This is a genomic window from Paraburkholderia sp. A1RI_3L (genome assembly GCF_048957895.1).
Taxonomy (GTDB): Bacteria; Pseudomonadota; Gammaproteobacteria; order Burkholderiales; family Burkholderiaceae; genus Paraburkholderia; species Paraburkholderia kururiensis.
Map to the genome: position 1 here is coordinate 566,189 of NZ_JARCHA010000001.1, position 56,890 is coordinate 623,078.

Here is a 56,890-nt window from a genome sequence, read left to right on the forward strand (position 1 = left end):
GAGGCCAGGCGCGATGCCTTCGAGCATGCGCTCTTCTTCGGGACCGGCGAACAGGCGTGCCGACACGTCGGCCGACTGCCCCGGCGCGATGGTCGCCACCGGCTCCTTCACGCCCACGCGATACAGCGTCGGGTCGATCTTCTCGACGTACATGTCACGCTTCGCGCCTTGCTTGGGAATCCACGCGGTCGCGAAGTAGTGCTGCACCATCGCGACCCAGCCGTTGTCAGACGAGCTCGCGTAGTCCTGCTTGTTCTTGTCGATGTCGCTAAACGAGATCTTCTGGAAGTGATGCTCGTTCGTGTAGACCGCCGGTCCGATGAACGTGTGCGAGAAGCGCGGCGTTTCCACGGGCTGACTGTCGCGCACCAGTTCCATGTAGAGCGTCGGCGTGACGGGCGCAGTGCCGACGTTGTCGATCTTCGTGTCCACACCGATCACGTAGCTGCCGCGCGTGAACGTGTACGTCTTCACGACCTTCACACCGCCTTTCACGGGCGACTCGAAGCTCAGCTGGAACGAATTCGCGTTGCCGGTGAGCTCGCGCGGACCAGCGGCCGGTGTGAAGACGTCGTTGTGGTTCGGGAAGTCGCCGCCCAGGAGACCCGTGCGGGCCAGATACGTGTGGTCCTTCGTGTGGTCGAAGAGCGTGATGTACTGGTTCGGCTTGCCGTCTTCTTCCTTCACGAGCGAGAGCTTGGCCAGCGTGCCGCCGCGCGTGTCGATCTCGCCGTCATAGACGTCGGTGCGGAAATGCACGAGCTGCGCCTGCGCGGCCGGCGCCGTGTTCGCGGGTGCGGCGCCGCTGGCAGCCGGCAGTGCCTGCGCGGCTTCCGGCGTGGCCGACGCCGCAGCGGCGCCGGAGGCTCCGCTTGCAGCGGTCTGGGTAGGCGTCGCGCTCGGGAAGAACATCGACGGGCGTCCATGGTCGCGTTGCCAGTTGTCGAACAGCATGACCGCTGACATGAAGAAGATGACCCATAGGACGGTGCGTTTGATATCCATGCGTTGTCTCAGTGTCGATGGCGTGGCGCGTCAGCGCTTTGGGAAGTAGGTGGCGGGACCAGATCGATGCCGCCCGCGGAAAACGGATGGCACCGGCACAGACGCCTTGCCGCGAGGTAAGTACCACGCGCGGCGCCATGATACTGGATTGCTTCGCGCGCGTAGTCGGAACAGGAGGGGTAAAAGCGGCACCGGTTGCCGAGCAGTGGACTCACGGCAATCTTGTAGAAGCGCAGTAATGCGATCAGTACCGTTTGCATGGCAGTGCGGCAAGGTGAAGCCGCGAAGTGGAGCGGATAGCGAGCTGTCTGCCCCGCTGGTTACCCCGGTTTAGCCGAGGGCGCCTTCGGCACGCAGGAGCGGTCGGCGTTCGTGCGGCGACGGCAATTGCAGTGGCAGCGTTCGCGCTTGGCCTGGATCGTAGCAGGTCGGTTACATCGTTCGCGGTCATGGTCACGCCGGCGCTGTCTTGCCGGTGCCCGAGGCGCCGGCCGTGCCTGCCGCACCAGGCTCTGCGGGCCGCGCCGTTTGCGCAGCCTCGCCCGACGTCGGCTGGCTCTCCTGCGGCGCCGCCCGTGCTTCGCGCTTTGCGATCTCGCGAGCGGCCTTGTCGAGCAGCATGCCGATCTCGGTGCGGCACAACGCTTTCAGCGGCGGCGAGGACGCACTCGGCAAAGCCTTGCGGTCGATGCGCGTATGCAGACGTAGCAGCACGTCCCATCCGCCGAACTCGGCGCGCCGCACCCGGAACATCTCGCGCGCAATACGGCGCACGAGATTGCGCGTGACCGCGCGCGGCGCGAACTTCTTGCCGATCACGAGGCCGAGGCGCGCTTCGTTGCCGGTGGGCCGGCCGTACACCACGAAGTGCGCCGAACGGCGCCACGGGCGCAAACGAAAAACGGATGAGAACTCATCCGTTTTCAGCAGCCTTGCGGCTTTGGGAAAGGCGGCTTGCGCTTGCAACGGAACTGGGCCTGATGCGGCGCGCAGATCCGGTTTCGCGCTGGCGCGAGTGCCGGAACCGGCGCGCAATCCGCTCGCAGCGCGCCTTAGACGGCGAGGCGCTTGCGGCCCTTCGCGCGGCGGGCGTTGATCACTTTGCGGCCGCCCGCGGTCTTCATGCGAACGCGGAAGCCATGGGTGCGCTTACGGCGCGTCACGGAAGGTTGGAAAGTACGTTTCATGTTGATCTCACTTGTCGAGAGTCGGTTGCCGGCCTGCTCGCCGGGATCCACCGCGCGGACATCGCTGCGGGTAATCGCATGGAAGGCTGCATGGGCAGCCGCATCTCACGCGTGCATTTCACGCTACGACCAGCCGATAACCAGCATGACCAGCGCTAATCACTGTTAACACCGGCCACACAAGGCGACAACCGGCAGGTCAAGGGATTTGGTTTTCGCGGAACCCGCTATTTAAGCCGGTTTTCTCTTGGTCGTCAATAGCTTAGGCCGCTACTTCAGCAGCTGTCCAGGCGGCTGCGAGATGGCCCCGAAAGGCCTGAGCCCTTCCTGAACCCCCCGCGCCGGGCCTTGATCCGGCCCTGTGGATAACTCGCTTCCCCCTGCATTTTGGCGGTAGAATCTCGCCTTGATCCCAAGAATCCTGCACCACGCTCCGGCTTGGCCCGCTTGCGCAAACGCTTGCTGCGCGGGCCCGGCGGGGCGTTGTCCGCCTGCTGCCCGGGCCTCGTTGTGTTCGCGCGACGAAGGCAGCAGACGGAGGCGGTGCATACAAAACGACGCAACTTGATGAACGATTTCTGGCAACACTGTTCCGCACTGCTGGAGCGTGAATTGACGCCCCAGCAGTACGTGACGTGGATAAAACCGTTGGCCCCGGTCGCCTTCGACGCCGCAGCAAATACGCTGCGCATTGCCGCGCCGAACCGTTTCAAGCTCGACTGGGTCAAGAGCCAGTTTTCCGGTCGTATCGCCGATCTCGCGCGCGAGTTCTGGCAGGCGCCAATCGATGTCCAGTTCGTCCTCGATCCCAAGGGGGGCGTGCGGCCGCCCGCGGCGCCACGTGCCCCGCTCGGGCCGCTTGGGCCGCTTGGTACCGCGGCAGGGCCGGGCGCGGCTGCCGTGGAGTCCGCCGTCGGCGCCGTGCAGGCCGCTCATGCGGCTCACGCCGCAGCCCAGGTCGCCCAGGTGGCAACGGCCGGCAACGGTGCAAACCAGATCGCCGACGACGCCGCAGATCTCGACCTCCCCAGCCTCGACGCCAACGAAGCCGCGGCGGCACGCCGTACATGGCGCCCGGGCGGCGCCGCGGCGGGCGCGGCCAGCAACGAAGCCGATCCCACCTACGAGCGCTCCAAGCTGAACCCGGTGCTCACCTTCGACAACTTCGTGACCGGCAAGGCGAACCAGCTCGCCCGCGCCGCCGCGATCCAGGTGGCGGACAACCCGGGCATCTCGTACAACCCGCTCTTCCTGTACGGCGGCGTGGGGCTAGGCAAGACTCACCTGATTCACGCCATCGGCAACCAGCTGCTGATGGACAAGCCCGGCGCGCGCATCCGCTACATCCACGCGGAGCAGTACGTGTCCGACGTCGTGAAGGCGTATCAGCGCAAGGCGTTCGACGATTTCAAGCGCTACTACCATTCGCTCGACCTCCTGCTGATCGACGACATCCAGTTCTTCTCGGGCAAGTCGCGCACGCAGGAAGAGTTTTTCTACGCGTTCGAGGCGCTGGTGGCCAACAAGGCGCAGGTGATCATCACCAGCGACACGTATCCGAAAGAGATTTCCGGCATCGACGACCGCCTGATCTCCCGTTTCGATTCCGGCCTGACCGTTGCCATCGAGCCGCCCGAGCTCGAGATGCGCGTAGCGATCCTGATGCGCAAGGCGCAGTCGGAAGGCGTGAGCCTGAACGAGGACGTCGCGTTCTTCGTGGCCAAGCATCTGCGCTCGAACGTGCGCGAGCTGGAGGGCGCGCTGCGCAAGATCCTCGCGTACTCGAAGTTCCACGGCCGCGAGATCTCGATCGAACTCACCAAGGAAGCGCTGAAAGACCTGCTCACGGTGCAGAACCGGCAGATTTCGGTGGAAAACATCCAGAAGACGGTGGCCGATTTCTACAGCATCAAGGTCGCGGACATGTACTCGAAGAAGCGTCCGGCGAACATCGCGCGGCCGCGGCAGATCGCCATGTACCTTGCGAAAGAGCTGACGCAGAAGAGCCTGCCCGAGATCGGCGAGCTGTTCGGCGGGCGCGATCATACGACCGTGCTGCACGCCGTGCGCAAGATCGCCGACGAGCGCAGCAAGGACGCCCAGCTCAATCACGAACTGCATGTGCTGGAACAGACGTTGAAGGGATAGCAGGACCGGTTGCCACTGTTGCAAATTGCGCCTCAATTGCACCCCAATCGCGCCTGCAACCGGGTCTGCCGCCCGGCCAGGCAGTACCGTGAAAATGCATGCGGAAAGGGCGGTGAGACGGGGTGGCCAGGCCGTGCAGCCCAGCTCTGTTTATTTCGCAGAACACCCCCATTTTGGGGAAGTGGTTCCGTTTTAAGGCACAATACAGGTTTAACCGCCCGGCGGTCGCGGGCGGGATTTTCACGCCGAGGCCGGTACTGCACGCAGGCGCCGGCGGGGACCGGGGCCGCGCGGTGACGAGCCGGGCGAGACGCGCAGGCCGTCACATCAACGAAGGAACTCTATGCAACTGGTCAAGACCGAACGCGATAACCTCCTCAGGCCGCTGCAAACGGTGAGCGGCATTGTCGAACGCCGCCACACGTTGCCGATCCTCGCCAATCTGCTGATTACCAAAACCGGTTCCGATGTGTCGTTCCTGTCCACGGACCTCGAACTCCAGATCACCACGCGCGCCGATTTCGGCGTAGGCAGCGATTCCATCGCAACCACGGTGGCTGCGCGCAAGCTGCTCGACATCCTGCGCGCCATGCCGGGCGGCGAAGTAAGCCTGTCGCTGTCGGACAAGCGTCTGACCGTGCAATCGGGCAAGAGCCGTTTCGCGCTGCAGACGCTCGCTGCAGACGAGTTCCCCACGGTCGCGCAAGCCAAAGACTTCGGCGCGAGCCTCACGGTTCCGCAAAAAACGTTCCGCCAGTTGCTGGGCCAGGTGTATTTCGCCATGGCGCAGCAGGACATCCGCTACTACCTGAACGGCATGCTGCTCGTGGTGGACGGCGACCAGCTGATGGCAGTCGCGACCGACGGCCACCGCCTCGCGTTTTCGTCCATGAAGATCGAGGGCGCGTTCCCGCGTCAGGAAGTCATCATTCCGCGCAAGACGATTCTCGAACTCCAGCGCCTGCTCGAAGACATCGACGACACGCTGAAAATCGACATCGCACAGACCCAGGTCAAGTTCACCTTCGGCCAGGTCGAGCTCGTGTCGAAGCTCGTGGAAGGCAAATTCCCCGACTTCCAGCGCGTCATTCCGAAGTCGCACAAGAACACGTTCCTGATTGGCCGCGAAGAACTGCAGCATTCGCTGCAACGCGCGGCCATTCTCACGTCGGACAAGTTCAAGGGCGTGCGCTGCATCATGCAGCCGGGCCAGCTGAAGATCATGTCCACGAACGCGGACCAGGAGGAGGCGCAGGAAGAACTGGAGATCGCCTATCAAGGCGACACCATCGACATCGGGTTCAACGTCACGTACCTGCTCGACGTACTCGCGAACCTGAAGGTCGACATGCTGCAGGTAAGCCTGGGCGATGCCAGCTCCAGCGCGCTCATCACCATTCCAGAGAACGAACAGTTCAAATACGTGGTGATGCCAATGCGCATCTGACGCCGCAAAAAAACAAGAACACCAGGGGGCGCAGCGCCCCTTTGGCGTTTTTATGGCTTTTTGAAACGTATCGAGCAGCAACACTGGCAGTGACGCAGAACCGGAAAATTCCATGAGTGAACTGAACAATACGCAACCCGACAACAGCTACGGCGCCTCCTCCATTCAGATCCTCGAGGGTCTGGAGGCGGTCCGCAAGCGCCCGGGGATGTATATCGGCGATACGTCGGACGGCACCGGTCTGCACCACCTCGTGTTCGAAGTGCTCGACAACTCCATCGACGAAGCGCTGGCCGGCCACTGCAACGACATCCACGTGATCATTCACGCGGACAACTCCATTTCCGTGCAGGACAACGGCCGCGGCATTCCCACCGACATCAAGCTCGACGACAAGCACGACCCGAAGCGCAGCGCCGCCGAAATCGTGATGACGGAACTGCACGCGGGCGGCAAGTTCGACCAGAACAGCTACAAGGTGTCGGGCGGCCTGCACGGCGTGGGCGTGTCGTGCGTGAACGCACTGTCCAGCTGGCTGCGCCTCACCGTGCGCCGCGGCGGCAAGAAGCACTTCATGGAATTCCACCGCGGCATCGCACAGAACCGCGTGATCGAAGAAGTGAACGGCGAGCGCGTTTCGCCGATGCAGTACGTCGGCGAAACCGAAAACCGCGGCACCGAAGTGCACTTCATGGCCGACGAGACCATCTTCGGCAACGTCGAATACCACTACGACATTCTCGCCAAGCGCATTCGCGAGCTGTCGTTCCTGAATAACGGCGTGCGCATCCGCCTTACCGACCAGCGCAGCGGCAAGGAAGACGATTTCGCGTTCGTGGGCGGCGTGAAGGGCTTCGTGGAGTACATCAACAAGACGAAGCAGGTGCTGCATCCCACGATCTTCCACGTGAACGGCGAAAAAGACGGCGTGGGCGTGGAAGTGGCCATGCAGTGGAACGACAGCTACAACGAGAACGTGCTGTGCTTCACGAACAACATTCCGCAGCGCGACGGCGGCACGCACCTGACCGGTCTGCGCGCGGCCATGACGCGCGTCATCAACAAGTACATCGCGGACAACGAAGTCGCGAAGAAGGCGAAGGTGGAAACCTCCGGCGACGACATGCGCGAAGGCCTTTCGTGCGTGCTCTCCGTGAAGGTGCCCGAGCCGAAGTTCAGCTCGCAGACGAAGGACAAACTCGTTTCGTCCGAAGTGCGCGCGCCTGTTGAAGAAGTGGTCGCGAAGGCGCTGGAAGAGTTTCTGCTCGAAACGCCGAACGACGCCAAGATCATCTGCGGCAAGATCGTGGACGCCGCGCGCGCGCGCGACGCTGCGCGCAAGGCCCGCGAAATGACGCGCCGTAAAGGCGTGCTGGACGGCGTGGGTCTGCCCGGCAAGCTCGCGGACTGCCAGGAGAAAGATCCGGCGAAGTCGGAAATCTACATCGTGGAGGGCGACTCCGCAGGCGGGTCGGCCAAGCAAGGCCGCGACCGCAAGTTCCAGGCAATCCTGCCGCTGCGCGGCAAGGTGCTCAACGTCGAGAAGGCGCGCTACGACAAGCTGCTGTCTTCGGAGCAGATCGTCACGCTGATCACCGCACTGGGCTGCGGCATCGGCAAGGAAGACTACAACCTCGAGAAGCTGCGCTACCACCGCATCATCATCATGACCGACGCTGACGTGGACGGCGCGCACATTCGCACGCTGCTGCTCACGTTCTTCTATCGCCAGATGCCGGACATGATCGAGCGCGGCTACGTGTATATCGCGCAGCCGCCGCTCTACAAGCTCAAGGCCGGCAAAGACGAGCAATACCTGAAGGACGATGCCGAACTCAACGCACACATGCTCAGAGTGGCGTTGAACGGATCGGAACTGCTGCCCACCGAAAACGGCACGCCGATCGCAGGCGACGCGCTGGGCGAACTGGCGCGGTCATACCTGCTCGCACGCGCGGTGGTGAATCGTCTGAGCCGTCTCTATGACGAGCGCGCGCTCGAGGCCGTGATGGACGGCGTGGCCATCGACCTCACGAGCGAGGCGTCCACCCAGGCATCGGCCCAGGCGCTTGAAATCGCTTTGCGCGACGACCCGCTGAAGCCCGAAGTCAGCGTGGTGCCCATGTACGACCAGGTGCGCGAACTGCGCTCGCTGCGCGTGGAGCGGCGCCATCACGGCAACGTGAAGGTCACGGTGATCGACGAGGAATTCCTGCTGACCGCCGACTATCAGCAACTTCTGAATACGGCCAACACGTTCAAGGGTTTGATCGGCAAGGGCGCTGTGATCAAGCGCGGCGAGCGCAGCATGGCCGTGAACGACTTCAAAAGCGCTATGAAGTGGCTGATGACGGACGCGGAGCGCAACGTCTCGAAGCAGCGCTACAAGGGCCTTGGCGAGATGAACCCCGAACAGCTCTGGGAAACGACGATGGACCCGAACGTGCGGCGCCTGCTGCGCGTGCAGATTGAAGATGCGATTGCGGCGGACGGCATCTTCACGACGCTGATGGGCGACGACGTGGAGCCGCGTCGGGCGTTTATCGAGTCGAATGCGTTGAGGGCGGGGAATATTGATGTTTGAGGGTGGGTAGGTAGATAGCCTCATAACGCAAGAAACCGAGACCCATAAGTCGAGAGACTTATGGGTCTTTTCATTGGCGATCATCCACGGCTTCGCAGCAAGCCCGACTGGGCACCCGAATCGCACCCCAATCGCACACCTTGCGCCCCACAACAACAACGCCGCCCCCGTCTTCAATTCTTCAACTGCACCGTCCCGATATAGTTACCGATCGCAGCCTGCAAATGCACGATATCGCCGAGCATCGGCGGATTGTTGCCTGAGACCTGTGCGTTGACCACGATCGTTCCGTTGTCGTAGTCCTCGATGGTGTACGTCGGCGTCGAGCCGACTACCTTGATCGTGGCGTTCACGTATTTCAATCCGGTGAGGACGATGTTCCACTGCGGCGCGCCGTTGTACTGGCCGAGATACGCGAATGCCGATGTGTTGAAGATTGCGCCGTACGAATAGTTGTCGACGGCTTTGATAATCGAATCGACAAGCGTTTCCCAGTCGATGCCGTATATGACCGTGCTCGTGCGTGCGACGGGATAGTTGCCGAACCGCTCCCGCGCGGACTGTGCGGCGACCTCGGGGATGTCCGTTTTATCGTAGTGCTTGTCAAGAAAATCGAATTCGCTCGGCATCTTGCTCTCCTTCGTGGCGGGGGGCGGACTGGCAGTGGTAGCCGCGGCTACATGCGTGGCTGCAGGACGGGCCGGGCGGCGAGCGATGGCATTCAGCAGCATTTGCAATGCGATCTGTGTCTGCAGCATGCTCGTGGCTCCTCCCGTGCGCGTCCTGCCGGTATGAACGATTCGCCATGGAATTCGTGAACTCGTTGGTGAGCCTGGCGGGGCCGCAAGATCGTACAAGCCACACCACCCGTCCCTGGCTACGCTGTCTCTCCCTTTCACAAGAACAGACCCAGTCATGACGCGCAAAGTATTCTGGGACGAGCCCTATCGAACCACGTTAGATACCGTGGTGAGCCAGGTGAACGGCAAGCAGGTACAAGTCGAGGCGACGATTTTTTTCGCCGCCTCAGGCGGTCAGGAAAGCGACTCGGGTTGGCTCGGCGCTTATCCCGTCATCAAGGCCGAAAAGATAGGCCTCGAAATCATCTACACCCTTCCACGTGAGCATTCGCTCAAAGTGGGCGACCGAGTGACGTGGCGAATCGACTGGGAACGTCGCTACCGGCTGATGCGTTTGCACTTCGCAGCCGAAATGGTGCTGCAACTCGTGTATCGACTCAGGCCGGGTATCGAGCGCATTGGTGCGCATATTGCGCAAGACAAGGCACGCATCGACTTCGCGAGCGATGAGAGCGTCTCGCCGCTATTTCCCGAGATCGAACAGGCCGCGTTGGATTTGACGAAGCGCGATCTGGCTATCGTGACCAATTTCAGCGATGTCGAAGCGCAGCGTCGCTACTGGAAGGTGGAGGGCTTTGCCACGATGGCGTGCGGCGGCACGCATCCGAAATCGACGGGCGAAGTTGGCGCCCTGAAGCTCAAACGAAAAAATACGGGGAAAGGAAAGGAGCGAATCGAGATCACGTTACTCGAGTAACGCATATCGTCAGGTATCCAGACTACCTGAACGCGTCAAAGCACCACCGGTGAACTCGGCAATTCTTCGCGCGGAGGACGATGAGCCGGAAAGTGCGTCTTCAGCAGTTGTGTGACCAGCGCAATTCCCCCCATCACACCGAGCTGGTAGTTTCCGCGCCGAAACTCCGATTCCATGGCGTGACAGATGGTCTCCCACTCTTCGCGATCGACTTTGGCGTCGATGCCGCGGTCGGCGATGATCTCCACGTCGCGATCTGCCAGAAGCAAATAGATCAGTACACCGTTGTTGTGTTCGGTGTCCCAGACACGTAGTTCGGAGAACACGTCGATTGCGCGTTCGCGGGCCGACTGGCCTTTGAGCAGTGCCCCGCTATGCAATGCCCCTTCTACAGCGAAACGGATCTGGCCCACATGGGTCTGATGGCTCTCGTGCACAGCTTTCTCGACCACAAGCAGCGATGAACGGGGAAACGCTGCGTTGACTCGCCAGCGCGTCATGAAGAGATGCCTGAGAAGGCGCTTGACGTCCATCGCTACCACCTGCCCGAGGCGCCGCCGCCACCGAATCCGCCACCACCGCCGCGAAAGATGTCGCGATTCGAACCGCCCCCGAACCTTCCACCACCGATGGAGCGTCCACCCACGTATGCGCCCATGCCGCTGCCCAGCAGCGTGAACAGCAGCGCAATTACACCCGCCACGACGGCGATGAGCATCGCGCCGGAAAGCAGCCACGCGAGAAAGCCGATTGCGCCGCCCGTTACCACCGCCCCGGGAAGCCGGCCCAATATCGCGCGCAAGATGCCGCCGGCGACCACGGTCAGCAGGAAGAGTACGGGCAGCAAACGCCCGTTGCCGTCGGCGCTGCGCTTCTGCGCAGGCGGTGCCGGCAATGGCTCGCCGCGCACGACACGCATGATGCTGTCGACACCCGCCGAGATACCGCCGTAGAAATCACCCTGCCTGAAGCGCGGCACGATGGTCTCGTTGATGATGCGGTTGCTCGTGACATCCGTGAGCGCTCCTTCAAGGCCGTAGCCGACCTCGATGCGCAGCCTTCGATCGTTCTTCGCCACGATGAGCAGGACACCATCGTCCACGTTCTTGCGGCCGAGTTTCCACTGCTCGACCACGCGAATCGAGTACTGCTCGATCGTCTCGGGCGCAGTGGTGGGAACGATCAGCACGGCGATCTGCGCCCCCTTTTGGGCTTCGAAGTCTTTAAGCGACTGTTCTAGCGTGGCCTTTTGCTCGCTGGTGAGCGTAGCCGTTTCGTCGGTGACGCGCGCAGTTAGCGCGGGCACCGGTGCGTCGGCGTGAGCGGGCACGCCGACAAGGACGAGCAACGCGACGACGAGTGCAATCGCGAGACGAACGACGTTCAATTGGATGCTCCGCCCGCAGATGCTGGCGGGGTGCCAAAGTCCACGCGCGGCGGCTTCGAAATCTCGGCTTCATTACTCACCGAGAAATTGGGCCGCTCCTGATAGCCGAAAGCTTTTGCGGTGAGATTGCTGGGAAACGACCGGATCGTGACGTTGTACGCCTGCACCGCTTTGATATACCGATTCCGCGCGACGGCAATGCGGTTTTCCGTTCCTTCGAGCTGCGCCTGCAAGTCTCTGAAATTCGCGTCCGATTTGAGTTGCGGGTAGTTCTCCGACACCACCAGCAATCTGGAGAGAGACGACGTGAGTTGTCCTTGTGCAGCCTCGAATTTGGCGAACGCCTGGGGATCCGAAATAAGGCCGGGCGTCGCTTGAATGGAACCCACCTTCGCGCGTGCCTCGGTTACGCTCGTGAGCACGTCTTTTTCCTGATTTGCGTACCCCTTCACCGTGTTGACGAGATTAGGCACGAGGTCCGCGCGGCGCTGGTACTGATTCAGCACTTCCGACCAACTCGCCTTCACCTGTTCGTCCTCGGTCTGGATGGCGTTGTAGCCGCACCCAGGCAGCACCACGACGATTGCCAGCAGCAACAGGCTCAACAGTGCACGTATCCGCATATCTCAAATCCGCAAAGAGGGTATCGCCGTTCCGGCAAGTGCGATGCACGCAGCGGCTTGAATGCCCGCCGCTCTCAATATAAGGCGCGACTACGAACACGCTACGCGGCCGGTATCGGGCCCCTTTGATGCAGGTCAATCGGCCTCTTTGCGGCTTTCTGGTGCGCCGCTTGCTGTCCCGCTTCGCTCCCGTTACCCCCCGTTACGATTTTTATGCCTGCTGGCTAGGGCTTTGACCGTATCATCGTCCCTCACCACACGGCGCTCTGTACGCGCCACGGTTGCGCAATGCAGCAGCGAACGCGCAATCTTCTGACGGGGACAGCGAGAGGAAAACACGAGAACAAGACCTCGTTTATTTTCCATTGCAACTCAGGACGTCAAAGTGAGCGGTTTCGATACAGCAGTTCAAACCTTCATCGTCAACCACGCAGCCCACTCCGCGATAATCAACCACGCAATCAGAACGATCGCGGCTCTGTATCTGTTCAAGGGCCTCATGCTGATTGCCGCGCTGTGGTGGATCTGGTTCACGCCCGGCGAGCGCCGCGAATGGGCGCGCGAAATGGTGGTGGCCACGATCGCAAGCGGGTTCATTGCGCTCATGACGGGCCGGCTTCTCGCCCACGCGCTCCCGTTTCGCGAGCGGCCCATCTACGACACGAGCCTGCATCTGAACTTCCCTGCCGTGGGGCTGGGCGATAGCGTGATGAGAACGTGGAGCTCGTTTCCGAGCGATCACGCCATGCTGTGGTTCGCCATAGCCACGGGTATCTTCCTCGTGTGGCGAGGCATCGGTACGCTGGCGCTGATCTACACCGCGGTGTTCATCTGTGCGCCACGTGTGTATCTCGGTCTGCACTATCCCACCGACGTGATCGCGGGCGCAGTGATCGGTATTGTCATCACGTGGGCGCTCACGCGCGACGTGCTGAGGGCGCGCATCGCACGGCCCATTCTTCACAGCGTGGAGCGCTTTCCCGGCCCCGGCTACATGTTCGCCTTTCTCTTGAGCTACGAGCTCATCACGCAGTTCGACGAATTGATGCAGTTGTGGCATTCGGCGACGAAGGTGCTTTGACGTGCGCGAAAGCGTGCCGATGCCTATCGTGTGGGCTCATCCGCGAAGCTGCCGCAATGCGGCGGCCACCGCGGCAATCGATCGCGTCACGTCATGCTCGTCCGTCTGCCAGTTGCAGACCGATGTGCGCATGCACCGTTTGCCGCGCCATGTCGTGTTGCTGAACAGCGCTTCGCCGCTCGCGAGCACGGCGGCCGTCACGGCGTCGGTCCACTGGTCGTGATCGCTTTCAGTTGCGTTTGGCTTGGGATGCAGGAAGCGCACGAGCCCCTGGTTGATTTGCGGCTCCCACATGAGTTGAGTGCCGGGCAGCGCTGCAACGCCCATCACGATCGCATGCGCCGCTTCGCAGCAACGTTCGATCAGGTTCGCCACGCCGCCGCGGCCCAATTGCCGTAGCGCGGCGTAAGTAGCAAAGCCCCGCCCGCGGCGAGACCATTCCGGACTCCAATCTTTCTGCTCGCGCACCTGTTCGTTGTAGCTGATGTAGCTTGCCTGGTAGCCCATGGTGCGCTGGTGCGCGTCGGGATGTGCGACGAACGCGTATCCGCTGTCGTAGGGGACGTTGAGCCATTTGTGGCCGTCCGTGGTCCACGAATCTGCGTGTTCGACGCCCGCGAGCAAGTGCCTGTAACGGGGACTCGCGTTCGCCCACAAGCCGAAGGCGCCATCCACATGCACCCACGCGCCGTACCGGTGCGCAAGCGGAATGAGTTCCGCGAAGCAATCGTAGGCGCCGATGTTGAGATCGCCCGCCTGTAGCAGCACGATGGTCGGTGCATCGGACGCCTGTTGCAGGGCCGCTTCGAGCACCGCTGCGTCGAGCCGCCCCGTGTCGTTGCAGGGCAAGGTCCGCACCGCGCCCGTTCCCATGCCGATCAGCCGTGTGGCTTGCGAGATGCTGCCGTGCAATTGATCGCTGCTCAGCAGGCGGATGGCGGGCGCACCGAACAGGCCGTCGCGTTCCACGTCCCAGCCGCGTTGCGCGAGCAACGCATGACGTGCGGACGCAAGCGCCGTGACATGCGCCATCTGGCAGCCGCTCGTCAGGCCGAAGCTCGCCTGCGCCGGCAATCCGAGCAGTTCCTTGAGCCACGCGCCGCACACTTCCTCCACTACGGCCTCGGCGGGTGCGCACGAAAACGACGCGGCGTTTTGGTCCCAGGCGCTCGTGAGCCAGTCGGCCGCGAGCGCAGCCGGCAACGATCCACCAATCACCCAGCCGAAGAAGCGGCCTCCCGCGCTGCCTACGATGCCGCCTGCCGTGTCTTTCACGAGATCGTCGATCACGCGTTCAGCGGCCACGCCTTCGTCGCCGAGCGGCTTTGCCAGACGTTCGCGCAGAGTGGAGAGGCTGGCCCTTGCAGCCACGGGGCTTTCGTCGAGCGCCTCCAGATAGTCGAGCGAATGACCCAGCGCCCGTTCCAGGGCAGGGCGAAATGCGTTTGCGTTCCTCGTGTTGCTCTTGTCCGTCATGGAGGGATCCCCGTTCGGTGCGGTGCACCAATGATGCGCTGCGGTGAATGCCGGTATCGGCAGCATGCGATACGGCGCTGCGTTCGCGGATGATTCTAGCGAAGGCGAGCGCGCAACGTTGCGGGGAGCGCTGAAATGTCGATGCGTGCGCGCGTTACCAGCGCTGCACGAGGCGTGCGCCGACGCGGCGGCCGCGCTCCATCGCGTCGGCGATGCGTTCCGCGGTGGCGTCGCCGGCCTCGGGTACTTCGAGGAATCGGGCGGTAATGGCGAGTGCCGTGGGCTCGCCCGCGCGCAGCACAGCGGACACGCAGCGCCGCCAGTCCGTATCGCGCATCACGTAGAGGCACCAGCCCTGGAGCGCCCACACCACGGGCGAACCGTTGCCTTGTTCCTCCATTTGCCGCAGCAGCCTCAAAGCATCTACCCAGCGGTGCCTTGCGATCAGCAAACGCACCTCGCAGATGTCCACGGCAGCCTGCTTCGGATGCAGCAGGCGCAACACGATAAGCAGGTCTTCAAGCTCCGCGTGTGCGCCGATACGCAGCCCCGTCGCGAAGATCGAGAGCAGCACGCCGAGCACCACAGGATCGCATTGAATATCGAGCATCGTGAGTGAGCGCAAATGCGGCAAACGCGAATGTGCGCCAGCGTACATGCGCACGCGTGCACAGCCTGGCCGCAAGGCCGGTTCCCGATTCTCTTGCTGAGATGCGTTGCTGGCGTATGACATGCGAAGACGCGCACGCACGAACGAATCGATGCATTGGATGCGCGATGCGGCATGGAAGGTATGGCTCGCAACGAGCGGCACTTGCTCTCGTGCCTGCATCAAACGTTTCGCAGCGCAAAACCTGGCTTCGCGTTGCGCACCGCTTTGCCGCAGGCAGTTTCTACGCTATGCGGTGGGGCGTTGTCCGTGCGCGGGCCGCCTGTCTTTCATTGTCTGGTTTGTCTTGCTGACCCACTGTGTCAACCTTTGCGAGATCTCCATGAGCACGAACTCCATCACAACCCAATATCTGAATTCGCAAACGCAACCGTCTTTCGAGACCGGCGCGTCGAACAATGCGGGCTTCACCGAAGAAATTCTTCAGGACATCGAGAAGCTGCTCGCCGACAGCAACAGCGCGAGCACGCCCACCAATCAGCCGAATACCGGGCAGTTCCCGCAGCAGGGCGGCGCGAGCACGACAGGCCAGTCTCCGTCGCCGTACACGCCGGTCAACTTCACGGGCCAGCCGTCCACCACCGGCACCGGAGCACCGAATGGGCAGGGCTTGCACGACGTGAAGATCAATTCGAAGGCCGGTGGCGAGGCACTGCATCTACAGGAAGACTCGAACGGGAACCTGTACAACAAGAGCGGAGATTCGGTGGGCGTGATCGATTCGCAAGGCAACGTCACGCTGAATTCCGGCGCGACGAAAGAGATCGAGCGCCTGCAGGACGGCGGCAATCCGCTCGCGATGCTGTCGGGCCATGCGGTGAAGGGCCAGACGGGCGATGGCGGCAACGTCACGTTCTCGTCGTCCGATGTGACCGTGAGCGCCGGCGATCTGAACCAGCAGAACGATTTCTGACGTCTGCCGGCACAGCGCCATCGCACCTGCCGCTTGGCTGGTGAGCGTGCATGAGGCGGCTCGCGTGACGCATGGAGGCGTCACGCGGGCCGCGTTGCATTCGCGCGGCAGGCAGACGTCGCGACATACCACCCCACCAGCAGTAAGGAATCCAGCGTGAAAGTGACTTCGGGCGGCGATGCCGCAAAAAATGTTGGGGTGCAGAACAATAGCAACCTCCCCGCAGAGGGAGGCGGCACCACCCCGCCCGCGCCGATGTCTCGGCCTGCGGCCGGCGCCGGGCTTTCGGCGCTCGGCCCAAGTCCGCGCGGCCACCGCGATGGTGAATCGGTTGTGCGAGGGGCGGACGTTGCAGAAGCGGGGTCAGCGAACGCGCCCTCAGCGCTTCGGCGCACGTCTGCGTTGCCAGCCACGCTCTCGAGCAGGTCAAAACCACCACAGCCACCTAAGCCACCCCAGCCAGCCCCTGTTCTCACGCATTTCGTCAGCATGGCGGCCAACAGTGCGAGCGTTTCGTCCTCCAGGACGGGGGCCGCACGGTTGCGCGAAAGTGCTGCCGCCAACCGTGCGTTGCTCGATGAGCAGGGCACCGTGCCGATGGTCCGTCTATCGAGCCTGGGCTATGCGGTCGGCAAGGAAGCGCGTATCGCCGCGCCGGGCGGCGGCGAGTTCGTGAAGCCGGCGGGCACCGACGCCTATCTCGCAATGCGCTACGACGCAGCGAGCGGAACGACGCGTTACGCGCTGATCGAAGCCGACGCGAACACCGGCTTGCCGAAGGGTTACACCGCAATCGATCCGCACACCGGTCTCGCCGCCATCGGCGCCGGCGCACGCGGCCCGATATTTCCCATCGCTGGTGGCTCGCGCGACGAGGATGAAAACGAGGCACACGAGCCACAGGCTCTGCCGACGCCTTCATCGCCGCCCTTCGATACCGCTGCCGGCCGCGAGGAACTGAGCCGCGCAATCACATTGCTTTCTACTGCCAATGCTGCCGAGGTGAAGCTTTCCGCGCGCGACATCGCGTACGTGCTCGGCTACGAACGCGCACCGTTTTTTCGCCGCAGCGCCGACACCGTGCGTCGCGTCATGCCGCGCATGAAGAGTTGCGACGAGCGCGTGAAAGACGTGGTCTCGCATCTGCACGAGCGCGCCGTCTGGGAGCACGACGAGTGGGGACAACGCAATGCGCTTTCGGACTGGGTCGGTGCACTGACGCCTCAGCAGCGTGCGGGCCTGCACGTGGTGCATGAAGCGTCGGGTGGTCCCGCATGGACACGCGCCTTCAAGATCGCAACGCGCGACGGCGAGCACGAAACGTCGTTCGACGCCGGCCACATGCTCAACGTACCCGCCGACGTGCTGGCCGCGCTGCCACAGCAAGCCCGCGAGGCGTTGCAGACGCGCCGCGAGCGGTGGAATGCGCTCGGCGTGACGAGCGGACCCGAGGCCGAGGAATTCGTCGAGGCCCACTTCGAGCGTGAATCGTTTGATGCTGACAGCGATGAAATGCCCACGGAAATGGCGGCGCTCGTTGAAATGTATCCAGAGGCCGCACAGATCGTAGAACGCCTCTATGCACAGGGCGCCACGCTGCATCTCGTGCGTTGCTCGCAGACGCCGGACGCTGTGCTCGACGCGATCCGCCACGTGGCGACGCATTCGCAGCACAAGTTCGTCACGACGTGGTTGCCGGGGCTCGTGCGCGCGGGTACGCGCCCGAAGGTGCTGGAGAGCGACCTCGAACGCCTGCGTGAAGAGAGCGGCAAGCAGTTGGGCCGCGCGCTCGAAAAAGCAGGCCCACAGGCGCGAGACGGTTTTCGCGGCGCGGTCCTCGCGCAGATGTCGAGCGGTGCGCTCGCCGACGACGAAGACTTCGACACGCCAATCAACCTCATTCACGATTTTTCGTCGGACGTGCTGAGCGTTTCTGCGTCCGGCGGCGAGCACGATGCGCGCACGCACGCCGACGTCGCACGGCTCGACACGCTGCTCGCGGACACGTTCGGCCGCGAGTACGCGTTGCGGCGCTTGAGTGCCGACGACGCGAATCGCACCTCCGAAGGCGCGCGCGCCATTCTCACGTCGCTTGCCGTCATGGCGCCCACGGTGGAAGTCGTGCAGGACGCGCTGCACATGGGCGGCTTTGCGAAGTTCCTCGCCGCCTCCGCCGACGACGTGATGGCCGAAGGCGCCGAACTTTCCGCGTTGCGCGGCGCAGGCATGAGCAACGACGAGATGCGCAAGCGCATCGCCACGCTCGCGCCTGTCGCGGTGCTCGCGCTGTTCGCCGCGAATTCCATCGACGAGGTCTCGCGCACGGTGGGCGATCATGCGGGCGGCGCGTTGTTTTCGACGGGCGCCGTGATGCTCTCGGCGGCAACGGGGCTCATGTCGGTGAAGTATTTCGCGGACAACTATCGCAAGCTGGAACGCGAAGGCAAATTGCCCGAGCGCATTGTGCTGGATGCCGCCACGCGCGAACGGCTCGACGCACTCGCGGCGGAAAACCCCTCGCCGGAAGAACTCGCGCGCATCGTGGACGCGGCACTCGAACAATGCGGCACCCACCCCACCGAGCGCGAGCGCATCGTTGCGCAAATGAGGCAACTGGACAGCCCGCAGGCCATCGAGTCGTTGCTGAACCAGAGTGCGCCCGCAGGGCGGCTCGAAGCGTGGCGCGCCGGCATGAAGGAAGCAATGGGCGTGAACCCCGCGCGGCTCGGCCTCACGCTCGGCACCTATTCGGCGCCCGCGATGGGCGCGCTGCTCGGCCCGCTGTTCCTGCATGTGCCCATCGCCTACGCGGCAGCGGGTTCGTACGAAACGTTCATGGGCGTACTCACCATCTGGCTGCACAACCTCACGTTCGGCGCGCGCTGGCGTCATGCGGTGGATCGCAAGGCGCAGGCTGAAATCGAAGGGCCCGGCGACGCGCAGTAAGCAGCCGCTCCTTAAAACACGGCGGTACGGCGGCGCAGCACACCTTTGCCGATTTTCGATAACGCCTCGATTTATGGCTTTCTACTATCCGCCCAAGGCTGTCGGTCCGCGTGGGGCGCCGGGCCGCAACGTCAGGGGAGATTCCGATGAAAGCAGAGTCGAAGGGCCAGCATGTAGGGCAAGTCACGCATCATGAATTGAAGCAGACGCTGGGCACGTGGCAGCTGTGGGGCATCGCGGTGGGGCTCGTCATTTCCGGCGAGTATTTCGGCTGGAGCTATGGCTGGGCGAGCGCCGGCACACTGGGTTTCGTCGTAACGGCGATCTTCATCGCCGCGATGTACACCACCTTCATTTTCAGCTTTACGGAACTCACCACGTCGATTCCGCACGCGGGCGGCCCGTTCGCCTATGCACGGCACGCGTTCGGTCCGGTGGGCGGCTACATCGCGGGGGCCGCGACACTTGTGGAGTTTGTGTTCGCACCGCCTGCCATTGCGCTCGCCATTGGCGCGTATCTGCACGTGCAGTTTCCCGGCCTTGAACCGAAACACGCGGCCATGGGCGCGTACCTTGTCTTCATGGCGCTCAACATCGTAGGCGTGCAGATAGCTGCCGCCTTCGAGCTTTTCGTCACGCTGCTCGCCATCTTCGAACTGTTCGTGTTCATGGGCGTGGTCTCGCCCGGCTTCGAATGGTCGAACTTCACGAAGGGCGGCTGGGCCGGCGCCGATCACTTCAGCATGGGCGCGTTTCACGGCATGTTCGCAGCCATCCCGTTTGCGATCTGGTTCTTCCTCGCCATTGAAGGCGTGGCCATGGCCGCCGAAGAAGCGAAGAACCCGAAGCGTTCCATTCCGATTGCGTACGTCACCGGCATTCTGACGCTCGTTGCGCTCGCGATCGGCGTGATGGTGTTCGCCGGCGGCGCGGGCGACTGGACCAAGCTCTCCAACATCAACGACCCGCTGCCGCAAGCGATGAAGTACATCGTCGGCGAGCACAGCGGCTGGATGCACATGCTCGTGTGGCTCGGCCTGTTCGGGCTCGTCGCGTCGTTTCACGGCATCATCCTCGGCTACTCGCGGCAGATTTTCGCGCTGGCTCGCGCCGGCTATCTGCCCGAGTGGCTCGCCAAGGTGCATCCGCGCTTCAAGACTCCGCATCGTGCGATTCTGGCGGGCGGCGTGATCGGCATTGCAGCCATCTATAGCGACGAGCTGATCCAGTTCGCCGGCCAGACGCTTACGGCGAATATCGTGACGATGTCGGTGTTTGGCGCTATCGTCATGTACATCGTGAGCATGCTGGCGCTCTTCAAGCTGCGCCGTACGGACCCGAATATGGAGCGCCCGTTCCGCGCGCCGCTGTTCCCGTTCTTCCCGGCGTTCGCGCTCGTTGCCGCCGTGATTTCGCTCGCGACGATGGTGTACTTCAATCTCGAAGTCGCGTTCGTATTCGCGGTGTTCATGGCGCTCGGCTACGTGTATTTCCTTGCCACGCGCAGCCAGCGCGAGACGGCACCGGCCGACGCGCTGCTCGAAGAGTAAGCGACCCGCAAGACGCGCGGCGCCGCACACGGCCTATTTGCCCGTGTGCGGCGCTCGCACGATGGAGCAAAGACGATGAGCTATACGGAGACAATCGGCGCACGTACCTATCGCTTCGCCGACCTGAAGACGCTGCTCGCGAAGGCGAGCCCCTTGCGTTCCGGCGACCAGCTCGCGGGCGTGGCCGCGGCAAGCGAAGAGGAACGCGTGGCCGCGAAGATGGCGTTGGCCCAGGTGCCGCTGCGCACGTTCCTGAACGAAGCCGTGATTCCGTACGAACAGGACGAGATCACACGCCTCATCATGGACGGTCATTCCGAAGCAGCATTTGCCGAGATCGCGCACCTTACCGTGGGCGACTTTCGCAACTGGCTGCTCTCAGGCACGACGGATTCCGACGCGCTACTGCGTATTACCGACGGCCTCACGCCGGAGATGGTCGCAGCCGTTTCGAAGCTCATGCGCAACCAGGATCTCGTTACCGTGGCGCGCAAGCGTCCGGTGATTACGCGCTTTCGCAATACGATCGGCTTGCCGGGCCGCATGTCGGTGCGCCTGCAGCCCAACCATCCCACCGACGACGTCAAAGGCATTGCCGCCTCGATGCTCGACGGCCTCATGTACGGCTGCGGCGACGCGGTGATCGGCATTAATCCCGCTACGGACAGCCTCGCCGCCATCACGACGCTGCTCGTCATGATGGACGAGTTCCGCCAGCGCTATAACGTGCCCACGCAGACTTGCGTGCTGACGCACGTCACCAACTCCATCGCGGCCATCGAAAAGGGCGCGCCTGTCGATCTCGTGTTCCAGTCCATTGCCGGCACCGAGAAGGCCAACGCGAGCTTCGGCATTTCGCTCGCGCTGCTGGCCGAGGCGCACGAGGCGGCGCTTTCGCTCAAGCGCGGCACGGTGGGCGACGACGTGATGTATTTCGAAACCGGGCAGGGCAGCGCGCTTTCGGCGAACGCGCATTCCGGCGTGGACCAGCAGACCTGCGAAGTGCGCGCCTATGCTGTGGCGCGCCGCTTCCGGCCGCTGCTTGCCAACACGGTGGTGGGCTTCATCGGGCCGGAGTATCTGTACGACGGCAAGCAGATCATTCGCGCGGGGCTCGAAGACCATTTCTGCGGCAAGCTGCTGGGCGTGCCGATGGGCTGCGACATCTGCTACACGAACCACGCCGAAGCGGACCAGGACGACATGGACAACCTGCTCACACTGCTCGGCGTGGCGGGCATCAACTTCATCATGGGCATTCCCGGCGCGGACGACGTCATGCTCAACTATCAGAGCACCTCGTTTCACGACGCGCTCTACGTGCGCGAGGTGCTGGGCCTGCGCCGTGCGCCCGAGTTCGAGGAATGGCTGGAGTCCATGCAGATCATCGACGCGCGCGGCGCGCTGCTGCCCGTGTCGCCGCGCCAGCCGCTGCTGGAGGGCGCGAGCGAATGGATGGGCGTGGCATGAGCGACTTTCTTGAAAAGAACCCGTGGCAGGCGCTGCGCCGCTTTACGCAGGCGCGCATCGCGTTGGGCCGCGCGGGCAACAGCCTGCCTACGCAGCCGCTGCTCGCCTTCAATCTCTCGCACGCGCAGGCACGCGACGCCGTGCATCAGCCGTTCGATGCCGGCCCTTTGCACGATGCGCTGCGCGCGCGCGGCATTATCTCGCTCGACGTGCACAGTGCCGCGCCTGACCGCGAACACTATCTGCGCCGTCCGGACCTGGGCCGGCGGCTCTCGGACGAAAGCCGCGAAACGCTGCGCACTGCGGCAATGGAGGGCGCGCCCGACGTCGTATTCGTGATCGCCGACGGGCTCTCCGCGTTCGCCGCATCAAAGCAGGCGATGCCGCTTTTCCTCGAAGTACAGGCGAAGCTCGCGGATTGGAAGATCGGGCCGGTGATCGTAGCGCGGCAGTCGCGCGTGGCACTGGGCGACGAAATTGGTGAACTGCTGGGCGCGAAGCTCGTGGTGATGCTGATTGGCGAGCGGCCAGGTTTGAGTTCGCCGGATAGCCTGGGTGTCTATCTCACCTACGAACCGAAGGTGGGCCGTACCGACGCCGAACGCAACTGCATTTCCAACGTGCGCCCCGAAGGCTTGAGCTACGCGGCCGCCGCGCACAAGCTCCACTATCTGCTCACGCACGCTCGCAGACTGGGCCTGACCGGCGTCGGACTCAAGGACGATAGCGACGCGCTGCTTTCTTCAGCAGCACCGGCAGCGGCAGTGGAAGCACCTGGCGGTCAGCCGTAAGCAACTGACTGGCTTGCGACGCGTAGCGCTTGAAACGGCGGACACCGCCGCTTAAGCGCTACGCGTCGGCCCGCTCCACGGGATGCACAGCGAGCCAGTCGTTTTCGGCGTCGTCGAAGAGCCGCGAGCGCGTGAGAAAGCGCAGGCCCGTGGGACGTTCGAGCGAGAACATGCCGCCATTGCCCGGCACCACGTCGATGATCAATTGCGTGTGCTGCCAGTATTCGAACTGCGATTCGCTCATGTAGAACGGCACGCCCGCAATGGCGCCGAGCTTCACGTCGGATGCGCCCACGCGAAATTCGGCGGCGGGAAAGCACATCGGCGCGCTGCCGTCGCAGCATCCGCCCGACTGATGGAAGATCACGTTGCCGTGCTCGGCCTTGAGCTTGTCGATCAGCGCTACGGCGGCCGGCGTGGCAATTACGCGAGAGACGTCTTCAACAGACATCGTGGTGCTCCGTGATGGTGGTGCGCGACGACCGCGCCGCCAGCGCGCGAACGCCCACGCGGATAGCTGCGTGCGGTGCGCCGGCGAGCCGATGCCGCCGCGCGGAAAGCTGCGCAGTTGCGCATACTCATGCGAGCCTCCCTGTAGAAGAAAACGTGGGGGCGGCGTGCGTTTCTTCCGCCCGCCGCCCGTCTTTCACCAACGCATCAAGCCACCGCTCAGAAGAACCCCAGCGGCTGCTCGCTGTAGCTCACCAGCAGGTTCTTGGTCTGCTGGTAGTGGTCGAGCATCATCTTGTGCGTTTCACGGCCGATACCCGACTGCTTGTAGCCGCCGAACGCCGCATGCGCCGGATACGCGTGATAGCAGTTCGTCCACACGCGGCCCGCCTGGATTGCGCGGCCGAAGCGGTACGCGCGCGTGCCGTCGCGGGTCCACACGCCGGCGCCCAGGCCGTACAGCGTGTCGTTGGCGATCTCCAGCGCTTCCTCTTCGGTCTTGAACGTCGTGACCGACACCACCGGCCCGAAGATCTCTTCCTGGAAGATGCGCATGCGGTTGTGGCCGCGGAACACCGTGGGCTTCACGTAGTAGCCCTTCGAGAGTTCGCCCGCGAGCACGTTGCGCTCGCCGCCCGTGAGGCACTGCGCGCCTTCCTGGTGGCCCAGGTCGATGTACGAGAGGATCTTTTCCAGCTGCTCCTGCGAGGCCTGCGCGCCGATCATCGTCTTCGGGTCCAGCGGGTGGCCCTGCTGCACGGCGGCCACGCGCTTGAGCGCACGTTCCATGAAGCGGTCGTAGATCTTCTCGTCGATCAGCACGCGCGAGGGGCACGTGCAGACCTCGCCCTGGTTCAGCGCGAACATCGCGAAGCCCTCCAGTGCCTTGTCGAAGTAGCCGTCGTCGCGGTCCATCACGTCGGCGAAGAAGATGTTCGGGCTCTTGCCGCCCAGCTCCAGCGTCACCGGAATGATGTTCTCGCTCGCGTACTGCATGATGAGTCGGCCCGTGGTGGTCTCGCCCGTGAAGGCGACCTTCGCGATGCGCTTGCTGGTGGCGAGCGGCTTGCCCGCCTCCAGACCGAAGCCGTTCACGACGTTGAGCGTGCCTTTGGGCAGGATGTCCTGGATCAGCTCCATGAGGACCAGGATGGAAGCGGGCGTCTGCTCGGCGGGCTTGAGCACGATGCAGTTGCCGGCGGCGAGCGCCGGGGCGATCTTCCAGGCGGCCATCAGGATCGGGAAGTTCCACGGAATGATCTGGCCGACCACGCCGAGGGGCTCGTGGAAGTGATAGGCGACGGTGTCGTGATCGACCTCGCACACGGAGCCTTCCTGGGCGCGGATGCAGCCGGCGAAGTAGCGGAAGTGGTCGATGGCGAGCGGGATGTCGGCGGCCAGGGTTTCGCGCAGGGGCTTGCCGTTGTCGATGGTCTCGGCCACGGCGAGGCGCTGCAGGTTGGCTTCCATGCGGTCGGCGATGCGGTTCAGCACGCTCGCGCGCTCGGCGGGCGAGGCCTTGCCCCAGGCGTCCTTGGCGCGATGCGCGGCGTCGAGCGCGAGTTCGACGTCTTCGGCGCGCGAGCGCGGAATCGAGGTGAACGGCTCGCCGGTGATGGGCGAGACGTTATCGAAATACTCGCCGCCGACAGGCTTCACCCATTCGCCGCCGATGAAGTTTCCGTACTGCTTTTTGTAGGGGTATTCGGTGGTCAGGAACTGCATTTCCGCGTGGTTCATCAGTCGCTCCTCACATGTGTCTGCATGGGTCTGCATTGTTGGTCCGGCGCTGCGGCGCGCCTGCCGGGCGCTCGTTACGCCAGAAGCGTGCCAATGCAGAGGCGGCATGACGCATCGCGGTGCGCGGCGCACTGCGGCGATGCATGCGCGGGCCGAGACTGCTTTGCGGCATGGCATGACGTTGTTGTCTCGTTGTTCTCTCACTGTTTCGTGCTGTTTCATGTAGCGCGCCATTTCTGAACAGATTCCGCGGTTCTGTTCACGAATGGAGCAACCTCGCCGCGACACCCTGCCGCAGGGCGGCGAGCCCCATCGGCATGGGACTTGCGTGATGGAGTCGTCATGAATGCCTCTTTTGCCGGCCCGGTATGAACACCGATTCCCCGTATCCCCACGCCGCTGCGCCCACCGCTCGCGCCGCCACGGACGACGATCTGTGTCTGCGCAACTCGGTCGCGCACGATGCGGACGAGCAGGCGCGCAGTCTGCACGGCTGGGATCAGATCTACGATCAGCTGAGCGCGGGCCGCTTCACGGGCACGCTCACCGAGCTGTTTCTCGACCACATGACGGTGTTTCGCGAAACGACGAGCCACGCGCTGCGCCAGACTTGCGAGGTGCAATCGGACGCGTACTGGTTCGGCATTCCGCTTTGCCGCGAGGGCAATGGGCGCATCGACGCCCAGCTGATCGGCGACGACGCCCTCGCGTTCCGGCCCGGCGGCGTCGAGTTCGAACTCGTCACGCCGGCCGGCTACGAGTTTTTCGGCGTGGTGGTGCAGGGCGACGTGCTGCGGCGCTATGCGGCCGAGGTCGAGCACCTCGGGCTCACGAACCAGGTGCCGCACACCGAGGTGGTCTCCATCGGCGCGGCGCGCAAGCTGCGCCTGTGCACGTCGCTGCGCCAGATGCTGGACGACGGCGCACAGGCCGGCGTGCCGCTTTCGGGCTTCGCGCGCAGCAACCTGCAATCGTCGGTGCTGGCGGCGCTGTTCGACCTCTGCTCGGCCGACCACGCGCAGCCGCTTGCGGCAACTACGCCGCAACGGCGCCAGGCAATCGTGGCAGCGGCGCGCGCCCACGTGCTCGAGCACCGCGACCGGCCGGTGGGCGTGCCGGAACTCTGCGAACGGCTGCACGTGAGCCGCCGCACGTTGCAGTACTGCTTTCAGGACGTGCTCGGCATGGCACCCGTCACCTATCTGCGCGCCATTCGCTTGAACGGCGCGCGGCGCGACCTGTGCAACGCGGCGCGCGAAGGCCGCGCCGCGCAAGACGCCTGCTCGGTGCAGGACGTGGCCGCAGCGTGGGGCTTCTGGCACCTGAGTCAGTTCGCCACGGACTACCGGCGGCTCTTCGGCGTGCGTCCGTCGGAGACGCTCAAGGGCATGACCGGCATGCCGACGCCGGCCTTTGCGCACTAGGGCCTGCTCCCATCAGGAAACAGGCTTGCGCTGGCCACACTCGCCGTTTTCTCCCTTGTCCGCCCACATGCGGTAGTCTTGGCAGCCCTACCGCCAGGAGAACCCAGCATGTCCAGCCAGTTTGTCTGCCGAAACCAGTCCTGCGGCCAGCCGTGGGAGCTGTCCGATGTCGTCATCAAGAACGAAGGGCAAGGCCTGCTATTCCGCTGCCCGTTGTGCGGCGCACGCAATTACGTGGAGCGCTTCGAGGACGACGAGGGCAACGTTCTGTATGAACAGATCGAAGGGCGGCCGTTGCAGTGAATGCGACGCGGCGCCTCTGTGAGCGCCGCCGCCATGATGTAAATGCATGGCCCGCATGACGAAGTTTCGATTGTGGGCGCAGGGTGGATCGGGCTTAATCGCTACCATCGGATCGAGGCGCCGCCTGCCGCGCAGGCCGGCCGCAGATCCTGTCAGATGGAGAAAGCCCCATGCAGAGCGCCTTGCAGATTCGCTCGAAACTGCCCGACGTCGGTACCACGATCTTCACGGTGATTGGTCAGCTCGCCGCGCAACACGACGCGCTGAACCTCTCGCAGGGCGCACCCAATTTCGATCCGGATGCAAGGCTGGTTGACGGCGTGACGCGCGCCATGCGCGAGGGCCACAACCAGTACGCGCCGATGGCGGGCGTCGGCGCGCTGCGCGACGCGCTTGCAGAGAAGGTCGAGCAGCTTTACGGCACGCGCTACGACCCGGCTACCGAGGTCACGGTGATCGCGAGCGCAAGCGAAGGCCTGTATTCGGCCATCAGCGCGCTCGTGCATCCGGGCGACGAGGTGATCTACTTCGAACCCTCGTTCGACAGCTACGCGCCCATCGTGCGGCTGCAGGGCGCCACGCCCGTCGCCATCAAGCTTTCTACCGACCACTTCCGCGTGGACTGGGACGAGGTGGCCGCGAAGATCACGCCGAAGACGCGCATGATCATCGTGAATACGCCGCACAACCCCACGGCCACGGTATTCAGCGACGCCGACATCGAGCGGCTCAAGGCCGTTACGCACAACACCGGCATCGTGGTGCTCGCGGACGAGGTCTACGAGCACGTGATCTTCGACGGCGCTCGCCACCACAGCATGGCGCGCCACCGCGAACTCGCCGAACGCAGCGTGATCGTGTCGTCGTTCGGCAAGTCGTATCACGTCACGGGCTGGCGCGTGGGCTATTGCCTCGCGCCTGCGGCGTTGATGGACGAGATCCGCAAGGTGCACCAGTTCATGGTGTTCTCCGCGGACACGCCGATGCAGTACGCGTTCGTCGAGGCGCTTGCCGACCCGGCGAGCTACCTCGACCTTGCCGCGTTCTATCAACGCAAGCGCGATCTGCTCGCGCACGCGCTGGCCGGATCGCGCTTCGAATTGCTGCCGAGCGAAGGCAGCTTCTTCATGCTCGCGCGCTTTCGCCACTTCTCCGACGAGCGCGACAGCGACTTCGTGCTGCGCCTGATTCGCGATGCACGCGTGGCCACCATTCCGCTGTCGGCGTTTTACACCGATGGCACGGACTCCGGCCTGATCCGCCTGAGCTTTTCGAAAGACGACGCCACGCTGCTGGAAGGCGCGCGGCGGCTGTGCGAAATCTGAGGGAGCGCGGCATGAGCGCCACGCAAGGCACAACGACGGCAGCGGTCGTGCAGATGAGCAGTACGGCCGATGTGGCACACAACCTGGCCGAGGCACGCCGCTGGGTGGAAGAGGCGGCGCGCCGCGGCGCCACGCTGGTCTGCCTGCCCGAATACTTCTGCTGGATCGGCGTAGGCGAAGACGAGCGCGTGAAGCTGGGCGAAACATTCGGCGACGGGCCGATTCAGCGCGCGCTCGCCGATCTTGCGCGCGACACGCAGACGTGGCTCATCGGCGGCACTGTGCCGATTCGTCCCGCGAGCGGCGAGCAACGCGACACGCACGCGTACAACACGTCGCTGCTGTTCGATCCCAGGGGCGCGTGCACGGCGCGCTACGACAAGATTCACCTCTTCAGCTTCAACCAGGGCGCGGAACAGCACGCCGAGGGCGACACGATGGTGGGCGGCGACGCGATCGGCACCGCGCAAGGTCCGTTCGGGATGCTACGCATGTCCGTGTGCTACGACCTGCGCTTTCCCGAACTCTTTCGTGCGAAGCCGGCTGCGGACGTCATCGCTGTGCCCGCGGCGTTCACGCACACCACCGGCCTCGCGCATTGGGAATTGCTGCTGCGAGCGCGTGCCGTGGAGAACGAGGCGTATGTGCTCGCGTCGGGCCAGTGCGGGACCCATCCCAATGGCTGGCGAACTTTTGGTCACAGTATGATCGTCGGGCCCTGGGGCGAGGTGCTGGCGTGCCACGCGGATGGGCCCGGCGTGGCGCTGGCCACGCTGAGCGCCGAGACGCTTAACGCCGTGCGCGCGCGCTTGCCGGTGCTCGAACACCGGCGCATTGCGACGCCTGCGGAAGTGGCACCCACCGCATGATCGGGCAGGTCGGCATGAACGCCGGCAACCACGAGTTTGGAAGCACGAGGTTGGAAAACAGGGCGGCGCGGACACTTCCGCGCATCGCTTATGGACGTCCACAAGCGGCGTCACATCACAGACGAAACAGACGAAAGGGGATCATCCATGAAGTTGCTCGGAAAACTGCTCGTGCTTGCATGCGCGTTCGCCTCGGCATCTGCCTCAGTCAGCGCGTTCGCTGCGGATTCGGTGTTGCGCTTCGGCCTGGAAGCGCAGTACCCGCCGTTCGAATCGAAGGGGCCTAACGGCGAACTACAAGGCTTCGACATCGATATCGGCAACGCGGTGTGCGGTGCGGCGCATCTGACCTGCAAATGGGTGGAAACGTCGTTCGACGGCCTGATTCCCGCGTTGCAGGGCCGCAAGTTCGATGCGATCAACTCGGCCATGAATGCCACGGAAAAGCGCCGCGAAGCCATCGACTTCACCACCGTGATCTACCGCGTGCCGACGCAACTGATCGCGCGTCGCGACAGCGGCCTGCTGCCCACGGCTGAATCGCTGAAAGGCAAGCGCGTGGGCGTGTTGCAGGCATCGATCCAGGAGAGCTACGCGAAGGCCCATTGGGAGAACGCGGGCGTGACGGTGGTGCCGTACCAGGACCAGAACCAGGTGTACGCGGACCTTCAGGCAGGACGCCTCGACGCGACGCTCGTACTCGCGCCGGCAGGGCAGACGGGCTTCCTCTCGCGTCCGGACGGCAAGGACTTCGCGTTCGTCGGCCAGCCCGTGCGCGACGACAAGATTCTGGGCAGCGGCATCGCGTTCGGCATCCGCAAGGGCGACGCGGCGCTGAAGAAGCAACTCGACGCGGCCATCGCCAAAGTGCAGGCCGAGGGCACCGTGAAGACGCTGGCCCGGAAGTACTTCGGCGACATCGACGTATCGGTGAAATAAGCGCGGACAAAGCGCGAACAAAGCGCGAACAAAGCGCGAACAAAGCGGATAAGCCGGCGAAGCGCGCTGCCGGGCCGGGCGCTGGTTGCGGTCCTCGGCCGGCCGGCTAAACGACAAAGCGATGGCGCGGTACGTTGCGTACCGCGCCATCGCTCATTTACTGACCCACGAGCGGATCAGCCCCAGAAGTCCGAGACCTCGATGTTGCGCAGGTCGAACACGAGAATCTCGGCGTCCTTGCCGCCGCTGAACGTGAGCTTGCGTTCGTCGCGGATGCGCACGCCATCTCCTTCGCCCAGCGTCACACCGTTCACCTCGATGCTGCCGCGAGCAACGTGCACGTAGGCGTAGCGCTCAGCGGCAAGCTCCAGTTCCGCGCGTTCGTCGCCGTCGAAGAGACCGGCATAGACGCGCGTGTCCTGACGGATTTGCAGCGACTCGCCGCTCGCTTCCGGCGAGATCACGAGGCGCAGCGTGCCGCGCTTCTCTTCGGGCGTGAACATGCGTTGCTGGTAGCGCGGCGTTTCACCGTTCTTCTGCGTGGCGATCCAGATCTGCAGGAAGTGCACGCGGTCCGTAGCCGACGGGTTGTACTCGCTGTGCGCCACGCCCGTGCCGGCGCTCATCAACTGGATGTCGCCGGGCACGATCACGGAGCCGTTGCCCATCGTGTCCTTGTGTTCGAGCGCGCCTTCCAGCACGTACGAGAAGATTTCCACGTCACGGTGCGGATGCTTGCCGAAGCCGCGGCCCGGCATGACGCGGTCGTCGTTGATCACGAGCAGGTCCGAAAAGCCCATTTGCTTCGGGTCGTAGTAGTTGGCGAACGAAAACGTGTGGCGCGAGCTGAGCCAGCCGTGTTCGGCGCGACCGCGTTCGCTGGCATGTCTGATTTCAAGCATGACGTTCTCCGGTGATCTGTTTCTGGGCCGGCAGCGACGACGTCGTTGTCGGAAGCAGTGACGGCAGTGTAGGTCAATCCATGTGGCTATAATCGCCGTCAAATGTGAATCACTGTCGCGTTGTGGTGGACAAAGCGGCGCGCCGCGCAGCCAACCTTCTCGACACCGAACCGGACGGCACCATGCAACTGGATGACCTGCGAATCTTCGTGGCGACCGTGGAGGCGCGTAACTTCACGGCCGCCGCCAACCGGCTGCAACTCTCCAAGCAGTTCGTGAGCCGTCGCGTGATGGCGCTCGAAGCGAGCCTGGGCGTGCGGCTGCTGGTGCGCAACACGCGCAAGCTCGCGGTCACGGATCTCGGCAACGACTTCTACCAGCGCGCCAAGCGCATCCTCGCGGACGTGGCCGACGCCGAGCAGGCCATGTCGTCGCGTCGTGCCGATCCGCGTGGGCTCCTGCGCATCAGCGCGCCGATGTCTTTCGGCACCGTCCATCTTTCGCCGCTCATCGCGGACTTCATGCGCGCGAACCCGGACGTGCGCGTGGACATGGACCTGAGCGACCGCGTAGTGGACGTGGTGGGCGAGGGCTTCGACATGGCGCTGCGCATCGGCACCCTGGCCGACTCCACGCTGATTGCGCAGAAGCTCGCGGAGGTCAGGATGGTGGCGTGCAGCAGCCCCGGCTATGCGGCGGGGCACCGGCTACCGGCTGAACCTGCGGACCTCGCGCGCCATAGCTGTCTGCTGTATGGGCAGGAGGGACGCTCGGGGTGGGATTTCGTCGTGGATGGCGCGCGGCAGACCTTCGAGGTGCACGGGCCGCTGCGCGCCAACAACGGCGAGGTGATTCGCGATGCAGCGGTGGCGGGGCTCGGCATTGCGCTGCTGCCCGAGTTCATCGTGGCGGGGTCGCTGGGCAGCGGGAAACTGATCGAAGTGCTCGACGGCTTCGTCGCGCCTCCGCTTGCGCTTTACGCGGTGTACCCGCAGCACCGCGAGGGCGCCGTCACGATTCGCGCCTTCACCCAGTTTCTGCGGCAGCGGTTTGCCCGCGGGCTCGGCCTGTGATGCCTGCGATGCGCATTGCATAATTTGTCGTATTTATGCATTTCTTGCGAAGTTTGGTCGCAGCTAATTGCAAATTTCGGTAGATTACAACCTGTTACAAACAGGCTTCTACTATAAAAATGAACCACCGCACCAACGGGTTCAAGCCCACCGGGCTTCGGGGAATGACGGTCACGGTCGCTGAAAAAACGATCGCCGTCCGGTTAGATCAAGCAGATCGAGCAGATCACCATAAGACCGCAGCGGGCCGCGCGTCGTCGCGCGCGCTGCATGCCTCGCGGCCGGCGCACCGCCGCTACCGCGTCCCCAACGTTTCCCTGCCTTTCCAGGCGTTCTAGTTCTTTCACGCGTCCGCGTTTGCCGGCGTGCTTTCGCACGGCCGTGGTGTCGCGCGTCGCGTGTTGACCATTGCTGTTTTCGTGACCATCGAGGAAGAAATAATGAAGCTCTTCAAGACCTGCGGGATCACGCTTGCCGCCGCTGCTGCTGTCGCAGCCGTGGCGCTGGGCGGATGTGCCACCGAGTCGTCGCGCACACTGCCCGTGCCGCCCGTCACGAGTGCGCAGCGGCCCGCCACCGGCAAGCCCGTGGGCATCGCCGTCGGCAAGTTCGATAACCGTTCGAGCTACATGCGCGGCATCTTCTCCGACGGCATCGACCGCCTGGGCGGCCAGGCCAAGACCATCCTCATCACGTCGCTTCAGCAGAGCGGGCGCTTCAACGTGCTCGATCGCGACAACCTCGAGGAGATTCGCCAGGAAGCCGGCTTCATGAAGAAGGGGCAGGCCATCAAGGGCGCCAACTACGTGATCACCGGCGACGTGACCGAGTTCGGCCGCAAGGAAGTGGGTGACCACGAATTCTTCGGCATTCTGGGCCGCGGCAAGAACCAGGTGGCGTACGCGAAGGTGAGCCTCAACGTGGTGAATACCACGACGTCCGAAGTCGTCGCGTCGAGCCAGGGCGCGGGCGAATTCAGCCTGTCGAACCGCGAGGTGATCGGCTTCGGCGGCACCGCGAGCTACGACTCCACGCTCAACGGCAAGGTGCTCGAGCTTGCCATCCAGGAAGCCGTCAATCATCTCGCAGAGCAGGTGGATGCGGGCGCGTTGAAGGCGGCGCAGTAAGGGCAGTAACAGCAGTAAGCGCAGTTAGGCGCGATTCAGCGCGCCGTGGGCGCACCTCGGTGCGTCCCGGAAGAATCAATCACTGACAACAACCACGAAGACGGGGTTACCAATGAAGTACATCGGCACGATACGGGGAATCTGCCTGCCGGCCACGGCTGCTGCTGCGATGCTCCTCACAGGATGCGTCGCGAACAGTCCGCCGCCGCTCTACCAATGGAACGGCTATCAGCCCGCGGTCTACGACTACCTGAAGGGCGGCAAGGCGCCGCAAGCGCAGATCGATTCGCTCGAGAAGTCATTGCAGGAAATTCGCGGTCAGGGCCACACGCCGCCGCCGGGCTTTCACGCGCAACTGGGCATGCTGTACGCGAACGTCGGTAACGACACGCAGGCCATGCAGGAGTTCGAGGCCGAGAAAGAACTCTTTCCGGAGTCCTCGACCTACATGGACTTCCTGATGAAGAAACCGAAACAACCCTGAGCGCGCCACCATGTCCAAGTTCCTCTCTCTCAAACTCTGGTTTGCCTTCTCGACGCTCGCCCTGCTCGCCGCCTGTGCGCAGCCGGTGAAGCACGCGGACTACACCGCGTTCAAGAACAGCCGTCCGCGTTCCATCCTCGTTTTGCCGCCGACCAACGAAACGGCCGACGTGCAGGCGACGAACAGCATGCTCTCGCAGATGACCATGCCGCTCGCCGAAGCCGGCTACTACGTGGTGCCGGTGGCCGTGATGGACGAAACGTTCAAGCAGAACGGCCTTACGACCGCGGCCGACATCCAGGCCACGTCGCCCGCGAAGCTGCGCGAGATCTTCGGCGCCGACGCCGCGTTGTACTGCAAGGTGACGCAGTTCGGCACGGTGTACCGCGTGCTGGACAGTGCCACTGTCGTAACGGCTGGGGCGAAGCTCGTGGACCTCAAGACTGGCGATGTTCTGTGGCAGGGCGCGGCGAGCGCGAGCAGCAACGAGGGCAACAACAATAGCGGCGGCGGCCTGATCGGCATGCTGGTGACCGCTGCAATCAAGCAGATTGCCAACTCGCTCACGGACAAGAGCCACGATATTGCGGGCGTGACGAGTTATCGGCTGCTGCACGCGGGACCGCCGAACGGGCTGCTGTATGGGCCGCGGTCGCCGAAGTACGGGACGGATTAAAGCGGGCGGCTGGGGACGGCAGTGGCGGCGTGGCCGCTGCCGTGCGTCGGCTGTTCTGTTGCTGATGGCTGAGGGCGGGCTGCGCGGGGTACATGCGTTGCCCGCCTTTTGTTTGAACCAACGAGCGATGTCGATGAGGACGTTTAGCGCATTGCGCGACGCGAGCAAGCCGGCGAGCCTTATTGAGCGGTGACGTGCTGCGTAGGCTGTGCGTGCGTGGCGGTGGCTAACGTTGCGCCAGTGAGGCTAGTAGCGGCACGCCGAGGGCAAGACCTTGGAGAAGGGCGGCGGCAGCGGCCGTTGCTGCTGCATATGTGTTTAACCGTCCTTGGAGTTCGAGCGTCTCCAGAAACTCGTATCGCTTGCCGGATGGCGTGATTCCGACCGGCTGGCGTCCGCGAAAGGTGACGTACCTGGTTCCGTCGGCGACAGGTTCGGCATAGTCGGATGGCACGATGGCGTGCGATGCCCGCCACCACAAGCCTGCTGCGGTCAGCGCGGCGATAGCCGAAAGGATGTTGAGGGTTGCTGCCAGGTTTTCCATGCGGCCCTTCTGCAATCGGCGCGGGCGGTAGCGCTTTCAGATTCGAGGTGTTTTGCGGAGAAAAACAAAAAGGGCTTAGCGAAAACGCTAAGCCCTTTGAATTCCTTGGTGGGGCGTGAGTGACTCGAACACTCGACCTACGGATTAAGAGTCCGCTGCTCTACCAACTGAGCTAACGCCCCAAGAGACTGCGAATTATGCAGGACTTTTTCTGTCTTGCCTAGTCCCTCCCGCTGATTTTCTTAAAAAATTCTGCGACCCGGCCGTTCAGGGGGCGTCTGACGAGGCTCGAGTCTGTCCTCAGGGCGTGAGATACCCCGGGCAGCTATCATGTCGCGACACGACAAAGCACAGCAAAAACAATGGACGACACCGCTATCCGCAGCCTGCTCGACCGCGTGCTCGCCCCCTGGGTGAAGGCGCTTGCGCTCACGCCCGTCTCCGTCGGCGAGGAGGGTGCCACGCTGCGCCTGCCGTTTTCTGGCGAACTGCGCCATGCGGGCGGCGTGATCTGCGGCCAGGTGTTCATGGCGGCCGCCGACACGGCGATGATCGTCGCCATTTCCGCTGCGCTCGGCGAGTTTCGGCCCATGACCACCGTCTCTCTGAACATCAGCTTCATGCGGCCCGTGCGCAAGGGCGACGTGCTCGTGACCGCTCGCGTGCTGAGAATGGGCCGCAACCTCGTGTTCGGCGAAGTCGAACTGTTCGACGAGGACGGCAAGATGGCCGTCCACGCCACCACGACTTACGCGCTGCTCGACTGAGCAGCCGCGGCGTTTTGAGTCCTGCAGGAAGCAGAAAAAAATCGAAGCCGGGAAGGACCGAAGGAACAACATGTTCGATCAGGTGGTATTTGCCGGCGGCGGAAATCGCTGCTGGTGGCAGGCCGGTTTCTGGGACGTCGTGCGGCCCGAGCTGGATATTCGTCCGCGCGTGATCGCCGGCATCTCGGCGGGCGCAGCCACCGCCTGCATGCTCTACACACGTGACGCAGACTGGGTGATGCGTTACTACGAGAACGCCTTGCGTCACAACACGCGCAATGCGTACTGGGGCAATCTGCTGCGCGGCGAGTCGGTGTTTCCTCACTACCGCATTTATCGTCAGGCGCTGCTCGATATCTACGGCGAGCACTTCGAGCAGTTGAAGCACGCGCCTGCCATTCGCATCGGCGTGTCGCATCTGCCGCGCTGGCTCGGTGCGCGCAGCGCGGTCGCGGCCGGGCTCGTCGCTTACAACATCGAGAAGTACGTTCGCAAGACGCTGCATCCCACGCTCGGCCGCAAGCTCGGTTTTCAGCCGGAATTCGTGACGGCGCAGACGTGTGCGTCGGTGGAGGAACTGGCCGACCTGATCCTGCAATCATCGTGCACGCCGCCTTTCACGCCCGTATTGCGACGCAACGGGCGGCCTGTGCTCGATGGCGGCATGGTCGATAACGTACCGGTCGGCGCACTCGACGCTGCCCCAGGCCTCGTGCTCGTAATGGTGACGCGTCTCTATCCGCGTCCGCAGATGTTTGTCGTGCCGCACGGCGCGCAGCAGCGCATCTATGTGCAACCGTCGCGCAAGGTGCCGATCTCGAGCTGGGACTACACGAGCCCTTCGCAGATGCAGCACGCGTACAACCTCGGCCGCGTGGATGGCGAGCAGTTCCTCGCTCGCGTGCCCGAACTGCTCGAGCTTGCCAGCGAGTCGAACTGATCGATCACGACCCGCCGCTCACACGAGCCAGGAGCGATTACCTCCGGCGCCCACCCTGCAACGCATCGGGGTTCGCCACGCTCGACGTGTCGCCGCTATCGAAGGCGAGAATGTTGCGGAACGCAGCGCTGAAATACAGTTCGTAGCTCTCCCGTTCCACGTAGCCGATGTGTGGCGTGCAGATCACGTTCTCCATGCGCAGCAGGCTATAGCCTTGCAGAATCGGCTCGCTTTCGTAGACGTCCACGGCCACCATCCCGGGCCGGTTGCGCGATAGGGCGTTGACCAGCGCGTTCTCTTCCAGCAGCTCGGCGCGGCTCGTGTTGACGAGCAGCGCCGTGGGTTTCATGCGCATGAGGTCGTCGAGCTTGACGATGCCGCGCGTGTCGTCGTGCAGGCGAAGGTGGAGCGTGAGCACGTCGCTCTGTTCGAACAAGGCCTCGCGGCTTTCCGCTGTCGTATAGCCGTCGGCACGTGCGGCTTCCAGCGAGTGTTCGCGGCCCCAGATCAAAACGTTCATGCCGAACGCCTTGCCGTAACCGGCCACGAGCCGGCCGATCTTGCCGTAGCCCCAGATGCCGAGCGTCTGGCCGCGCATCACCTGGCCCAGCCCGAAGTTCGGCGGCAGCGCCGAGGTCTTCAATCCCGACTGCTGCCAGGCCCCTTGCTTAAGGTTTGCCACGTATTGCGGAATGCGCCGCTGGGCCGCCATGATGAGGGCCCACGTCAGTTCGGCCGGCGCCACGGGCGAGCCGGCGCCTTCCAGCACGGCGATGCCGCGCTCGGTACAGGCGGGCAGATCGATGTGGCTCGACACCTTGCCCGTCTGGCTGATCATCCGAAGGTGGGGGAGTTTGTCGAGCAGTTGCGAGGTGATGCGGGTCCGTTCGCGGATCAGCACCAGCGCATCGACTTCGGCAAGGCGGCTCGCCAGTTGTCCGAGTCCGCGCACGGTGTTGTTGAAGACCTTGACCTCGTGATTGGCCAGCAGTTGAAAGCAGTCGAGTTTGCGAACGGCGTCCTGATAGTCGTCGAGGATGGCAATTTTCATGGCGTTTGAGTTTTGCGACGCACCACGAGGTGCGGAACGGAGCGATATGCTGGCTGTCCCACCGAAGCGCGGCGTCCATGGTGGTACGAATCGTGATTGTGTCGTGTCGCTTGCAGCGCCGTAGCGGCGCCGCACCGCGTCATGCAAGACAGATTTACCGCGTTTTTAACAGCTTGTCGCGTCTCGATGCAAGCCGCTTTACAGACGGTTTCGAACGACAGGCTGCAGGGCCCTTGACGATTTGCGCTCCCTCTTGCCCACGCATGTTGCGTGGCGAGACCGCGCCGCCTCTCGCAGCAGCGTCTCGTGGCTCGTGCCGTTTTCCCTTTACTTTTTACAAAACGGAGACAGCTCGATGAACCATCCCGCCTTTGCAGGTCAAGCCGCCGTAGAAGCGCCGGCCTGGGTCAAACACCGCAAGCTCATCGAATGGGTGCAGCGCGTCGCCGCGCTGACGAAACCCGCGCGCGTGGTCTGGTGCGACGGTTCGCAGGAGGAATACGACCGCCTCTGCGCGCAGATGGTGGAGGCCGGCACGCTGAGAAAGCTCAATCCCGAGAAGCGGCCGAATTCGTATCTGGCGTGTTCGTCGCCGTCCGACGTCGCGCGCGTGGAAGACCGCACGTTCATCTGCTCGCAGCGCAAGGAGGACGCGGGCCCCACCAACAACTGGGTGGCGCCCGGCGAGATGCGCGCCACCCTTGATGGTCTCTTCGACGGTGCGATGCGCGGCCGCACGATGTACGTCGTGCCGTTTTCGATGGGGCCGCTCGGCTCGCCCATCGCGCACATCGGCGTGGAGCTTTCGGATAGCCCGTACGTGGTCGTGAACATGCGCATCATGACGCGCATGGGCCGCAAGGTGTACGACGTGCTGGGCGAAGACGGCGACTTCGTGCCGTGCGTGCATTCGGTGGGCGCGCCGCTTGCCGCGGGGCAGCAGGACGTGGCGTGGCCGTGCAACGACACGAAGTACATCGTCCATTTCCCGGAGAGCCGCGAGATCTGGAGCTACGGCTCCGGCTACGGCGGCAATGCGCTGCTCGGCAAGAAGTGCTTTGCGCTGCGCATTGCGTCGACGATGGGCCGCGACGAGGGCTGGCTCGCCGAACACATGCTGATTCTCGGCGTGACGACGCCCGAAGGGCGCAAGTTCCATGTCGCGGCAGCGTTTCCGTCGGCCTGCGGCAAGACCAATTTCGCGATGCTGATTCCGCCGCCGGGCATGAACGGCTGGCAAATTTCGACGATCGGCGACGACATCGCCTGGATCAAGCCGGGCAAGGACGGTCGCCTCTACGCGATCAACCCCGAAGCGGGCTATTTCGGCGTGGCGCCGGGCACGAGCGAGAAGACGAACTACAACGCGATGGCGACGCTCAAGGCGAACGTCATCTTCACGAACGTCGCGCTCACGGACGACGGCGACGTCTGGTGGGAAGGCATGACCGACGAGCCGCCGGCACACCTGATCGACTGGCAAGGCCAGGACTGGACGCCCGAAATCGCCAAGGAAACCGGCCGCAAGGCGGCGCATCCGAACGCGCGCTTCACGGCGCCGGCTTCGCAATGTCCGTCGATCGATCCGGATTGGGAGAACCCGGCCGGCGTGCCTATCGATGCCTTCGTATTTGGCGGCCGCCGTTCCACCACGGTGCCGCTCGTCACCGAGGCACGCAACTGGGTGGAGGGCGTCTACATGGCCGCGACGATGGGCTCCGAGACCACGGCCGCGGCGGCGGGCCAGCAGGGCGTGGTGCGGCGCGACCCGTTCGCCATGCTGCCGTTCTGCGGCTACAACATGAGCGACTACTTTGCGCACTGGCTGGCGGTGGGCGCGCGCCTCACGCAATTGGGCGCGAAGCTGCCGAAGATCTTCTGCGTGAACTGGTTCCGCAAGGGGCCGGATGGCAAGTTCGTGTGGCCGGGTTTCGGCGAGAACATGCGGGTGCTGGACTGGATGGTGAGCCGCGTGGACGACAAAGCCGACGGCGACGAGCACGCGTTCGGTGTTTCGCCGCGCTACGACGACCTGGACTGGAGCGGGCTCGATTTCACCGAAGCGCAGTTTGATCTGGTGATGTCGGTCGACACAGACGCGTGGCGAAGTGAGCTACGACTGCACGCCGAACTCTTCGACACGCTGCAGCACCGCTTGCCGCCCGCGCTGAACGAGGCGCGCGAAGCGCTGGAGAAGCGCTTGTCTGCAAGGTGATGTGAGCGCCTGCTTCGCTTTGAAGCCGCCTTCGGGCGGCTTTTTTCTTGGCTTTTCTGGCAGCCGTGACAGGTTTGCTCGAGCGTTGGTTTGTCCCCGCGTAGCGCTATTCCCGCCGCCCATATGGCCATTTGTTCGTCGAAGCGCCCCTCCCCCTTGCGCCGCAGCAGATTGTTTCCCGTCGAGGAACAATGGGCGGATCAGATTTGCGGGAAAGTCCACATTGGCACGAATTTAAGGAAATTTAACGGCTTCTTAGGCAACTTCTGCACGAACTTGGGAGTCGTAGGAGAATTCCGAATTCGCCTATGGCCTCCGAAAGGCATAAGTAATAAACGGCAGGAGTTTCACATGGATCATTTGCAGTCGATGCGGGTATTCGTCAAGGTGGCGGATCTCGGCAGCTTCGCCCGCGCCGCCAGCGCGATGGACATTTCGAATGCAGTTGCCACGCGTCACGTTGCCGACCTGGAAGGTCGGCTGGGTACTCGCTTGCTGAACCGGACGACGCGCAGCCTCTCGCTGACCGAGTCGGGCCAGGTCTACCTGGAACGCGCGCGTCAGATCCTGGACGAACTGGAAGACGTGGAGCAGATGGTGGTGGCCCGCAACCATGAGCCGGTCGGCACGCTGCGTATCGTGGCGCCCGTGGTGTTCGGGCTGCACAATCTCGCGCCGGTGCTGCAAACCTACGCGGAACGCTATCCGAAGGTGATTCCGGACGTCACGTTGGTCGACCGGCAGGTCGACCTCGTGGAAGAAGGCTTCGACGTGGGCGTGGTGGTTGCCCGGCAGATGCGCGGCGCCAGTATCGTGACGCGGCGCCTCACCACCGGCTGCATGACCGTCTGCGCCACGCCGGCCTATCTGGAAAAGCACGGCACGCCCACGCGTCCGGAGCATCTGATGGAGCATCCGTGCCTGTCGCCGCCTTCCGAGTACTGGGGTGACGAGCGCGTATTCACCGGTCCCGAGGGCGAGGTGCGGGTGCGCCCCACTAACGTGGTCGTCGCGAACAACACCGAGATGCTGCGTCAGTTCGCGCTGCTCGGCATGGGTATCGCGATCCTGCCGAGCTACCTGATTGGCCGCGACATGACGCGCGGGCGGCTGGTGCGCTTGCTGGGCGACTACCGGCTGCCGCAGGTCGAACTCAATATCGCGTACCCGAGCCGGCGCCATCTGCCGGCGAAGGTGCGCACGTTCATCGATCACCTGGTGGAGCATTTCAGCCAGACGCCGAACGGCGTGCTGGGCGAGCAGTGGATCAAGGACGGCTATGGGCGTCCGGCTGCCGGCGTCGCCGCGCATGCTGACGGCGAGATGTTGGCGCCCGAAGCGTTCGACGGTGCCGAACCGCTCTCGAGTCTGCTCGATCGTGAGATTTCGCCGAAGACGCAGCGCTCGCCTGGGCGTGTACGCCGGTCGAGCGCGGCGTCGCCGGTTTGATTCTGGTTCGACTCGCGCGGCGGGGAGGGGCGATGCAAGTTCGCGGCCTGCCGCCGGGATAATTTCCTGGAGGCAGGTTTCCCTCGCGAAATAAAAAAGCGCAGCCGCGGCTGCGCTTTTTTTGCTTCACACGTCCTGGTGTTCTGGCTTTGAAGAAGCGGGGGACGGCGGCGTGGACTTCACGGCGCGCCTTCGCAGGCGTGCCGGTGACTTACGATCCGGTCTTGCGCGCCACTGTCTTCTTCGCGGCCACCTTGCGTGCCGGCGCGGTCTTCGCCGCGGCCGTCTTGCGCGCCGGCGTCGCGGCGACGGTTTCGGTCACCGTGTCGCCATCGCCTTCTGCCTCTGCGCCCACTGTTGCCGCCGTCTTTTTCGCGGCCGTTTTGGCGGCCGTCTTTCCAGCGGCAGGCTCCTTTTTCTCGAACTCGAAGCCGATCTTGCCGTCGTTCTGTTTTACCAGGAACGCCTTGAAGTTGCGGCCCGTGCGCGACGACTTGAAGCTGGTCAGCAGATCCGTTCGGCCTTCGGTCAGCAGCTTCGCCATCTGATCGCGCGAGATTTCCTGTTGCAGGATCACCTTGCCCGAGCGGAAATCGCAGGTCTTCGGATTGGCGACCGAGTTCTCGCACACATAGCTCATGCCGTGCTCGAACACGCGCGCCTTGCATTTCGGGCAGGCGCCCACGGGCTCCTGGTCGGAGAAGTCGGGTGCCTCGCCATCCTCGCCGCCCTGATCCTGGCCAAAGTCGAACTCGAGCTTGTAGTTCTTCGTTTCGTCGTCGAACGAGAGCTTGAGGATGGCCGAGAACGGCCGGCCCATCTTGCTGCGGAACCCTGAGAGCGGACCAATCTCTTTTTTCTGCAGGAGTTCTTCGACTTCCGGAATCTCGAATTGCCGGCCACCCGGAATTTTCGAGATCGAGAACTCGCACTTCGTACACGCGAAGCGCCGGTAGTTTTCCTTCACCTGCCCACCGCAGTTCGGGCACGGCGTTTCGAGCGTCGCATAGTCGCCGGGAATGGTGTCGGAGTCGTACTCCTTCGCGCGCTTCACGATGGTCTGCGTCATGCGGGCAATTTCCTGCATGAACGCGTCGCGATGCAAGTTGCCGTGCTCCATCTGGGCGAGCTTGTGTTCCCATTCGCCGGTGAGTTCGGGCGCGGTCAACTCCTCGACGCCGAGGCCGCGCAGCAGCGTCATCAGCTGGAACGCCTTGGCCGTTGGAATCAGTTCGCGCCCTTCCCGAACCAGATACTTCTCGCCGAGCAGACCTTCGATAATGGCCGCGCGCGTGGCCGGCGTACCGAGCCCCTTCGCGGCCATGGCCTCGCGCAACTCGTCGTCTTCGACGAGTTTGCCCGCGCCTTCCATGGCTGACAGCAGCGTGGCTTCGTTGTAGCGTGCGGGCGGCTTGGTGGTGAGCTGATGGGCGGCGATCTTGTCAGTCTCGACCTTCTCGTCCTTCTGCACGGGTACGAGGTTGGCGTCGTCGCCGCCCGCGTCCCGGCCGTATACCTGCAGCCAGCCCGGCTCGATCAGTACCTTGCCTTCAGTCTTGAAGTGATGGCCGACGACTTCGGTGATGCGCGTCGTCACGCGGTATTCGGCTGCGGGGAAGAACACGGCGAGGAAGCGCTTCACGACGAGGTCGTAGAGCTTCTGTTCCGGCTCGGACAGCGCCTTCGGCGCCTGCAGCGTGGGAATGATGGCGAAGTGGTCGCTGATCTTCGAGTTGTCGAAGATGCGCTTGTTCGGCTTCACCCAGCCTTTGTCGAGCACCTGCTTTGCGTGCGGCAGGTAGTTGTTGCTCTCCTTGAGCATGTCCAGGGTGCTCTTTACGGTGCCGATATAGTCTTCCGGCAGCGCGCGCGCGTCGGTACGCGGATAGGTGAGCACCTTGTGCTTTTCGTACAGCGCCTGGGCGAGGCCCAGCGTGTTCTTGGCCGAAAAGCCGAAGCGGCCGTTCGCTTCGCGCTGCAGGCTGGTCAAGTCGAAGAGCAGCGGGGACAGTTGCGTTGAGGGCTTCGATTCCTCGGTGACCGTGCCCAATTGGCCGCGGCACGCGGCGACGATGGTTTCCGCTGCGGGCAGGCTCCACAGGCGCGATTCGCGCTTTTCCGGATCGAACTCGTCGCGCTTGAACTTCGGGTCGAACCAGCGTCCTTCATAGAAACCGGCGGCGCACACAAACTCGGCGCGCACTTCCCAGTAGTCGCGCGGCACGAAGCGGCGAATCTTTTCTTCGCGCTCCACGACGATGGAAAGCGTCGGCGTCTGCACGCGACCCACCGTCGTGAGGAAGAAGCCGCCGCCCTTGCTGTTGAACGCGGTCATGGCGCGCGTGCCGTTGATCCCCACCAGCCAGTCCGCTTCCGACCGGCAGCGGGCGGCATCCGCGAGCGGCTGCATGTCTTCGTCGCTGCGCAGATGGGCGAAGCCTTCGCGGATGGCGGCGGGCGTCATCGATTGCAGCCACAGCCGCTGGACGGGCTGCTTCGCTTTTGCGTGCTGAACGATCAGACGGAAGATCAGCTCGCCTTCGCGCCCCGCGTCACATGCGTTGATGAGTCGGTCGACGTCCTTGCGCTTCATCAGCCTCGTGAGCACCTTGAGCCGCGACTCGCTTTTCGCGATGGGATTCAGGTCGAAGTGGGGCGGGATGACGGGCAGATGCGCGAAACTCCATTTGCCGCGCTTGACTTCGTACTCTTCGGGAGCGGCGATCTCGAGCAGATGGCCGACAGCGGACGAAAGCACGTATTCGTCGCTTTCGTAGTATTCGTCATGCTTGGTGAAGCCGCCCAAAGCGCGTGCGATGTCGTTCGCGACGGACGGCTTCTCGGCGATGATCAGTGCTTTCGACATGACTGGTTGCAAGTGGGTAGAGTCGGGCAGACGCCCATAACGACCGCTTTATAGCACACGCTGCGCCAGCGGCGGTTTCGACGCCCCAAAAAAGCGCCTCATCATAATGGGGCGCCAAGGTACCGGCAAGCGCGGCGCGGCGGACCTGCGCAGCGCTTCAGACAGGGCCGCCGACCGCCATGGACGGCCCCATGCGGGCTCACGCCATGGCGAGAGCCGGCCTTAGCTTGGGCGCATCCTTCACGCCCGGCAGCGCGGTCAGGTCGGCGAGCATGCGCTCCACGATGGCCGCTTGCGGCAACACGGTGCCGAAAAAACGGGTGGCGCTGGCATCTTCGATCAGGATCGTAGGGAAGTTTTCTACATCGAGGTCGTCGAAGCGGTCTGCATGCGTTTCGATGTCGATCCAGGCGAAACAGATTTCCGGGTGGGCGTCGGCGAGTCGGTCAAACGCTGCGCGGTACTCGCGGCAGGTGCCGCACCATTCCGCGCACAGGCAGGCAACGAACAAGGTGTTCGGATCGGTTACGCGCTCGGCGATTCGCTCGGAATCGGTGTCGAGGTTCAGCGCGGGCATGATGGTTCCTCGCTATCTCTCTTGTACTGGTGGTCTCCGGAGCAAGCCGGCTGGTCCGCCGAATTTAGCATGACGCCGCCTCAGTCGCGGCTCGCCCGGGTGAAACGGCCCCCGGGCAGGGCCGTGATGCGGCCGGCCAGTTCGAGGTACAGCAGTGCCCGCTGCAGTGCCGCTTCCTCCATTTCGGTGCGCCCGGCGAGGATTTCAAGCGTGGCCGGTGCGTGGCCGAGTGCGTCCAGTAGCCGCTGCGCGTCTGGCGTTAGGGCAGCCGGGGATGGGGGCGTATCGAGGCGGGCGTTGTGTTGCGGCGCGCGTTCGGCCGGCCGGCTGCCCACGTCCTCGCCCGAGCCTGAGGGAGCGCTCGCGCGATCACCTTTGGTGCGGCTCGAACGGGTGGCCGTCGTGTTTACCTCGGTGAATGCGGGCCGGGGGCGCGGCGCCGTTGCCACGCCAAGCTGTTCCAGCACCTCGTCTGCTGTCTCCACCAGCATCGCACCCTGTTTCAGCATTCGGTGGCAGCCCTTCGAGAGCGGCGCATGGATGGAGCCGGGCAACGCGAAAACGTCTCGCCCCATTTCGTTGGCGAGGCGTGCGGTGATCAGTGAACCGGAGCGCATCGCGGCTTCGACGACCAGCACACCGCTGGAAAGCCCTGCAATCAGGCGATTACGTTGAGGAAAGTTGGACGGTCGCGCCGGCGTGCCGAGCGGCCACTCAGAGACAATCGCGCCTTGCTCACCGATCTGCGCGGCGAGCGCCCGATGCGAAGGCGGATAGACGAGATCGACGCCGGTGCCGATCACCGCAACCGTCCCGCCGGGACCGGCTAGCGCGCCCCGATGTGCGGCGCCGTCGATGCCCAGTGCGAGGCCGGACACGACGGTCAGGCCAGCCGCGGAAAAAGCGCGGGCGAAGCGTGCGGCGTCTTCGGTGCCTTGCGGCGTCGCGCTTCGGCTTCCCACGACCGCCACCGCCTTCCGATGCAGCGACTCGAGTTGCCCCTTTATATATAGCAGTGGCGGTGGATCAGGCATGGTGAGCAACATGGGCGGGTAGGCAGGGTCGCACAATGTCAGGATCCAATTGCCCGCCTGCTCGCGCCATGCAAGGGCAGCTGCGGCCTGCCCCGCGAACTCAGGCCCGGGCGCGGACAGTACGGCGTGGGCCGTGCGCGTATCGGTTGCGGTTGCGAGCGCGGCGAACGGCTGCGTCAGCACGGCCTGCGGCAAGCCGAATGTTTCGAGCAGCTTGCGCAGTGCGGCGGGCGACACGCCCGGCGCGCAGGACAGGCGCAGCCAGCCAATGAGTTCGGCGTCGGTCATAGGCAGCGAATGCATAGAGTTCACGTTGCGTCAGTCCCGTAGCGGTTCAAGATAGCCCTCCCGGCGAAAGCAGCCAGAGACGGGCCATGCTAAAATTTTCATCATCCGAAATGAAAGACGACCTGCGGCGTGCCCGGTGGCAGCCACAGGGGAACTGGTCTGCTCTGATTCGTGCATTGAATCCCGCGGACCCAGTCGTTATATGGTGTGCGTCGCCCGTGCGGTCGCCAAGCTGGCCGTATGGCCAGTCCGGCCGATGCCCTTTCGGCGCGCGGCGCGCCACGAAAATCCTCTTGATGCCATGGCTTTACTGAACATCCTTCACTATCCCGACAAGCGGCTGCACAAGGTCGCAAAACCCGTTGCAGAGGTCGACAACCGTATCCGCAAGCTCGTAGCCGACATGGCCGAGACGATGTACAAGGCCCCGGGTGTAGGGCTGGCCGCCACGCAGGTGGATGTGCATGAGCGCGTGATCGTGATCGACGTGTCGGAAACGCACGACCAGCTGCTCACCTTCATCAATCCCGAGATCGTGTGGTCCAGCAACGAGAAGAAGCTCTCCGAAGAGGGCTGCCTTTCGGTGCCGGGCATTTACGACAACGTGGAGCGTGCCGACAAGGTGCGCGTGCGCGCCCTCAACGAAAAGGGTGAGCCTTTCGAACTGGATTGCGAAGGGCTGCTTGCCGTGTGCATCCAGCACGAAATGGATCACCTGATGGGCCGCGTGTTCGTCGAGTACCTCTCGCCGCTCAAGCAGACGCGCATCAAGAGCAAGATGAAGAAGCTCGAACGCGCGATGTGACGCGCGGCTTGCGGCGCAACCTCGCCGCTGCTTTCAACTTCTGCCGTCATCACGTCTGGTCGTTTGCCTCATGAGTCATTCCTTACGCGTCGTTTTTGCTGGTACGCCGGAGTTTGCTGCGGCGGCACTCGCCGCCATCCACCAGGCCGGTTTTACGGTGCCGCTCGTGCTGACCCAGCCCGACCGGCCGGCCGGGCGAGGCATGAAGTTGCAGGCGAGCCCGGTCAAGCGTTACGCGACCGAACACGGTCTGGCCGTCGCACAGCCGCCGTCGCTGCGCCGTAACGGCAAGTTTCCGGCCGAAGCCGCCGCCGGTATCGATCTGCTGCGCGCCACGCCGCACGATGTGATGGTGGTGGCCGCCTACGGCTTGCTGCTGCCGCAGGAAGTGCTCGATATCGCGCCGCATGGTTGCATCAACATCCACGCATCGCTGCTGCCGCGCTGGCGAGGTGCCGCGCCTATCCATCGCGCGATCGAGGCCGGCGACGCTGAAACCGGCATCACGCTGATGCAGATGGACGCCGGCCTCGACACGGGCGCCATGATTCACGAGGCCCGTACGCCGATTGCCCCCGCCGATACCACGGCGACCTTGCACGACCGCCTCGCGCAAACGGGCGCGCAGTTGATCGTCGATGCGCTTGCGGACCTGGAGCGAGACGGCCGCCTGCCCACAACACCTCAACCGGCCGAGGGCGCCACCTACGCCGAGAAAATCGGCAAGCACGAGGCGGTGCTCGACTGGCGGCGTCCCGCGGCGGCGCTCGCGCGCCAGGTGCGGGCCTTCGATCCGTTTCCAGGCGGTGCCGGCACACTCGACGGCACCCCACTGAAGATCTGGGCAGCCGAACCGGTCGACGCTTTTGCACGAGGCGATGCGCAACCGGGCCAGATCGTCGACGTGTCGCCTGACGGCGTTATCGTGGCGTGCGGGGAAGGCGCTTTGCGCCTCACGCAGTTGCAGAAACCCGGCGGCAAACGGCTTTCCGTGCGCGAGTTCCTCGCGGGCTCGCCGCTTGTCCCGGGGCAGCGTTTCGCCTTGCCGGAGCCTGCGGCACATCCGGCCTCCAAGGCCTGATTGCTGGAACGATAGACGCGCGTGACGCGGCGCGCCATCGGCCGAACGGTCAGGTCGCGTGGCCCGCGCGGTCGGCGCTAAAATTTCCGCTCCAGTGCGTTGTGTTTAACGGGTCTCCCAGAGACTTCGAGGTTCTCCATGTCCGGCATCACTCATTTCGGTTTTTTCGTCGTCGCGGTCTTCCTGCTCAACGTGACACCTGGGCCCGACACCGCGTACATCGTGGGACGTAGCGTGGCTCAGGGCCGCCGTGCCGGGCTTATGTCGGCGCTCGGCATTTCGGCTGGTTGCTGCGTGCATTCGCTCGCGTGCGCATTTGGGCTTACCGCCCTGCTTGCCACGTCGGCCACCGCGTTCACGGTAATCAAGTTCGTCGGCGCGCTCTATCTGGTCTATCTCGGCGTGCGGCTCATTTTCACGAAGCCGGAGAAGCCCGCCGCAGACGCCGCGAATCCCGTCTCTCAGGGGCTCGCAACGGCTCGTCCGCTGCGGCAGCTTTTTCTGCAAGGGTTCTGGACGAATGTGCTGAACCCCAAGGTCGTGCTCTTTTTCGTGTCGTTCTTCCCGCAGTTCGTCGTGCCGGGCAGCGACCAAAAGGTGGTGGCGTTTTTGACGCTGGGCGTCGTGTTCGTGGTGATGAGCACGATCTGGAACAGTTTCGTTGCGTGGATTGCCGGCAGCGTCACGCAACGGTTCTCCGGCAAGCCCGCCCTCAAGCGGTGGCTGGACCGCGGCGTAGGCACCGCTTTCGTCGGCCTCGGCATCCGGCTTGCCACCGCCACACGCTGATTGAATTTTCCGCGTCCGACCATATCTAACAGTTCGCTTACAATAAGCCGCTTTCCCGCCATGGGGCCTGCGTTATGGACCTGCGGGAGGTGATGAACTTCTACGGGCAAGGAGCAGCGCACATGTTCAATTGGGTCAAAACCGCGATGTTGATGGCCGCGATCACGGCCCTTTTCATCGTGATCGGCGGCATGATCGGGGGCCAGCGCGGCATGATGCTGGCGCTTCTGGTCGCGCTTGGCATGAACTTCTTTTCGTACTGGTTCTCCGACAAGATGGTTCTGCGCATGTACAACGCGCAGGAAGTCGATGAGACCACGGCGCCGCAGTTCTACCGGATGGTTCGCGACCTCGCCACGCGCGCCGGCCTGCCCATGCCCCGCGTGTACCTGATCGACGAAGCTGCACCGAACGCGTTCGCCACCGGCCGCAATCCCGAGCACGCTGCGGTCGCGGCGACCACGGGCATTCTGCGGGTGCTCTCCGAACGTGAAATGCGCGGGGTGATGGCGCACGAACTTGCTCACGTGAAGCACCGCGACATCCTGATCTCCACGATTTCGGCCACGATGGCGGGCGCCATCTCCGCGCTCGCGAATTTCGCGATGTTCTTCGGTGGTCGTGACGAGAACGGTCGGCCGGCAAACCCTATCGCGGGTATCGCCGTTGCGTTACTTGCGCCGATTGCGGCCGGGCTTATCCAGATGGCCATTTCTCGCGCCCGTGAGTTCGAGGCCGACCGCGGCGGCGCGCAGATTTCGGGCGATCCGCAGGCGCTGGCTGTTGCGCTCGACAAGATTCATCGCTATGCGAGCGGCGTTCCGTTTGCCGCAGCCGAAGAGCATCCGGCCACGGCGCAAATGATGATCGTGAATCCGCTGCACGCCGGTGGTATCGCGAACCTCTTCTCGACGCACCCCTCCACCGAAGAGCGCATCGCGCGCCTCATGGAGATGGCGCGAACGGGCCGCTTCGACTAACCGGCAAGGGCGCCCCTGACGGCGCCCGTTATCGCGCGCCGGGCGCTTCCCACTCACGCCGGCCGCCTCAACAAAGAACGAGTGGCGCGTCACGTTACAATGCACCGTTTGCACACCGTGCACTGCGTGGCCGCCCTCGTTTTTCATGACATCCAAACCTTCCCGGCGTCCCCCCGCTGATCACAAGGCACGTTCGCGTCCTTCAAGACCCGCGCAATCGGGCCAGGGCCATCCGGCGCGCAGCGCCCACGCGCCGCAATCCGGTCGGTCCCCGCAACATCGCGAGCCGCGTCTGTCCGCTCTGCACCTCGCTCCCGATTCGTTGGGTTTCGCACTCGATTGCGCCGCCCAGGCCGTGACCGCAGTACGTGGCGGCGCGGCGCTTCCCGCCGCGCTTGCCGCCGTATCCGGCTCGCTACCCGCTTCTGCAGTGGGCCTCGCGCGCGGCGCGACGCAAGACATCGCCTATCGCACCATGCGGTGCCTCGCGACAGTCGATCGCGTGATCGCGTTGCGCGTCCACAAGGCGCCGCCCGCACACGTCACGAACATGCTGGCGTGCGCGCTGGCGCTGCTCTGCGACGAAAACGAGCCGCCTTCGTACGCCACCTTCACCGTCGTGGACCAGGCCGTGAATGCAGTCGGCGCGCGCCGCGAAGTCAATTTTGCGAAGGGGCTCGTGAACGCCGTGCTGCGCGGGTTCCTGCGTGAGCGCGACACGCTGCTCGCGCAGGTGCGTCAGGACGAAGTCGCACGCTGGAACTATCCGCAATGGTGGATCGATGCCACGCGCCGCGCGTGGCCCGACGCGTGGCAAGACATTCTCGCGGCCGGCAATGACCACGGCCCGCTCACGTTGCGTGTGAACACGCGTCGGTCGAGCGTGGACGACTATCTGGCCCTGCTGCGCGAGCAGCACATCGACGCGACGCAATCCGGCGAGCAGGCGGTGACGCTCGCCGTGCCTACGCCAGTCGATCGCATTCCCGGCTTTGCGAGCGGCGTCGTCTCCGTGCAGGATGCCGGCGCCCAGCTGGCCGCGCGTTCGCTCGACGTGCACGACGGCATGCGCGTGCTCGATGCCTGCGCGGCGCCTGGCGGCAAGACCGGTCATCTGCTGGAACTCGCTGACATCGACCTCGTTGCGCTCGAAAGCGATCCTGCCCGCGCGCCCCGTATCGCGGAGAACCTGCAACGCCTGGGGCTCGATGCCGACATTCGCGTGGGCGATGCCGGCGAGCCGTCGCAATGGCACGACGGCCAGCCGTTCGATCGCATTCTCGCCGACGTGCCGTGCTCCGCTTCGGGCATCGTGCGGCGGCATCCCGACATTCGGTGGCTGCGCCGCGCCTCGGACATCGAGGCCCTCGTCGCCGAACAGCGCCGCATTCTGCAAGCGTTGTGGCCGCTCGTGAAAACGGGCGGCGAGCTCCTCTACGTCACCTGCTCGATCTTTCCCGAGGAGGGCGAGTTGCAGGCACGCTGGTTTGAAAGCTTCCACCAGGATGCGGTACGATTGGACGCGCCCGGGCAGCTGCTGCCCACCGCTCATCGCGCGTCCGCAGAGGCGCGGGGCGGTTCCGGCGCCGCCGCAGAGGCCAGCCGCGCCGCCGCGGTTTCAGAGCACAACGCGAATCACGACGGATTCTTCTACGCGCGCTTTCAGAAACGGTGACCATCAAACGCTTCTTTCCGCTCCGGCTCGCGGTCGTGCTGTGGATCACGCTGACCGTCTGCCTGACGGCAGCCGGGCCCGCGCGCGCCGATCAGATCGCCGTCCAGCGTGCGTCGCTTCAGGCGGACAACAACGGCTGGAGCCTCGACGCGCGTTTCGATTTCGAGCTCAACAGCAGCCTCGAAGATGCCGTCAACAAGGGCATTCCGCTCTACTTCACGACCGATTTCGAACTGAGCCGGCCGCGCTGGTACTGGTTCGACGAGCAGCCGGTGAGCGTCTCGCAGAGCATCCGCCTGTCGTTTCAGCCGCTCACGCGCGAATACCGCGTGTCGAGCGGCGGCCTGCAACTCGGTTTTTCGTCGCTGAAGGAGGCGCTTGCGGTGATCAAGCACGTTACGTCGTGGCACGTGATCGACCGCAATCAGGTCCACGCGGACGAGACCTACAACGCGTCCGTGCGCATGCAGCTCGACATTGCGTTGATGCCCAAGCCGTTTCAGATCGACGCGGTGAACAACCGCGACTGGAATCTCGCTTCCGACTGGAAGCGCTTCACTTTCACGGTGAGCGATCGTGCTAAATAGAGTGCGCCGCGCCACCAGTGTCAGTAGCGTCGTCGTCAGGCTGCTTGTCCTGACGGTCGCTGTCACGGCCGTGCTGCTGCTCGTGCTGCTGGCGGCGGCGAGCGCCAACACCGAATTCTTCGACCGCTACTACTCGTGGCTCTACGCGGCCAACATCGCCGTCGCGCTGATCTTCATGCTCGTGGTGACGGCCCTCGTAGTCGTGATCGTGTCGCGGCTCAGGAAGGGCAAGTTCGGCACGCGGCTGCTCGCCAAGCTGGCGTTCTTTTTCGCGCTGGTGGGCGTCGTGCCGGGCGGCATCATCTACGTGGTGTCGTATCAGTTCGTTTCGCGCAGCATCGAGTCGTGGTTCGACGTCAATGTCGAAACCGCGCTCACGTCGGGCCTCAACCTCGGGCGCGGCATGCTCGACGCGTCGCTCTCGGATCTGCAGACAAAGGGCCGTCTCATGGCCGAGCAGCTTGCGAGCGCTGACGCGGCCGGCACCACGCTCACGCTGTTGCGTCTGCGCGACCAGTTCGGCGTGCAGGACGCGACCATTGTCGAGCCCGTGCGCAGCATGTCGGGCGCCACGCCCGAGATGCACGTGGTGGCGCAGGCGTCGGGCAATCTCTCGTCGCTCGTGCCCACCGATCTGCCCACGCCGCTGATGATCGACCAGGCGCGTGGCCGCGGCTTCGCTGCGATCGAAGGCGAAGTGGACGGCGATCCGCGCGAGCACGGCAGCAAGGGCGCGTTGCGGCTGCGCGTGGTTCAGCGCATTCCGGACACCAACGCGTCGCTGCTGCAGCCCACCGAACGCTTCCTGCAACTCACGCAGCCGGTCCCGCCCACGCTCGCGCGCAACGCGGATGCCGTGCAGCGCGCCTACCGCGAATATCAGGAGAAGGCGCTCGGCCGGACCGGCTTGCGCAAGATGTATATCGGCACGCTCACGCTCGCGCTCTTCCTCGCCACCTTTATCGCGATGATGATTGCGCTTGCGCTCGGCAACCAGCTTGCGCGTCCGCTCTTCCTGCTCGCGCAAGGCACGAAGGAAGTGACCGAAGGCGACTACACGCCCAAGCGCGAGGTCAAGTCGCGCGACGAGCTGGGCTTCCTCACGCAGTCGTTCAACGCGATGACGCGGCAGCTTTCCGAAGCGCGCGCCGCGGTGGAAAAGAACCGCATCGCGCTCGAGCATTCGAAGACGTATCTCGAAAGCATTCTCGCGAACCTCACGGCGGGCGTGTTCGTGTTCGACCGGCAGTTCCGCCTGACCACGGCGAATCCCGGTGCCGAGCGCATCTTTCGTCAGCCGTTCCAGGCGATGCTGGGCTCTTCGCTCGAGCGCATCGGCGTGCTGGCCGAGTTCGGCGCGATGGTGCGCAAAGCCTTTGCCGATCGCGAAGCCGCGGGCGATGGCCATGCCGATCGCGGACACTGGCAGCAGCAGTTTTCGGTGCAGGTGCCGGGCGAGACCGATCCGCTCACGCTGCTCGTGCGCGGCGCGCGGCTCGTGTCCGAAACGGCGGCCGGCGACGCGATCGACGCCAATGGCAACGTGCAGACGGCAGGCTACGTGGTGGTGTTCGACGACATCTCCGACGTGATTTCCGCGCAGCGTTCCGTCGCTTGGGGCGAAGTGGCGCGGCGTCTTGCGCACGAGATCAAGAACCCGCTCACGCCCATCCAGCTTTCGGCCGAGCGCCTGCAGATGAAGCTCTCCGACAAGCTCGCGCCTGCCGACGCCGACGTGCTCAAGCGCGGTGCCACGACCATCGTCAACCAGGTCGCGGCGATGAAGCAGATGGTCGACAACTTCCGCGACTACGCTCGCACGCCGCCCGCCGTGCTCGCGAATCTTCAGCTCAACGATCTGGTGAGCGAAGTGCTGACGCTCTACGGCATCGAGGAAGGCAAGAGCGCGATTCACGTCGAGCTTGCCGCGCTGCCCGTGATTCGCGGCGACGCGACGCAGTTGCGCCAGGTGATCCATAACCTGCTGCAGAATGCACAGGACGCGGTGGCGGATGTCGAGCAGCCGCGTGTGCTGCTCGAAACGAGAACAGTAGAATATGGCGATCCCGACGCCGAAGGTAAGACGCGCGTCGCGGTGCGCCTGACCGTTTCCGACAACGGGCCCGGCTTTCCCGCGCGCATCCTGACGCGCGCATTCGAACCTTACGTGACGACCAAGGCCAAAGGGACAGGGCTGGGACTCGCGATGGTCAAGAAGATCGTCGACGAACACGGCGCGCGCATCGACATTCGCAACCGGCTGAGAGCGGGCGACGTGGTCGAGGGCGCCCAGATTTCGATTCTCTTTCTCCAGCTCGCGGACGATGCCGCCGCCCCCAGCACAGGGGAGAAGACGGCCCGCGCGGCCTCACAGGGAACGACAAAAGCAACAGTGCAGACAAGGGCAGCTTAAATGGCAACCATCCTGGTGGTAGATGACGAAATGGGTATCCGGGAATTGCTCTCGGAGATCCTGAGCGACGAGGGACACGTCGTCGAGGTGGCGGAAAACGCACAGGAAGCGCGCGACTTTCGCCTGCGTCAGGCGCCCGATCTCGTGCTGCTCGACATCTGGATGCCGGACACCGATGGCGTCACGCTGTTGAAGGAGTGGGCGGCCCAGGGGCAGCTCACCATGCCGGTGATCATGATGTCGGGGCACGCGACCATCGACACCGCCGTCGAGGCTACGAAGATCGGCGCGCTTAATTTCCTCGAAAAGCCGATCGCGCTGCAAAAGCTGCTGAAGGCGGTGGAGCAGGGACTTGCGCGCGGCACGGCGGCGCCGGTGGCGGCGGGCGCGGCGGCCAAGCCGCCTGCGTCGGCGGGAACGACGGCGATTGCGTCGGCTGCGGCGCTACCCATTCTCTCCGCCGACGGCGTGACGACCGGTGCGGCCGCGCTGCAAACCGCCTCGATTTCGTTCGACATTCCGTTGCGCGACGCACGCGACGCGTTCGAGCGCGCGTATTTCGAGTACCACCTTGCGCGCGAGAACGGCAGCATGACGCGCGTGGCGGAAAAAACCGGCCTCGAACGTACGCACCTGTACCGTAAGCTCAAGCAGCTGGGCGTCGACCTCGGCAAGAACAAGGGGGAATGAACGGCGCGATGTGCGTCGGGCGGCTCGAAGCCCGGCAGCAGTGGGCCCGGAAATTTTCGGACGAGGGCTTGAGGTGCGCGTAGTGCTTTGCTATACTCTCGCTTCTTCGTTGGCCCGGTAGCTCAGTTGGTAGAGCAGCGGATTGAAAATCCGCGTGTCGGTGGTTCGATTCCGCCCCAGGCCACCAGAATTAAGTAAGCCCCAGGAAATCGTCAGATTCCTGGGGCTTTCGTTTTGGCCAGTGTCCAGGCGGGTAGGCCCGGTCGGCTCGCCGGTGGCGGTATGGGGCGCGTGATAATATAACGCGCTACATCGCGACCGAAGCGGCAAGACGGAAGCGCCAATCGCCATGCGTCGATTGCCCCGTTCGCGAGTTCCGATCAAGGCCCGCCGTTCCAGCAACGGCACGAGTGTGCAGCAGGCCGAACCCGCTGCCCGGCCCGTGCGCCGGGGCGACAGATTCTGACGATTGGCGGTATAAGCGCGTGCGCGCCCTGCAGCAGATGGCGCGACCTATACTGCCCGGGCCGCGGCACTGCCGCTTCGCGCTGCTTCGTCGCACGTAGGGTGCACACGAGGCGAGCGCGGTGCCCCCACTCAATACACGGAGCTTCACGGTGACTCGAACAGACGCTAAAAACAGCGCGCTTGTGCTGTTTTCGGGCGGCCAGGACTCGGCCACTTGCCTTGCATGGGCGCTCGACCGCTTTGAGACGGTAGAAACGCTGGGCTTCGACTACGGCCAGCGGCACCGCATCGAACTGGAGTGCCGCGAGAGCTTCCGCAACGCGATTGCCCAGCAGTTTCCGGCTTGGGGCGCTCGCCTGGGCGACGATCACATGATCGACCTGTCAGTGCTCGGCGCGATCAGCGAAACCGCGATGACGCGCGAGATCGAGATCGAAGCCTCCGCGAGCGGGCTGCCGAACACGTTCGTGCCGGGCCGCAACCTCATGTTCATGACGATCGCGGCGGCGATTGCATACCGGCGTGGATTGCAGGTGCTGGTCGGCGGAATGTGCGAAACGGATTTCTCGGGCTACCCGGATTGCCGCGACGACACCATGAAGGCGTTGCAGGTGGCGCTCAATCTCGGCATGGACAGCCGCTTCGTGCTGGAAACGCCGCTCATGTGGCTCGACAAGGCCGATACGTGGCGGCTTGCGCATGAGCTGGGCGGCGATGCGCTCGTGGAACTGATTCGCGTGGAAACGCACACGTGCTACGTCGGCGAACGGGCGGAACTGCATAGCTGGGGCTTTGGCTGCGGCGAATGCCCGGCATGCCGGCTGCGCAAACGCGGATACGAGGCGTGGCTCGCCGGCGAAAAGGTGACTTCGCCCGTGTGAGCCTGTGCCGCACACGCAGCGGCGACGCAAATCGAAGGCGTGATCCCACGCCAGGACGAACACAGACAGAAAGCAGCATGACGTACGCGGTCAAGGAAATCTTCTATACGTTGCAGGGCGAGGGCGCGAACGCCGGCCGTCCGGCCGTGTTCTGCCGGTTCGCCGGCTGCAACCTGTGGTCCGGGCGCGAGGAGGATCGCAGCGAAGCCGTGTGCCGTTTCTGCGATACCGACTTCGTTGGCACCGACGGCGAGAACGGCGGCAAGTACCGCGACGCCGCCGACCTCGTCGCGAAAATCGCGTCGCTGTGGCCCGCAGGCGAAGCGCACCGCTTCGTCGTCTGCACGGGCGGCGAGCCGATGCTGCAGATCGACCAGCCGTTCGTCGATGCGCTGCACGAAGCGGGCTTTGAGATCGCCATCGAAACGAATGGCTCGCTGCCGGTGCTCGAGACGATCGACTGGATCTGCGTGAGCCCGAAGGCCGACGCGCCGCTCGTCGTGACGAAGGGCAACGAGCTGAAGGTTGTCGTGCCGCAGGACAACCAGCGCCTCGCCGACTACGAGAAGCTCGATTTCGATTACTTTCTCGTGCAGCCCATGGACGGCCCTTCGCGCGACATCAACACGAAGCTCGCCATCGA

The 56,890-nt window shown here is 64.1% G+C and carries 51 protein-coding genes and 2 tRNA genes (2 of these 53 cut by a window edge); 34 read left to right on the plus strand and 19 right to left on the minus strand.

Features of this window, described 5'->3' with window-relative positions; genetic code table 11:
* From yidC to rpmH, 4 genes are all read right to left on the minus strand, one after another.
* Positions 1-1,005, minus strand: the 5' portion of a protein-coding gene (yidC, locus tag PXJ20_RS02745) for a membrane protein insertase YidC (protein WP_421030126.1). The gene continues 654 nt to the left of window position 1, outside the view; the window shows 1,005 of its 1,659 coding nt (coding positions 1-1,005); it begins with the start codon at positions 1,003-1,005; its stop codon lies beyond the left edge, outside the window.
* Positions 1,006-1,013: 8 nt separating this feature from the next.
* Positions 1,014-1,265, minus strand: coding sequence for a membrane protein insertion efficiency factor YidD (gene yidD / locus PXJ20_RS02750; RefSeq protein ID WP_081601712.1), 252 nt, complete (start codon positions 1,263-1,265; stop codon positions 1,014-1,016).
* A 193-nt stretch (positions 1,266-1,458) separates the two neighbouring features.
* The gene (rnpA, locus tag PXJ20_RS02755; RefSeq protein ID WP_421030127.1) at positions 1,459-2,040 is read right to left on the minus strand and encodes a ribonuclease P protein component; all 582 of its coding nucleotides are present in this window, start codon (positions 2,038-2,040) and stop codon (positions 1,459-1,461) included.
* Positions 2,041-2,057: 17 nt separating this feature from the next.
* On the minus strand, positions 2,058-2,192 hold the full coding sequence (gene rpmH / locus PXJ20_RS02760; RefSeq protein ID WP_026120950.1) for a 50S ribosomal protein L34: 135 nt from the start codon (positions 2,190-2,192) through the stop codon (positions 2,058-2,060).
* Between the two features lie 567 nt (positions 2,193-2,759).
* On the opposite strand from rpmH, the gene dnaA reads away from it, so the two are divergent.
* From dnaA to gyrB, 3 genes are all read left to right on the plus strand, one after another.
* Complete coding sequence (gene dnaA, locus PXJ20_RS02765; protein WP_017772326.1) at positions 2,760-4,340, plus strand: chromosomal replication initiator protein DnaA; 1,581 nt, start codon at positions 2,760-2,762, stop codon at positions 4,338-4,340.
* Between the two features lie 343 nt (positions 4,341-4,683).
* A complete protein-coding gene (gene dnaN / locus PXJ20_RS02770) occupies positions 4,684-5,787 on the plus strand; it encodes a DNA polymerase III subunit beta (protein WP_017772327.1) in 1,104 nt (367 codons plus the stop codon).
* Positions 5,788-5,899: 112 nt separating this feature from the next.
* Positions 5,900-8,371: a DNA topoisomerase (ATP-hydrolyzing) subunit B gene (gene gyrB / locus PXJ20_RS02775; RefSeq protein ID WP_421030128.1), complete on the plus strand. Its 2,472-nt coding sequence runs from the start codon at positions 5,900-5,902 to the stop codon at positions 8,369-8,371.
* Positions 8,372-8,544: 173 nt separating this feature from the next.
* On the opposite strand, the gene PXJ20_RS02780 is transcribed toward gyrB, so the two are convergent.
* Complete coding sequence (locus PXJ20_RS02780; protein ID WP_126878637.1) at positions 8,545-9,129, minus strand: hypothetical protein; 585 nt, start codon at positions 9,127-9,129, stop codon at positions 8,545-8,547.
* Positions 9,130-9,286: 157 nt separating this feature from the next.
* On the opposite strand from PXJ20_RS02780, the gene PXJ20_RS02785 reads away from it, so the two are divergent.
* The gene (locus PXJ20_RS02785) at positions 9,287-9,928 is read left to right on the plus strand and encodes an alanyl-tRNA editing protein (protein WP_421030129.1); all 642 of its coding nucleotides are present in this window, start codon (positions 9,287-9,289) and stop codon (positions 9,926-9,928) included.
* Positions 9,929-9,963: 35 nt separating this feature from the next.
* Here the strand turns inward: PXJ20_RS02785 and PXJ20_RS02790 are convergent, their stop codons facing one another.
* From PXJ20_RS02790 to PXJ20_RS02800, 3 genes are read right to left on the minus strand one after another with little or no spacing between them, the layout of a single operon-like run.
* Positions 9,964-10,461, minus strand: a complete 498-nt coding sequence (locus PXJ20_RS02790) for a TPM domain-containing protein (RefSeq protein ID WP_421030130.1) — start codon at positions 10,459-10,461, stop codon at positions 9,964-9,966.
* 2 nt (positions 10,462-10,463) lie between these two features.
* Positions 10,464-11,315, minus strand: coding sequence for a TPM domain-containing protein (locus PXJ20_RS02795; protein ID WP_421030131.1), 852 nt, complete (start codon positions 11,313-11,315; stop codon positions 10,464-10,466).
* Positions 11,312-11,938 (minus strand): LemA family protein, encoded by a 627-nt coding sequence (locus tag PXJ20_RS02800; protein ID WP_126878634.1) that lies wholly within the window; start codon positions 11,936-11,938, stop codon positions 11,312-11,314. Before PXJ20_RS02800 ends, PXJ20_RS02795 begins: the two co-directional genes overlap by 4 nt.
* A gap of 385 nt (positions 11,939-12,323) precedes the next feature.
* Between PXJ20_RS02800 and PXJ20_RS02805 the strand changes: the two genes are divergently transcribed.
* A complete protein-coding gene (locus tag PXJ20_RS02805; protein WP_413212809.1) occupies positions 12,324-13,019 on the plus strand; it encodes a phosphatase PAP2 family protein in 696 nt (231 codons plus the stop codon).
* A gap of 36 nt (positions 13,020-13,055) precedes the next feature.
* Here the strand turns inward: PXJ20_RS02805 and PXJ20_RS02810 are convergent, their stop codons facing one another.
* Both PXJ20_RS02810 and PXJ20_RS02815 read right to left on the minus strand, forming a co-directional pair.
* On the minus strand, positions 13,056-14,495 hold the full coding sequence (locus tag PXJ20_RS02810; RefSeq protein ID WP_421030132.1) for a pyridoxal phosphate-dependent decarboxylase family protein: 1,440 nt from the start codon (positions 14,493-14,495) through the stop codon (positions 13,056-13,058).
* Positions 14,496-14,649: 154 nt separating this feature from the next.
* Positions 14,650-15,153 (minus strand): HrpB1 family type III secretion system apparatus protein, encoded by a 504-nt coding sequence (locus PXJ20_RS02815; RefSeq protein ID WP_126878631.1) that lies wholly within the window; start codon positions 15,151-15,153, stop codon positions 14,650-14,652.
* 334 nt (positions 15,154-15,487) lie between these two features.
* Here PXJ20_RS02815 and PXJ20_RS02820 point away from each other — a divergent pair, with 334 nt between their 5' ends.
* The 5 genes from PXJ20_RS02820 to eutC all read left to right on the plus strand — a co-directional run bounded on the left by PXJ20_RS02820 (position 15,488) and on the right by eutC (position 22,835).
* Positions 15,488-16,078 (plus strand): hypothetical protein, encoded by a 591-nt coding sequence (locus PXJ20_RS02820; protein WP_126878630.1) that lies wholly within the window; start codon positions 15,488-15,490, stop codon positions 16,076-16,078.
* Positions 16,079-16,669: 591 nt separating this feature from the next.
* Complete coding sequence (locus PXJ20_RS02825) at positions 16,670-19,024, plus strand: hypothetical protein (RefSeq protein WP_421030133.1); 2,355 nt, start codon at positions 16,670-16,672, stop codon at positions 19,022-19,024.
* A 146-nt stretch (positions 19,025-19,170) separates the two neighbouring features.
* Positions 19,171-20,574, plus strand: a complete 1,404-nt coding sequence (eat, locus tag PXJ20_RS02830) for an ethanolamine permease (RefSeq protein WP_421030134.1) — start codon at positions 19,171-19,173, stop codon at positions 20,572-20,574.
* A gap of 75 nt (positions 20,575-20,649) precedes the next feature.
* Complete coding sequence (locus PXJ20_RS02835; RefSeq protein WP_126878628.1) at positions 20,650-22,044, plus strand: ethanolamine ammonia-lyase subunit EutB; 1,395 nt, start codon at positions 20,650-20,652, stop codon at positions 22,042-22,044.
* The gene (eutC, locus tag PXJ20_RS02840; protein ID WP_421030135.1) at positions 22,041-22,835 is read left to right on the plus strand and encodes an ethanolamine ammonia-lyase subunit EutC; all 795 of its coding nucleotides are present in this window, start codon (positions 22,041-22,043) and stop codon (positions 22,833-22,835) included. The genes PXJ20_RS02835 and eutC overlap by 4 nt, the downstream gene beginning before the upstream one ends.
* A gap of 58 nt (positions 22,836-22,893) precedes the next feature.
* Here the strand turns inward: eutC and PXJ20_RS02845 are convergent, their stop codons facing one another.
* Positions 22,894-23,286, minus strand: coding sequence for a DUF779 domain-containing protein (locus PXJ20_RS02845; RefSeq protein WP_277597102.1), 393 nt, complete (start codon positions 23,284-23,286; stop codon positions 22,894-22,896).
* Between the two features lie 218 nt (positions 23,287-23,504).
* The gene (adh, locus tag PXJ20_RS02850) at positions 23,505-25,025 is read right to left on the minus strand and encodes an aldehyde dehydrogenase (protein ID WP_421030136.1); all 1,521 of its coding nucleotides are present in this window, start codon (positions 25,023-25,025) and stop codon (positions 23,505-23,507) included.
* A 368-nt stretch (positions 25,026-25,393) separates the two neighbouring features.
* Between adh and PXJ20_RS02855 the strand changes: the two genes are divergently transcribed.
* The 5 genes from PXJ20_RS02855 (at position 25,394) to PXJ20_RS02875 (ending at position 29,885) form a co-directional block, all read left to right on the plus strand.
* Positions 25,394-26,449: a helix-turn-helix domain-containing protein gene (locus PXJ20_RS02855; RefSeq protein WP_277597103.1), complete on the plus strand. Its 1,056-nt coding sequence runs from the start codon at positions 25,394-25,396 to the stop codon at positions 26,447-26,449.
* Between the two features lie 108 nt (positions 26,450-26,557).
* Complete coding sequence (locus PXJ20_RS02860; RefSeq protein ID WP_017772345.1) at positions 26,558-26,752, plus strand: hypothetical protein; 195 nt, start codon at positions 26,558-26,560, stop codon at positions 26,750-26,752.
* Between the two features lie 170 nt (positions 26,753-26,922).
* Positions 26,923-28,077 (plus strand): pyridoxal phosphate-dependent aminotransferase, encoded by a 1,155-nt coding sequence (locus tag PXJ20_RS02865; RefSeq protein ID WP_421030137.1) that lies wholly within the window; start codon positions 26,923-26,925, stop codon positions 28,075-28,077.
* A gap of 11 nt (positions 28,078-28,088) precedes the next feature.
* Entirely contained in the window at positions 28,089-28,946 is an 858-nt protein-coding gene (locus tag PXJ20_RS02870) for a carbon-nitrogen hydrolase family protein (protein WP_421030138.1), read from the plus strand.
* 147 nt (positions 28,947-29,093) lie between these two features.
* Positions 29,094-29,885 carry an ABC transporter substrate-binding protein gene (locus PXJ20_RS02875; protein ID WP_017772348.1) on the plus strand — a complete coding sequence of 264 codons (792 nt, stop codon included), beginning with the start codon at positions 29,094-29,096 and terminating at the stop codon, positions 29,883-29,885.
* A 176-nt stretch (positions 29,886-30,061) separates the two neighbouring features.
* Here PXJ20_RS02875 and PXJ20_RS02880 read toward each other — a convergent pair whose 3' ends face one another.
* Positions 30,062-30,787, minus strand: a complete 726-nt coding sequence (locus PXJ20_RS02880; RefSeq protein WP_017772349.1) for a pirin family protein — start codon at positions 30,785-30,787, stop codon at positions 30,062-30,064.
* Positions 30,788-30,969: 182 nt separating this feature from the next.
* On the opposite strand from PXJ20_RS02880, the gene PXJ20_RS02885 reads away from it, so the two are divergent.
* The 4 genes from PXJ20_RS02885 to PXJ20_RS02900 all read left to right on the plus strand — a co-directional run bounded on the left by PXJ20_RS02885 (position 30,970) and on the right by PXJ20_RS02900 (position 34,147).
* Positions 30,970-31,860, plus strand: coding sequence for a LysR family transcriptional regulator (locus PXJ20_RS02885; protein ID WP_413212817.1), 891 nt, complete (start codon positions 30,970-30,972; stop codon positions 31,858-31,860).
* A 440-nt stretch (positions 31,861-32,300) separates the two neighbouring features.
* The gene (locus PXJ20_RS02890) at positions 32,301-32,987 is read left to right on the plus strand and encodes a CsgG/HfaB family protein (protein WP_026120954.1); all 687 of its coding nucleotides are present in this window, start codon (positions 32,301-32,303) and stop codon (positions 32,985-32,987) included.
* Positions 32,988-33,099: 112 nt separating this feature from the next.
* Entirely contained in the window at positions 33,100-33,471 is a 372-nt protein-coding gene (locus PXJ20_RS02895; protein WP_421030139.1) for a DUF4810 domain-containing protein, read from the plus strand.
* A 10-nt stretch (positions 33,472-33,481) separates the two neighbouring features.
* Positions 33,482-34,147 carry a DUF799 domain-containing protein gene (locus PXJ20_RS02900; RefSeq protein WP_017772353.1) on the plus strand — a complete coding sequence of 222 codons (666 nt, stop codon included), beginning with the start codon at positions 33,482-33,484 and terminating at the stop codon, positions 34,145-34,147.
* Positions 34,148-34,373: 226 nt separating this feature from the next.
* Here the strand turns inward: PXJ20_RS02900 and PXJ20_RS02905 are convergent, their stop codons facing one another.
* A complete protein-coding gene (locus PXJ20_RS02905) occupies positions 34,374-34,691 on the minus strand; it encodes a hypothetical protein (RefSeq protein ID WP_421030140.1) in 318 nt (105 codons plus the stop codon).
* 106 nt (positions 34,692-34,797) lie between these two features.
* Positions 34,798-34,873 (minus strand) — tRNA-Lys (locus PXJ20_RS02910).
* Positions 34,874-35,053: 180 nt separating this feature from the next.
* Between PXJ20_RS02910 and PXJ20_RS02915 the strand changes: the two genes are divergently transcribed.
* Positions 35,054-35,458, plus strand: coding sequence for a PaaI family thioesterase (locus PXJ20_RS02915; RefSeq protein WP_017772355.1), 405 nt, complete (start codon positions 35,054-35,056; stop codon positions 35,456-35,458).
* A 70-nt stretch (positions 35,459-35,528) separates the two neighbouring features.
* Positions 35,529-36,398: a patatin-like phospholipase family protein gene (locus tag PXJ20_RS02920; RefSeq protein ID WP_017772356.1), complete on the plus strand. Its 870-nt coding sequence runs from the start codon at positions 35,529-35,531 to the stop codon at positions 36,396-36,398.
* A gap of 37 nt (positions 36,399-36,435) precedes the next feature.
* On the opposite strand, the gene PXJ20_RS02925 is transcribed toward PXJ20_RS02920, so the two are convergent.
* The gene (locus PXJ20_RS02925) at positions 36,436-37,449 is read right to left on the minus strand and encodes a D-2-hydroxyacid dehydrogenase family protein (RefSeq protein ID WP_421030141.1); all 1,014 of its coding nucleotides are present in this window, start codon (positions 37,447-37,449) and stop codon (positions 36,436-36,438) included.
* Between the two features lie 355 nt (positions 37,450-37,804).
* On the opposite strand from PXJ20_RS02925, the gene PXJ20_RS02930 reads away from it, so the two are divergent.
* Together PXJ20_RS02930 and PXJ20_RS02935 are read left to right on the plus strand one after the other, a co-directional pair.
* Complete coding sequence (locus tag PXJ20_RS02930) at positions 37,805-39,664, plus strand: phosphoenolpyruvate carboxykinase (GTP) (RefSeq protein ID WP_421030142.1); 1,860 nt, start codon at positions 37,805-37,807, stop codon at positions 39,662-39,664.
* A 351-nt stretch (positions 39,665-40,015) separates the two neighbouring features.
* Positions 40,016-41,113 (plus strand): LysR family transcriptional regulator, encoded by a 1,098-nt coding sequence (locus PXJ20_RS02935; RefSeq protein ID WP_017772359.1) that lies wholly within the window; start codon positions 40,016-40,018, stop codon positions 41,111-41,113.
* 211 nt (positions 41,114-41,324) lie between these two features.
* Here the strand turns inward: PXJ20_RS02935 and PXJ20_RS02940 are convergent, their stop codons facing one another.
* From PXJ20_RS02940 to dprA, 3 genes are all read right to left on the minus strand, one after another.
* Positions 41,325-43,979, minus strand: coding sequence for a DNA topoisomerase III (locus PXJ20_RS02940; RefSeq protein ID WP_413212833.1), 2,655 nt, complete (start codon positions 43,977-43,979; stop codon positions 41,325-41,327).
* A 199-nt stretch (positions 43,980-44,178) separates the two neighbouring features.
* On the minus strand, positions 44,179-44,556 hold the full coding sequence (locus tag PXJ20_RS02945) for a thioredoxin family protein (protein ID WP_413212834.1): 378 nt from the start codon (positions 44,554-44,556) through the stop codon (positions 44,179-44,181).
* Positions 44,557-44,636: 80 nt separating this feature from the next.
* Positions 44,637-45,893 carry a DNA-processing protein DprA gene (gene dprA / locus PXJ20_RS02950; protein ID WP_421030143.1) on the minus strand — a complete coding sequence of 419 codons (1,257 nt, stop codon included), beginning with the start codon at positions 45,891-45,893 and terminating at the stop codon, positions 44,637-44,639.
* A gap of 286 nt (positions 45,894-46,179) precedes the next feature.
* Between dprA and def the strand changes: the two genes are divergently transcribed.
* The 11 genes from def to queE form a co-directional block, all read left to right on the plus strand.
* A complete protein-coding gene (gene def / locus PXJ20_RS02955; RefSeq protein WP_026120955.1) occupies positions 46,180-46,683 on the plus strand; it encodes a peptide deformylase in 504 nt (167 codons plus the stop codon).
* Positions 46,684-46,753: 70 nt separating this feature from the next.
* On the plus strand, positions 46,754-47,764 hold the full coding sequence (fmt, locus tag PXJ20_RS02960) for a methionyl-tRNA formyltransferase (protein ID WP_421030144.1): 1,011 nt from the start codon (positions 46,754-46,756) through the stop codon (positions 47,762-47,764).
* Positions 47,765-47,902: 138 nt separating this feature from the next.
* Entirely contained in the window at positions 47,903-48,553 is a 651-nt protein-coding gene (locus tag PXJ20_RS02965) for a LysE family translocator (protein WP_421030145.1), read from the plus strand.
* A 122-nt stretch (positions 48,554-48,675) separates the two neighbouring features.
* Positions 48,676-49,533, plus strand: coding sequence for a zinc metalloprotease HtpX (gene htpX / locus PXJ20_RS02970; protein ID WP_017772366.1), 858 nt, complete (start codon positions 48,676-48,678; stop codon positions 49,531-49,533).
* Between the two features lie 145 nt (positions 49,534-49,678).
* A complete protein-coding gene (gene rsmB, locus PXJ20_RS02975; RefSeq protein ID WP_421030146.1) occupies positions 49,679-51,208 on the plus strand; it encodes a 16S rRNA (cytosine(967)-C(5))-methyltransferase RsmB in 1,530 nt (509 codons plus the stop codon).
* The gene (locus PXJ20_RS02980; RefSeq protein WP_017772368.1) at positions 51,205-51,795 is read left to right on the plus strand and encodes a DUF4390 domain-containing protein; all 591 of its coding nucleotides are present in this window, start codon (positions 51,205-51,207) and stop codon (positions 51,793-51,795) included. Before rsmB ends, PXJ20_RS02980 begins: the two co-directional genes overlap by 4 nt.
* Positions 51,785-54,208, plus strand: coding sequence for an ATP-binding protein (locus tag PXJ20_RS02985; RefSeq protein WP_421030147.1), 2,424 nt, complete (start codon positions 51,785-51,787; stop codon positions 54,206-54,208). The genes PXJ20_RS02980 and PXJ20_RS02985 overlap by 11 nt, the downstream gene beginning before the upstream one ends.
* Entirely contained in the window at positions 54,209-54,898 is a 690-nt protein-coding gene (gene esaR / locus PXJ20_RS02990) for a response regulator transcription factor EsaR (protein ID WP_017772370.1), read from the plus strand.
* 111 nt (positions 54,899-55,009) lie between these two features.
* Positions 55,010-55,085 (plus strand) — tRNA-Phe (locus PXJ20_RS02995).
* A 430-nt stretch (positions 55,086-55,515) separates the two neighbouring features.
* Positions 55,516-56,247, plus strand: a complete 732-nt coding sequence (gene queC, locus PXJ20_RS03000; protein WP_421030148.1) for a 7-cyano-7-deazaguanine synthase QueC — start codon at positions 55,516-55,518, stop codon at positions 56,245-56,247.
* A 77-nt stretch (positions 56,248-56,324) separates the two neighbouring features.
* Positions 56,325-56,890 carry the 5' portion of a 7-carboxy-7-deazaguanine synthase gene (gene queE / locus PXJ20_RS03005; protein ID WP_421030149.1) on the plus strand. Its footprint extends 67 nt past the window's final position, so the window shows 566 of its 633 coding nt (coding positions 1-566); the start codon lies at positions 56,325-56,327; its stop codon lies off the right edge, out of view.

Excerpts from the sequence above, each read along its gene's own strand:
- yidD (WP_081601712.1), bottom strand. The coding sequence starts at position 1,265 with ATGCAAACGGTACTGATCGCATTACTGCGCTTCTACAAGATTGCCGTG.
- rpmH (WP_026120950.1), bottom strand. The coding sequence starts at position 2,192 with ATGAAACGTACTTTCCAACCTTCCGTGACGCGCCGTAAGCGCACCCAT.
- dnaA (WP_017772326.1), top strand. The coding sequence starts at position 2,760 with ATGAACGATTTCTGGCAACACTGTTCCGCACTGCTGGAGCGTGAATTG.
- dnaN (WP_017772327.1), top strand. The coding sequence starts at position 4,684 with ATGCAACTGGTCAAGACCGAACGCGATAACCTCCTCAGGCCGCTGCAA.
- gyrB (WP_421030128.1), top strand. The coding sequence starts at position 5,900 with ATGAGTGAACTGAACAATACGCAACCCGACAACAGCTACGGCGCCTCC.
- PXJ20_RS02780 (WP_126878637.1), bottom strand. The coding sequence starts at position 9,129 with ATGCTGCAGACACAGATCGCATTGCAAATGCTGCTGAATGCCATCGCT.
- PXJ20_RS02785 (WP_421030129.1), top strand. The coding sequence starts at position 9,287 with ATGACGCGCAAAGTATTCTGGGACGAGCCCTATCGAACCACGTTAGAT.
- PXJ20_RS02790 (WP_421030130.1), bottom strand. The coding sequence starts at position 10,461 with ATGGACGTCAAGCGCCTTCTCAGGCATCTCTTCATGACGCGCTGGCGA.
- PXJ20_RS02800 (WP_126878634.1), bottom strand. The coding sequence starts at position 11,938 with ATGCGGATACGTGCACTGTTGAGCCTGTTGCTGCTGGCAATCGTCGTG.
- PXJ20_RS02810 (WP_421030132.1), bottom strand. The coding sequence starts at position 14,495 with ATGACGGACAAGAGCAACACGAGGAACGCAAACGCATTTCGCCCTGCC.
- PXJ20_RS02815 (WP_126878631.1), bottom strand. The coding sequence starts at position 15,153 with ATGTACGCTGGCGCACATTCGCGTTTGCCGCATTTGCGCTCACTCACG.
- PXJ20_RS02820 (WP_126878630.1), top strand. The coding sequence starts at position 15,488 with ATGAGCACGAACTCCATCACAACCCAATATCTGAATTCGCAAACGCAA.
- eat (WP_421030134.1), top strand. The coding sequence starts at position 19,171 with ATGAAAGCAGAGTCGAAGGGCCAGCATGTAGGGCAAGTCACGCATCAT.
- PXJ20_RS02835 (WP_126878628.1), top strand. The coding sequence starts at position 20,650 with ATGAGCTATACGGAGACAATCGGCGCACGTACCTATCGCTTCGCCGAC.
- eutC (WP_421030135.1), top strand. The coding sequence starts at position 22,041 with ATGAGCGACTTTCTTGAAAAGAACCCGTGGCAGGCGCTGCGCCGCTTT.
- PXJ20_RS02845 (WP_277597102.1), bottom strand. The coding sequence starts at position 23,286 with ATGTCTGTTGAAGACGTCTCTCGCGTAATTGCCACGCCGGCCGCCGTA.
- adh (WP_421030136.1), bottom strand. The coding sequence starts at position 25,025 with ATGAACCACGCGGAAATGCAGTTCCTGACCACCGAATACCCCTACAAA.
- PXJ20_RS02855 (WP_277597103.1), top strand. The coding sequence starts at position 25,394 with ATGAACACCGATTCCCCGTATCCCCACGCCGCTGCGCCCACCGCTCGC.
- PXJ20_RS02860 (WP_017772345.1), top strand. The coding sequence starts at position 26,558 with ATGTCCAGCCAGTTTGTCTGCCGAAACCAGTCCTGCGGCCAGCCGTGG.
- PXJ20_RS02865 (WP_421030137.1), top strand. The coding sequence starts at position 26,923 with ATGCAGAGCGCCTTGCAGATTCGCTCGAAACTGCCCGACGTCGGTACC.
- PXJ20_RS02870 (WP_421030138.1), top strand. The coding sequence starts at position 28,089 with ATGAGCGCCACGCAAGGCACAACGACGGCAGCGGTCGTGCAGATGAGC.
- PXJ20_RS02875 (WP_017772348.1), top strand. The coding sequence starts at position 29,094 with ATGAAGTTGCTCGGAAAACTGCTCGTGCTTGCATGCGCGTTCGCCTCG.
- PXJ20_RS02880 (WP_017772349.1), bottom strand. The coding sequence starts at position 30,787 with ATGCTTGAAATCAGACATGCCAGCGAACGCGGTCGCGCCGAACACGGC.
- PXJ20_RS02885 (WP_413212817.1), top strand. The coding sequence starts at position 30,970 with ATGCAACTGGATGACCTGCGAATCTTCGTGGCGACCGTGGAGGCGCGT.
- PXJ20_RS02890 (WP_026120954.1), top strand. The coding sequence starts at position 32,301 with ATGAAGCTCTTCAAGACCTGCGGGATCACGCTTGCCGCCGCTGCTGCT.
- PXJ20_RS02895 (WP_421030139.1), top strand. The coding sequence starts at position 33,100 with ATGAAGTACATCGGCACGATACGGGGAATCTGCCTGCCGGCCACGGCT.
- PXJ20_RS02900 (WP_017772353.1), top strand. The coding sequence starts at position 33,482 with ATGTCCAAGTTCCTCTCTCTCAAACTCTGGTTTGCCTTCTCGACGCTC.
- PXJ20_RS02905 (WP_421030140.1), bottom strand. The coding sequence starts at position 34,691 with ATGGAAAACCTGGCAGCAACCCTCAACATCCTTTCGGCTATCGCCGCG.
- PXJ20_RS02915 (WP_017772355.1), top strand. The coding sequence starts at position 35,054 with ATGGACGACACCGCTATCCGCAGCCTGCTCGACCGCGTGCTCGCCCCC.
- PXJ20_RS02920 (WP_017772356.1), top strand. The coding sequence starts at position 35,529 with ATGTTCGATCAGGTGGTATTTGCCGGCGGCGGAAATCGCTGCTGGTGG.
- PXJ20_RS02925 (WP_421030141.1), bottom strand. The coding sequence starts at position 37,449 with ATGAAAATTGCCATCCTCGACGACTATCAGGACGCCGTTCGCAAACTC.
- PXJ20_RS02930 (WP_421030142.1), top strand. The coding sequence starts at position 37,805 with ATGAACCATCCCGCCTTTGCAGGTCAAGCCGCCGTAGAAGCGCCGGCC.
- PXJ20_RS02935 (WP_017772359.1), top strand. The coding sequence starts at position 40,016 with ATGGATCATTTGCAGTCGATGCGGGTATTCGTCAAGGTGGCGGATCTC.
- PXJ20_RS02940 (WP_413212833.1), bottom strand. The coding sequence starts at position 43,979 with ATGTCGAAAGCACTGATCATCGCCGAGAAGCCGTCCGTCGCGAACGAC.
- PXJ20_RS02945 (WP_413212834.1), bottom strand. The coding sequence starts at position 44,556 with ATGCCCGCGCTGAACCTCGACACCGATTCCGAGCGAATCGCCGAGCGC.
- dprA (WP_421030143.1), bottom strand. The coding sequence starts at position 45,893 with ATGCATTCGCTGCCTATGACCGACGCCGAACTCATTGGCTGGCTGCGC.
- def (WP_026120955.1), top strand. The coding sequence starts at position 46,180 with ATGGCTTTACTGAACATCCTTCACTATCCCGACAAGCGGCTGCACAAG.
- fmt (WP_421030144.1), top strand. The coding sequence starts at position 46,754 with ATGAGTCATTCCTTACGCGTCGTTTTTGCTGGTACGCCGGAGTTTGCT.
- PXJ20_RS02965 (WP_421030145.1), top strand. The coding sequence starts at position 47,903 with ATGTCCGGCATCACTCATTTCGGTTTTTTCGTCGTCGCGGTCTTCCTG.
- htpX (WP_017772366.1), top strand. The coding sequence starts at position 48,676 with ATGTTCAATTGGGTCAAAACCGCGATGTTGATGGCCGCGATCACGGCC.
- rsmB (WP_421030146.1), top strand. The coding sequence starts at position 49,679 with ATGACATCCAAACCTTCCCGGCGTCCCCCCGCTGATCACAAGGCACGT.
- esaR (WP_017772370.1), top strand. The coding sequence starts at position 54,209 with ATGGCAACCATCCTGGTGGTAGATGACGAAATGGGTATCCGGGAATTG.